This window comes from Bacillus sp. DHT2 (genome assembly GCF_026241455.1).
Lineage (GTDB): Bacteria > Bacillota > Bacilli > Bacillales > Bacillaceae_G > Bacillus_A > Bacillus_A pseudomycoides.
The window spans coordinates 1-51381 of the sequence record NZ_JAPHWH010000020.1 but is presented as its reverse complement, the minus strand read 5'-3'; the positions used below and the strand labels follow the sequence as shown (position 1 = coordinate 51381).

At 34.3% G+C, this 51381-nt stretch carries 48 protein-coding genes, 11 tRNA genes and 2 pseudogenes; 9 read left to right on the top strand and 52 right to left on the bottom strand.

Annotation, left to right across the window (positions count from 1 at the left end):
* The 12 genes from ORL93_RS28160 to ORL93_RS28105 all read right to left on the bottom strand — a co-directional run.
* A partial coding sequence (locus tag ORL93_RS28160; protein ID WP_265960115.1) for a condensation domain-containing protein occupies positions 1 to 418 on the bottom strand: 418 nt, incomplete at its 3' end.
* 296 nt (positions 419 to 714) lie between these two features.
* The gene (locus ORL93_RS28155; protein WP_020063018.1) at positions 715 to 1941 is read right to left on the bottom strand and encodes an ATP-grasp domain-containing protein; all 1227 of its coding nucleotides are present in this window, start codon (positions 1939 to 1941) and stop codon (positions 715 to 717) included.
* A 77-nt stretch (positions 1942 to 2018) separates the two neighbouring features.
* On the bottom strand, positions 2019 to 2777 hold the full coding sequence (locus ORL93_RS28150) for a phytanoyl-CoA dioxygenase family protein (RefSeq protein WP_020063017.1): 759 nt from the start codon (positions 2775 to 2777) through the stop codon (positions 2019 to 2021).
* Between the two features lie 100 nt (positions 2778 to 2877).
* Complete coding sequence (locus ORL93_RS28145) at positions 2878 to 3537, bottom strand: D-sedoheptulose-7-phosphate isomerase (RefSeq protein WP_020063016.1); 660 nt, start codon at positions 3535 to 3537, stop codon at positions 2878 to 2880.
* 69 nt (positions 3538 to 3606) lie between these two features.
* Positions 3607 to 4452 carry an SDR family oxidoreductase gene (locus ORL93_RS28140; protein ID WP_034304037.1) on the bottom strand — a complete coding sequence of 282 codons (846 nt, stop codon included), beginning with the start codon at positions 4450 to 4452 and terminating at the stop codon, positions 3607 to 3609.
* On the bottom strand, positions 4445 to 5071 hold the full coding sequence (locus ORL93_RS28135) for a hypothetical protein (protein WP_020063014.1): 627 nt from the start codon (positions 5069 to 5071) through the stop codon (positions 4445 to 4447). The genes ORL93_RS28140 and ORL93_RS28135 overlap by 8 nt, the downstream gene beginning before the upstream one ends.
* Entirely contained in the window at positions 5071 to 6297 is a 1227-nt protein-coding gene (locus tag ORL93_RS28130; RefSeq protein ID WP_020063013.1) for a hypothetical protein, read from the bottom strand. The genes ORL93_RS28135 and ORL93_RS28130 overlap by 1 nt, the downstream gene beginning before the upstream one ends.
* A gap of 17 nt (positions 6298 to 6314) precedes the next feature.
* Entirely contained in the window at positions 6315 to 7490 is a 1176-nt protein-coding gene (locus tag ORL93_RS28125) for a radical SAM/SPASM domain-containing protein (protein ID WP_098114459.1), read from the bottom strand.
* Positions 7474 to 8553, bottom strand: a complete 1080-nt coding sequence (locus ORL93_RS28120) for a pyridoxal phosphate-dependent aminotransferase (RefSeq protein WP_020063011.1) — start codon at positions 8551 to 8553, stop codon at positions 7474 to 7476. Before ORL93_RS28120 ends, ORL93_RS28125 begins: the two co-directional genes overlap by 17 nt.
* Complete coding sequence (locus tag ORL93_RS28115) at positions 8550 to 9311, bottom strand: hypothetical protein (RefSeq protein ID WP_265960114.1); 762 nt, start codon at positions 9309 to 9311, stop codon at positions 8550 to 8552. The genes ORL93_RS28120 and ORL93_RS28115 overlap by 4 nt, the downstream gene beginning before the upstream one ends.
* Positions 9308 to 10858 (bottom strand): cytidylyltransferase domain-containing protein, encoded by a 1551-nt coding sequence (locus tag ORL93_RS28110; protein ID WP_265960113.1) that lies wholly within the window; start codon positions 10856 to 10858, stop codon positions 9308 to 9310. Before ORL93_RS28110 ends, ORL93_RS28115 begins: the two co-directional genes overlap by 4 nt.
* Positions 10859 to 10959: 101 nt before the next feature.
* Positions 10960 to 11832, bottom strand: a complete 873-nt coding sequence (locus tag ORL93_RS28105) for an N-acetylneuraminate synthase family protein (protein ID WP_265960112.1) — start codon at positions 11830 to 11832, stop codon at positions 10960 to 10962.
* An 846-nt stretch (positions 11833 to 12678) separates the two neighbouring features.
* On the opposite strand from ORL93_RS28105, the pseudogene ORL93_RS28100 reads away from it, so the two are divergent.
* Together ORL93_RS28100 and ORL93_RS28090 are read left to right on the top strand one after the other, a co-directional pair.
* Positions 12679 to 12945: pseudogene (locus ORL93_RS28100) on the top strand (transposase); the annotation flags it as partial.
* Positions 12946 to 13713: 768 nt separating this feature from the next.
* Positions 13714 to 15144 carry an IS4 family transposase gene (locus ORL93_RS28090; RefSeq protein ID WP_265960111.1) on the top strand — a complete coding sequence of 477 codons (1431 nt, stop codon included), beginning with the start codon at positions 13714 to 13716 and terminating at the stop codon, positions 15142 to 15144.
* A gap of 601 nt (positions 15145 to 15745) precedes the next feature.
* On the opposite strand, the gene ORL93_RS28085 is transcribed toward ORL93_RS28090, so the two are convergent.
* The 3 genes from ORL93_RS28085 to ORL93_RS28075 are packed head-to-tail and all read right to left on the bottom strand — an operon-like array spanning position 15746 to position 18952.
* On the bottom strand, positions 15746 to 17314 hold the full coding sequence (locus tag ORL93_RS28085) for a recombinase family protein (RefSeq protein WP_020063005.1): 1569 nt from the start codon (positions 17312 to 17314) through the stop codon (positions 15746 to 15748).
* Positions 17311 to 18765, bottom strand: coding sequence for a recombinase family protein (locus ORL93_RS28080; RefSeq protein ID WP_020063004.1), 1455 nt, complete (start codon positions 18763 to 18765; stop codon positions 17311 to 17313). Before ORL93_RS28080 ends, ORL93_RS28085 begins: the two co-directional genes overlap by 4 nt.
* Positions 18766 to 18820: 55 nt before the next feature.
* Positions 18821 to 18952, bottom strand: coding sequence for a hypothetical protein (locus tag ORL93_RS28075; RefSeq protein ID WP_020063003.1), 132 nt, complete (start codon positions 18950 to 18952; stop codon positions 18821 to 18823).
* A 40-nt stretch (positions 18953 to 18992) separates the two neighbouring features.
* Between ORL93_RS28075 and ORL93_RS28070 the strand changes: the two genes are divergently transcribed.
* On the top strand, positions 18993 to 19370 hold the full coding sequence (locus ORL93_RS28070) for a helix-turn-helix domain-containing protein (RefSeq protein ID WP_265960110.1): 378 nt from the start codon (positions 18993 to 18995) through the stop codon (positions 19368 to 19370).
* 94 nt (positions 19371 to 19464) lie between these two features.
* Here ORL93_RS28070 and ORL93_RS28065 read toward each other — a convergent pair whose 3' ends face one another.
* Entirely contained in the window at positions 19465 to 19632 is a 168-nt protein-coding gene (locus ORL93_RS28065) for a hypothetical protein (protein WP_020063001.1), read from the bottom strand.
* 122 nt (positions 19633 to 19754) lie between these two features.
* On the opposite strand from ORL93_RS28065, the gene ORL93_RS28060 reads away from it, so the two are divergent.
* Entirely contained in the window at positions 19755 to 21302 is a 1548-nt protein-coding gene (locus tag ORL93_RS28060) for a recombinase family protein (protein WP_265960116.1), read from the top strand.
* A 434-nt stretch (positions 21303 to 21736) separates the two neighbouring features.
* Here ORL93_RS28060 and ORL93_RS28055 read toward each other — a convergent pair whose 3' ends face one another.
* The 15 genes and pseudogenes from ORL93_RS28055 to ORL93_RS27985 form a co-directional block, all read right to left on the bottom strand.
* On the bottom strand, positions 21737 to 22243 hold the full coding sequence (locus tag ORL93_RS28055; RefSeq protein ID WP_265960109.1) for a DUF3189 family protein: 507 nt from the start codon (positions 22241 to 22243) through the stop codon (positions 21737 to 21739).
* A 144-nt stretch (positions 22244 to 22387) separates the two neighbouring features.
* A pseudogene (locus tag ORL93_RS28050) lies at positions 22388 to 22765 on the bottom strand (DDE-type integrase/transposase/recombinase); the annotation flags it as partial.
* A gap of 28 nt (positions 22766 to 22793) precedes the next feature.
* A complete protein-coding gene (yhbH, locus tag ORL93_RS28045) occupies positions 22794 to 23951 on the bottom strand; it encodes a sporulation protein YhbH (protein WP_265960108.1) in 1158 nt (385 codons plus the stop codon).
* A 679-nt stretch (positions 23952 to 24630) separates the two neighbouring features.
* Entirely contained in the window at positions 24631 to 26526 is a 1896-nt protein-coding gene (locus ORL93_RS28040) for a PrkA family serine protein kinase (protein WP_018781885.1), read from the bottom strand.
* A gap of 403 nt (positions 26527 to 26929) precedes the next feature.
* Positions 26930 to 27418, bottom strand: coding sequence for a tRNA (uridine(34)/cytosine(34)/5-carboxymethylaminomethyluridine(34)-2'-O)-methyltransferase TrmL (gene trmL / locus ORL93_RS28035; RefSeq protein ID WP_003195070.1), 489 nt, complete (start codon positions 27416 to 27418; stop codon positions 26930 to 26932).
* A gap of 58 nt (positions 27419 to 27476) precedes the next feature.
* A complete protein-coding gene (locus tag ORL93_RS28030) occupies positions 27477 to 28364 on the bottom strand; it encodes an amidase domain-containing protein (RefSeq protein WP_006093442.1) in 888 nt (295 codons plus the stop codon).
* 46 nt (positions 28365 to 28410) lie between these two features.
* Positions 28411 to 29553, bottom strand: a complete 1143-nt coding sequence (gene queG, locus ORL93_RS28025; RefSeq protein ID WP_097794586.1) for a tRNA epoxyqueuosine(34) reductase QueG — start codon at positions 29551 to 29553, stop codon at positions 28411 to 28413.
* Positions 29554 to 29762: 209 nt separating this feature from the next.
* Positions 29763 to 29836, bottom strand: a tRNA-Gly gene (locus tag ORL93_RS28020).
* Between the two features lie 111 nt (positions 29837 to 29947).
* Positions 29948 to 30601 (bottom strand): DsbA family protein, encoded by a 654-nt coding sequence (locus ORL93_RS28015; RefSeq protein WP_018781883.1) that lies wholly within the window; start codon positions 30599 to 30601, stop codon positions 29948 to 29950.
* Positions 30602 to 30791: 190 nt separating this feature from the next.
* Positions 30792 to 31568 (bottom strand): transglycosylase domain-containing protein, encoded by a 777-nt coding sequence (locus tag ORL93_RS28010; protein ID WP_006093439.1) that lies wholly within the window; start codon positions 31566 to 31568, stop codon positions 30792 to 30794.
* 998 nt (positions 31569 to 32566) lie between these two features.
* Positions 32567 to 33286: a YebC/PmpR family DNA-binding transcriptional regulator gene (locus tag ORL93_RS28005; RefSeq protein ID WP_003205196.1), complete on the bottom strand. Its 720-nt coding sequence runs from the start codon at positions 33284 to 33286 to the stop codon at positions 32567 to 32569.
* 268 nt (positions 33287 to 33554) lie between these two features.
* A complete protein-coding gene (locus tag ORL93_RS28000) occupies positions 33555 to 33689 on the bottom strand; it encodes a hypothetical protein (RefSeq protein ID WP_255299165.1) in 135 nt (44 codons plus the stop codon).
* Positions 33690 to 34131: 442 nt separating this feature from the next.
* The gene (locus ORL93_RS27995; protein WP_098018062.1) at positions 34132 to 34938 is read right to left on the bottom strand and encodes a C1 family peptidase; all 807 of its coding nucleotides are present in this window, start codon (positions 34936 to 34938) and stop codon (positions 34132 to 34134) included.
* Between the two features lie 297 nt (positions 34939 to 35235).
* Positions 35236 to 35385: a hypothetical protein gene (locus ORL93_RS27990; RefSeq protein WP_018781879.1), complete on the bottom strand. Its 150-nt coding sequence runs from the start codon at positions 35383 to 35385 to the stop codon at positions 35236 to 35238.
* Between the two features lie 441 nt (positions 35386 to 35826).
* Positions 35827 to 36075: a GntR family transcriptional regulator gene (locus ORL93_RS27985; protein WP_265960107.1), complete on the bottom strand. Its 249-nt coding sequence runs from the start codon at positions 36073 to 36075 to the stop codon at positions 35827 to 35829.
* Positions 36076 to 36338: 263 nt separating this feature from the next.
* Between ORL93_RS27985 and ORL93_RS27980 the strand changes: the two genes are divergently transcribed.
* The 3 genes from ORL93_RS27980 to ORL93_RS27970 all read left to right on the top strand — a co-directional run bounded on the left by ORL93_RS27980 (position 36339) and on the right by ORL93_RS27970 (position 38600).
* Positions 36339 to 37433 carry a response regulator aspartate phosphatase gene (locus tag ORL93_RS27980; RefSeq protein ID WP_265960106.1) on the top strand — a complete coding sequence of 365 codons (1095 nt, stop codon included), beginning with the start codon at positions 36339 to 36341 and terminating at the stop codon, positions 37431 to 37433.
* Complete coding sequence (locus ORL93_RS27975; protein WP_265960105.1) at positions 37433 to 37714, top strand: DUF2790 domain-containing protein; 282 nt, start codon at positions 37433 to 37435, stop codon at positions 37712 to 37714. The genes ORL93_RS27980 and ORL93_RS27975 overlap by 1 nt, the downstream gene beginning before the upstream one ends.
* 79 nt (positions 37715 to 37793) lie before the next feature.
* Positions 37794 to 38600 (top strand): hypothetical protein, encoded by an 807-nt coding sequence (locus ORL93_RS27970; protein WP_265960104.1) that lies wholly within the window; start codon positions 37794 to 37796, stop codon positions 38598 to 38600.
* Between the two features lie 65 nt (positions 38601 to 38665).
* Here the strand turns inward: ORL93_RS27970 and ORL93_RS27965 are convergent, their stop codons facing one another.
* The 8 genes from ORL93_RS27965 to ORL93_RS27930 all read right to left on the bottom strand — a co-directional run bounded on the left by ORL93_RS27965 (position 38666) and on the right by ORL93_RS27930 (position 45479).
* Positions 38666 to 39031, bottom strand: a complete 366-nt coding sequence (locus ORL93_RS27965) for a hypothetical protein (protein WP_265960103.1) — start codon at positions 39029 to 39031, stop codon at positions 38666 to 38668.
* 885 nt (positions 39032 to 39916) lie between these two features.
* Positions 39917 to 40501 carry a recombinase family protein gene (locus tag ORL93_RS27960; RefSeq protein ID WP_061658820.1) on the bottom strand — a complete coding sequence of 195 codons (585 nt, stop codon included), beginning with the start codon at positions 40499 to 40501 and terminating at the stop codon, positions 39917 to 39919.
* 537 nt (positions 40502 to 41038) lie between these two features.
* On the bottom strand, positions 41039 to 41362 hold the full coding sequence (locus tag ORL93_RS27955; RefSeq protein ID WP_265960102.1) for a hypothetical protein: 324 nt from the start codon (positions 41360 to 41362) through the stop codon (positions 41039 to 41041).
* Positions 41363 to 41701: 339 nt separating this feature from the next.
* Positions 41702 to 43009, bottom strand: coding sequence for a DEAD/DEAH box helicase family protein (locus ORL93_RS27950; RefSeq protein WP_265960101.1), 1308 nt, complete (start codon positions 43007 to 43009; stop codon positions 41702 to 41704).
* A 105-nt stretch (positions 43010 to 43114) separates the two neighbouring features.
* Positions 43115 to 43327 carry a hypothetical protein gene (locus tag ORL93_RS27945; RefSeq protein ID WP_265960100.1) on the bottom strand — a complete coding sequence of 71 codons (213 nt, stop codon included), beginning with the start codon at positions 43325 to 43327 and terminating at the stop codon, positions 43115 to 43117.
* Entirely contained in the window at positions 43308 to 44012 is a 705-nt protein-coding gene (locus ORL93_RS27940) for a metalloendopeptidase (protein WP_265960099.1), read from the bottom strand. Before ORL93_RS27940 ends, ORL93_RS27945 begins: the two co-directional genes overlap by 20 nt.
* Before the next feature lie 24 nt (positions 44013 to 44036).
* Positions 44037 to 44324 carry a helix-turn-helix domain-containing protein gene (locus ORL93_RS27935; RefSeq protein WP_265960098.1) on the bottom strand — a complete coding sequence of 96 codons (288 nt, stop codon included), beginning with the start codon at positions 44322 to 44324 and terminating at the stop codon, positions 44037 to 44039.
* Positions 44325 to 44657: 333 nt separating this feature from the next.
* The gene (locus ORL93_RS27930) at positions 44658 to 45479 is read right to left on the bottom strand and encodes a MerR family transcriptional regulator (RefSeq protein WP_265960097.1); all 822 of its coding nucleotides are present in this window, start codon (positions 45477 to 45479) and stop codon (positions 44658 to 44660) included.
* A gap of 285 nt (positions 45480 to 45764) precedes the next feature.
* On the opposite strand from ORL93_RS27930, the gene ORL93_RS27925 reads away from it, so the two are divergent.
* Positions 45765 to 46355, top strand: coding sequence for a BglII/BstYI family type II restriction endonuclease (locus ORL93_RS27925; protein ID WP_265960096.1), 591 nt, complete (start codon positions 45765 to 45767; stop codon positions 46353 to 46355).
* A gap of 122 nt (positions 46356 to 46477) precedes the next feature.
* Positions 46478 to 46813, top strand: a complete 336-nt coding sequence (locus tag ORL93_RS31625) for a BglII/BstYI family type II restriction endonuclease (RefSeq protein ID WP_483298362.1) — start codon at positions 46478 to 46480, stop codon at positions 46811 to 46813.
* A gap of 41 nt (positions 46814 to 46854) precedes the next feature.
* On the opposite strand, the gene ORL93_RS27920 is transcribed toward ORL93_RS31625, so the two are convergent.
* The 13 genes from ORL93_RS27920 to ORL93_RS27860 all read right to left on the bottom strand — a co-directional run bounded on the left by ORL93_RS27920 (position 46855) and on the right by ORL93_RS27860 (position 51335).
* The gene (locus ORL93_RS27920) at positions 46855 to 48090 is read right to left on the bottom strand and encodes a DNA adenine methylase (protein ID WP_265960095.1); all 1236 of its coding nucleotides are present in this window, start codon (positions 48088 to 48090) and stop codon (positions 46855 to 46857) included.
* A gap of 65 nt (positions 48091 to 48155) precedes the next feature.
* On the bottom strand, positions 48156 to 49034 hold the full coding sequence (locus ORL93_RS27915; RefSeq protein WP_265960094.1) for a hypothetical protein: 879 nt from the start codon (positions 49032 to 49034) through the stop codon (positions 48156 to 48158).
* A 213-nt stretch (positions 49035 to 49247) separates the two neighbouring features.
* Positions 49248 to 50240, bottom strand: coding sequence for a tyrosine-type recombinase/integrase (locus ORL93_RS27910; protein ID WP_265960093.1), 993 nt, complete (start codon positions 50238 to 50240; stop codon positions 49248 to 49250).
* A 177-nt stretch (positions 50241 to 50417) separates the two neighbouring features.
* Positions 50418 to 50499, bottom strand: a tRNA-Leu gene (locus ORL93_RS27905).
* A gap of 10 nt (positions 50500 to 50509) precedes the next feature.
* Positions 50510 to 50580 (bottom strand) — tRNA-Cys (locus ORL93_RS27900).
* Between the two features lie 14 nt (positions 50581 to 50594).
* Positions 50595 to 50669, bottom strand: a tRNA-Gly gene (locus tag ORL93_RS27895).
* Between the two features lie 5 nt (positions 50670 to 50674).
* Positions 50675 to 50749: transfer RNA gene (locus tag ORL93_RS27890), tRNA-Gln, on the bottom strand.
* A gap of 65 nt (positions 50750 to 50814) precedes the next feature.
* Positions 50815 to 50890: transfer RNA gene (locus tag ORL93_RS27885), tRNA-His, on the bottom strand.
* A gap of 12 nt (positions 50891 to 50902) precedes the next feature.
* Positions 50903 to 50976 (bottom strand) — tRNA-Trp (locus tag ORL93_RS27880).
* A gap of 14 nt (positions 50977 to 50990) precedes the next feature.
* Positions 50991 to 51074, bottom strand: a tRNA-Tyr gene (locus tag ORL93_RS27875).
* A gap of 10 nt (positions 51075 to 51084) precedes the next feature.
* Positions 51085 to 51160: transfer RNA gene (locus ORL93_RS27870), tRNA-Thr, on the bottom strand.
* Positions 51161 to 51174: 14 nt separating this feature from the next.
* Positions 51175 to 51250 (bottom strand) — tRNA-Phe (locus tag ORL93_RS27865).
* Between the two features lie 9 nt (positions 51251 to 51259).
* A tRNA-Asp gene (locus ORL93_RS27860) sits at positions 51260 to 51335 on the bottom strand.
* Positions 51336 to 51381 lie beyond the last annotated feature (46 nt).

Genomic DNA, 51381 nt, shown 5'->3' with positions numbered 1-51381 from the left:
TACGCCCCAGAAATTCTTTAAAACTCGGATTTCCAGATAGATCTGAACGCATTACTAGGGTATTTACAAAGAATCCAATCAATTCTTCTAATTCTCTGTGATTCCGATTCGCTACAGGGCTTCCTACTAGTATGTCTTCCTGTCCTGTATACCGATATAGAAGTACTTTAAATGAAGCTAACAGCGTCATATATAAAGTAACGCCTTCCTGTTGGCTCAATTTATACAAATCTTTCAGTAAATCTTTTCCTAGCCTATATGTGACCCGACCTCCTGTATATGTCTGAACTAATGGACGCTCATAATCTGTAGGTAGCTGTAGTACTGGTAAATCACCACTTAATTTCTTTAACCAATACTTTAAGGATTTCATGTCATAACTAATTCCCTTTGTGTGTAACTCATTTTTAAACTTCAAGAAAATTCCTCCAAATAATAAATTCCATTGCGTCTTATACAAATGGAGCTCCGTTCATAATTTATAATCTAATGATTAATGCATTTCCACCTAAATCATCCCAAAGTTTATTCTTACTATTCTTAGCTGTAAATAGTAAGAATAGTAAGAATAAAACCTGCAACATACTCATAAATCCCCCTTATATGCATAACCATGTAAAAATAATAATGATTTGTTTTTACTTTAGTATTAGCCCTTTTTAGATTAAACGGGTAGTCATTTTTAAAAATCACCCTTTTTTAATTAAATTCCTTTCATGGAATATCTTCCAAGAAAATCGATTTATCTATTACTTTACATATTTCGTGGAACCTTTTTCTTAATTCCTCACGAGAAGAACCAACAAAAACAACGGACCCAATAGTACCTGTAGAAGATTTACTCTCCCTAAGTTCTTCTCCTTCTTTCACCCTAGGCTGATATTCTGTAACCCATGAAAAAGGAAAACTATCAATCATTGAAATAAGTTTTCCACGTCTTGTCGGAATTAAATATGAAGCTGAAAGTTGTTTTGGAACAATATTTCGTGGAACTGTCACATCCAGTCCACACTCTAATCTAGACCATTCAGCATTCAAATCCACTCCATAAGACTGAATAATACATTCCCCTATTCTTGCGCCTGCCGTTCTACTTGCAATTTCACAAAAAACTAGTTGATCATTAGCTGTATGAAACATTTCGCAGTGAAATGATGAATGATTCGGAGCTGGTAAAGATTTAACTATGTTATTAGTAAACTCGTAAATGCGACTAAAAATCTCTTCGTCTGGTGATAGCAACTCAGTTAATGCACCTAAAACTTGTTGATACCCACCACCTGCAACACGATTTAAGGGAACCGTTCCGTATCTTCCAACGGCTAGGAAAACAATTTCCCCATCCATAATCAAACCATTTGAATGATACATTTCTCCATCTACAAAAGTCTCAACCATCATATTAACTAAGGCTGTACTCTCCATAAATTCTTCTGCTTGTTCCCAGTTCCAAATCACCTTTGTATTAATTGAGCCAAATCCATCTTGTGGTTTTACAACTATAGGGAATCCATTTTTAAGAATAAATTTATACAAATCCATAGGAGAATAAACTTCCATGTAATCTGGACAAGGCAAACCTGCTTTTTTGATATATGACTTCATGGTTGGCTTATGACGAAATGCGCGGGCACTTTCTACAGACTGTCCCGGTATATCTAAAGCCTCCCTTATCCTTGCTGCACGTAAAAGGTCTCTTTCATCTAATGCAATAACACGACTTATAGAATGTTCTTTACCAAGCTTAACTGCCTCAACTTCAACTAATCCATTTGAATCATAGTTCCTAAAACCCTTGACCAAAGAGTATCCAGTGAATTGATCCGAAAAATTCGAATCTGTAAACATATACACTGGCTCCGGGTATTCCGATAACCATTCTAAAAAATTTGTCATATATTTTTTATCCGGCCCTAATCTATTCAGTATTAATACTGTCATTTACGTTCCTCCATTTATAAAGGTGATCTATCTATAGTCTTGAAAATATTAATTTTAGGCCTGGGGCTAATGCTTTTTTATTTAGTTATGTATTTAAAATTAAGGCCATCACACCTTGTAATATTCGGAAAATTCTTCTCTTTATTAGTTCCCCTTACCAATATAGAAGGCCACATCCCTTCAATATTTGGTTTTACCCAAGTAGGGACATACCGGAAAACTAATCCACATCTTCTTCTTGTCGATTGATTCAAAGGACTTCCATGAATTACATCTCCATGAAATACAGACATTTCTCCTGCTTTAAGCTCTAAAGGGATTGCAGCCTCTTCATCAGATTGTTTTAAGCTTACTTCATTAAATACTAAAACATTGTTCCCTTCTGCTTTTTTATGTTCCACAAGCCCCTTATTATTTGACCCAGGAATAACATATAAGCAACCATTGTCAATATCACAATCATCAATAGCAATCCAAACTGACACTTGGCATGGAGGGTTTAATTCCTGATAACGAGAATCTTGATGCCAAGGTACATAATGGTCATCCCCAGGCCACTTACAAACAAATCTTGAACCAATTAGAAAAATATTTTCACCAATTAAAGACTCAACCACATCTAAGACTTCTGAAGAGATGGCAACATCCCATACATAGTCTTGATCAATATGCCTATTATGAAGTTCTCTTTTAATATTTTTGTTTTGTAATCCTTCTATTTCAACCATAGAATCAAAATGAGATCTAAACATAGTTGCTTTATCTTTGTCAAAAACAGGAATCTTATTTAAATAACCTTCTTTTTCATATTGATCTACTAGATTTTTTGATAACACTATTAAATCCCCTATCAATTTAATATTTAGTTAAATTTACGAATATATATTTCTATAATATTAACCAGCAAACTTTATTTTTTAGTATACTAAAAAGTTTTTAACATACTAAAACATCTTCTGTTTTAAATAGTTCCTCCTCAAGTAACTCACAAAGTAAGTGAGATATAGCTTTATGAGACTCTTGGATGGCAGGTGTCATTGTTGATGGAATCTTTATTACTATGTCACAAATATTATCTAACTGCCCTTGGTTTAATCCAGTAAAAGCAATAGTTTTTATCTCCATGGCCTTTGCTACTTTTGCGGCTTGAATTACATTCTCTGAGTTACCTGATGTACTTAGCAGTAATAGACAATCTCCATTTTTACCAAGTGCTACCAGTTGTTGAGCAAAGACCAAACTATAGTCAATATCATTTGAGATTGCAGTTATAACACTAGAGGGGCAAGTTAAAGAAATAGCGGGTAATCCTCCCTGTAATTTTTTTGCCATTTCAGCCCCATCAGAACCGAAAAACTCAGTTAGTTTTTTCATAAATAGCTCATTAATTGGTCTAGCCTTCATGTAATCTTTCACTAATTCTGCCACTATATGCTCAGCATCACTAGAACTACCACCATTTCCACAAACAAACACCTTATTTCCATTTTTAAAAGTGTTTAATAAACAAAAATAAGAGGAAATAAAACTGTCTGTAACAGATACCAAGTCTTCATTTATATCATAAAGTCTTTTGCCTACATATTCTTTTTGCACATTAATTCTCCTTATAATATTGATTTTTTATTTTTCAGAAACGGAAACTAATATCAAAACCATTTTAACTTACCAAATTGTTCGGCCACCATCGATAACCAGAGTCGCCCCAGTCATATAAGAGGATGATTCACTACACATATAAATTAAAGTACCACTATATTCATCTGGATTAGCTAATCGACCTAATGGTATTCGTGATTCGACCCGTTTTAGAAACTCACTATCTTGATCCTTTAAAACGCCACCAAGTACTAATGTATTTACTCTTACATTTTTATTTGCCCAATAAGTAGAAAGATATCGTGTTAGTCCTAGTATGGCGGTCTTTACACTAGAATAAGAAACTGGTTTTATATCTTGTTCTTCTTCAGGTATACCCTCTCGTCTATAAAGTCTTTGGTCAGGAGAAATTATGGAAAGATCTGAAGAAATATTTACAATTATCCCCTTTCCCTTATTAGCCATATGTGTACCAAATACCTTAGAACACAAGAAAGCACCGGTAAGACCAACTGAAAAATCTTTATTCCATTTTTCAAGAGTAAAATACTCGAACTGCAATGATTCTTTTAAACCCATTTCTCTTGATACTTGAGGATTATTAGCTGCATTATTAATCAATATATCTATTCTTGAATACTTATCTATAATTTTTTCGTATGCAGATTTAATATCTCGTTCCGAAGTTATATCGGTTGTTATAACTTCAACAGCTTTATCTGGATATAAAGAGTTCAACTGAGATTTTGCTTCCATTAGCCTTTCGGTATTGATATCTAAAAGTATAGGAACCCCACCAGCATCTATAATTGCTTCTGCGTGTTTTAAACCTAAAAATCCAGCTCCACCAGTAATTACAGCAACCTTACCATTTAGTCCAAAGTATTCTTTTAAAGTTTTCAATTTAACCATCCAATCTTGAAATATGAAGTTTACCAAAAGCTAATTGGCGTGTATCTGTATTTAGAAACAATTTTGAGTGTGTCCGCATTTTATTAAGAAATGGACTCCTATATATTTCTGACAATCCTTCTGGATCACCCACAAACCCCTCAAACATAAAATCTGTAGGGTTACTTGTACTATTATTTTCATTAACGCCTGCATTAAAATTCACTAATGAATAATACGGCTGGTCTTTCTCCATATTAAAGTGTTCCCACAATGCCTTTTCCCTTTCACTTTCTTCTAAAGCGTGTGCCCAGGAATAAAAAGAAACTATAACATCAGCCCCTTCCTGATATTTACCTTTAGAAAATGAAGCACTTTTCATCATTAAAAAATCTAGACCATATTCTAGAACTAATTTATCTGAGGAGATACTGTTACTAAATTTTTGTGAATTATAAATATCTTGATCTATCTCAATATCTATAATTGTTCTCCAATTGAAAACTTCACTCTGAGCCTCCAAATCAGTATATATGTAGATATTTCTAGATCCCGTTAAAGTATGTAAATGATCAAGATCTGATTTATCCGGGGTCCAATCCGCTTTAGAAAGTAATTTTAACTTGTACGTGTCCCACATCAAAATTCACCCCAAATTTCTTCTATATAATCTAAAAGTCGTATAGCTGATGGATCTTTTATTTTAAAATAGTAAGCTGCTTCCTTCAGAATATTCTCTCTTAACACAGTGTTAACTAGTCCTTGATTAATTGTTTCTTTTAAATCCAAAAGATTTGTACAGAGACTACCATGACCAGCGAGGTGAGTTGGCAATGTTAATAAACCTGTAGCTTTTAGAATGGCTTGCCTTATACAATCGTCTTCAATATAAAGACTAACTGGTACATCATTAAAAGATCCTTGTAAAGTTGTATACGCCAGAGTATCAAGGTTTACCATTGAGGCCGTAGAAATAACCAAATCAGAAACAGCTAAATATTCGAGATAATCAGAAAATTCATCTTCCGGTACTACTTTTAATCCCTTACCAAACTCATTTAAAATATCCGCGTATTTAGAAATTTCACGATGGGTCATTCTTGGGTGAACTTTATATAAAAAAGTAACATCCAAATTTAGTTCCACTAGAGATGTAAGAACATGTTCAAACCCTATGAAATCTGATTCATATTGGAGCGCTGAACAAGCATAGAATACAACTTTTTGATTTTGGGATATTCCTAAAGAACTTCTTATATTTTCACGAACCATAGATAATGGATCTGATCTTAGGAATAAATCATGCGCTAGCCACCCTGTACTACATATAGGGCCAGAAAATCTATGTTTCATAATTTCAACAGCCAAATTATCCACAGTAGCTAAATGTGTAACTCCATACTTTAACAAATCATCTTCCCCATCATTTAATATATTCCCTACTCCATAATAGTCTTGGATACCTAGAATAGGTCCCGAGTACCCTACATTGCGAACCGCAGTAGGCAATATTTCATCCACATCAATACCAGTTACAGGTGTTGTCCGTATTACAATATCAAAATCTATTTCCTTAAAGAATTTAATCATAGACTCTAGTATTAAAGAGGTATCAATACTTCCATCGATATTATCATTTGAAAGTTCGAATGACTTTACATTTATTTTTTCTATTATATTTTTATTCAAATAAAAAACTTGTACTCTTTCGTTTATAAGTAAGGAAGGATAACGCTCAACAATAAACGTAATGGCGGTATCTGAAAGTAACAAATAAATCTCATATTTAGAAGTTAAGGTTGGAATTGCTTCTGCAATAAACCAAGTAGGGCCTGGATGCCTACATGTAATTATGATTCTACGCATATCAAGAACCTACCTTTCTAGAATCCAGGACATTTATCACAAGGATGTAACCTACACTTCTCTTGTTTAATATGCATTTGGCGTAATTGCTGATACCTTTTCCCTTTCCAAATCTCACTAATAGAAGTGTTTCCTTCAAACTTCCCAGGAGCCAAAATACTTTTATAATCTTCATCGCATATACTAGTCGTACCATCAAACCAAATATATAATCTCTCCCATAATAAAGAACATGGCCTCTCTGTTGAGATATCTATTCCCTCATAAATGTTAAGTCGGTCAATTACTTTACGATATGCAAACTCATCAACTAATCCAGACCAAAATTCTTTTGCATATTCAATATCTTGATCTTCATCAACGACTACCATCGATGTTCTTGTTCTAAGACTAACTTCAGGATATTCTTCTTGGCGAATTTTATTGAATCTTCTGATATTTTCTACAACTTTTTCGAACTTAGCACCAAGACGTATACGTTCATATTCTTCTGGTATCGCTGAGTCAACAGAAAAAACAAGAGTATCCAAACCAGACTCTAATAACTTTCTTGCATTATTTGCTGTAAGTACTGTAGCATTTGTATTTAATTTAATATCCAAAACACCGTTCTTTTTCGCATATGATATCATTCGATATATATCTTTATTGAGTAAGGGTTCTCCTCGACTAGCAAGAACAATAGATGCTAAATTATGTTTTGCACCTTCATCAATTATTTTTTTAAATAGTTCGAATGACATATGTCCCTGTAAAGATTTATCACCTGAAAACGTCGAATCACTTTGAAAACACATTGTACATCTAAGATTACAAATACTAGTCGGTTCAATACATAGCACAATTGGAAATTCAGATGTTAACTGATTCCTTGGATAATTATTGAAACGGTATCTATATACTAGATACTGTATGCGCTCTTTAAAGGTCGGCAATTTCATTACATTTTTCAATTCCGTGACAGAGAATGATTGCTTATCGAAACTTAAATCCCTACCCTCTGAGTAATGGATAGTAGGATTCTCTAAATAATTAATAACACCGGTTAAATCAGCTTCAGTAGAATAGTGATGAAGGTTCTGAGCAAACTCAGTTTTCAGCTCGTGTAATAATTTTTCTCTAATGCTTTTAATATCTATATCCATAGAATACAATCTACTTTCAAAAAAATCAGTGTTATTTAGTTGATTCATATGAAAGAACCCCCTTGATAGTATTTATCAAAACATTCATTTGACTCACGGGGCCAACTGTAATTCTTACACTACCGGCTAGAAGTCCTTCATTTCCGTTATCTTTCACGTATATTTTTTTATTTCTAAGTTCGTTCATTATGTCTTCTTTCCGACTACCAAACCACACTTGAATAAAGTTTGCATATCCTCTATATACCTTGAAATCTAACTCTTCCATGCTTTGGGCAAGTCTTTCTTTACCTTTTTTTGTTTCAATCACTATCCCTTTAATTTTTTCAACCCCGCTCGTTAACAAGTATTCCGCTACTAAAGCTGCAACACTATTAATTTCAACAACCGGTTTCATAGCGTAAATATATTTTCTAAGAGTTTCATTTGTTAAGATATAACCAAATCTAAGTCCGGCTATTCCCCAAGCTTTAGAAAATGTTCTAACAATAACTAGATTATCAAACTCATCAATTCGTGAGCCCCAGTTATCTTCATAATAATCGTTATAAGCTTGGTCAAGTAAGACGACTACACCTTTTCGCTCGGCTTCTTTAATTATATATTCTAGATCATAATCAGGCATAGCAGAACCCACATTTCCATTTGGGTTCGCAATCGCAATTATCTTAGTTCTTTCAGTAATGTTATTTATAATATTTTGAGGAGCAATCCGAAAGTCATCTGAATTATGCAATACTTTCTTGCATGAAAGATTCATTAACTCACAATATCCTTGGAACATGCCATATGTCGGAAATGTAATGATTACTTCATCACCTTCATTACAGAACGTCTCGTATATTTGTTTGATTCCGCTATCCGATCCTGATGTAAGTACTAACTGTTCAGGTCTAACCCCCAAACTGTTCGCTAAAATTTCATATACAGGTTTAACTTCAGGATAGGCTGTTAAAAGTTCTGGTGTAAGCTTATCCTTGATTGCTTGAAATAATTCAGGTTCTAAGTAAGGTACCATCTCATTATAATCCAGTCTCAATCCATCCAGTCGAGTATTATAATCTTGATTAGGTCTCTCTAGACCAATCAAATGATTTCGTGGTAAAATCATAACTTCACCCCACAGTTGGCTAAAAGTTGATTTTTAACCCATAACATCTGTCCATGGGCTGCTTTAATTGCATTCTCATATAAGTCTCTTGGCAAATTTTGTGCATATGGAATTTCGCGACAAGCTCTCGCCCAAATAACCCATGCCCATAAATTTGGAGATATTTCTTTTTCATGTTGTTCCATTAAATAATCAATTGCCTTCGCTTTATGAGTTACTTCTCCTGTTGTGCATGTAAATACTAAACGAGCAGGAAGGGCTAAGAGAGCCGCCGTGTCATCAATAGGTCGACTAAACCACCAGTCATTATCTTTTGAAAGTAAGGATTGTACTAAACTAATAGACTCCTTTCTTAGTTCCTCTATACTAGGTCTCACTATCCTATCAGAAATATTCTCACCGTAAATTAATGTCGCACTGTCGCATAACATAACTGCTCGGTTACGAGTACCATATGTATAAGGAAGAGTCTCAGCATTTAATTCTTTTACGGAGTAACATTTAACATCTACTCTCCCATAACCCATATCGTGAAGTTTCCCTTCAATTTTATACATTGCCTGGATAAAATCGATATCTGTATCATCAGCTAAAATTATATCGATGTCGAAATCACTCCAACCATTAACAAAACCACCATATCCTAAACTCCCCATACCATATATGGAGACAAGATCATTTCTAAGTACTTCTTTCGCTACCTTAATTAAATTATTAATTGTATCTTTTCCCTCTTCAGGAATTAATGTATTTTTCATATTAGTACACTTCCTTCATATAAGATGTCTTGAAGCATTGATTCTAATAATCGTTTGTGGTTAGAAGCAGTCAAAACAGGATTAGCACCTCTAGTGGTCTCAAAGGTGAATCCTCCCTTGTAATTTAAGTTCCACAAAAGGGATATAGCATTTCTTATTTCTGCATTACCATCTCCAAGCAGAACATTTTCTCCTGAGAATGTCCTATCCTTAATATGAACATGAGTAATACGTGAACCTAGTTTTACAACGTCACCAGCTACGTCATGTCCAAAAAAAGTAGAGTTCCCTATGTCATAGCAAACTTTGACATTTGAGTTCTTTAAGTCATCTAAAAAACTAATTAATTCATCCGCCTTAAGAGAACTTTCAATGCAAATTTCCACACCAAATTCACGCGCAATATTCGCACAATTTAATAATGGCTCTTTATATCTCTGAATAGACACATTGTTAAGCTCACTTGACTCAAAGAATGGTATAATTAAACGTCGCACACCTATTGCTGCAAAACTTGGAATCAATTCAATAAGTTTATGAAAACCTTCTTCAAAGTCTTGTTGAATAAATGTATCTATACAAACAGAATTAACGCCTACTCCCGTCTGTTCACTCACACTTTTTATCTCCGCTAATCCTTGTGGTGAATATATAGGATTATTAGGGTTGAATTCGCGTTCAACAAGTAATTCAATATATTTCAACCCCAGTTCCTTTGCAAGAAAGAATTCTTCTTTCCAATTATCAGGGAATTTTTGCAACACTTCTGGCGGAGTTTGACTTAGTCTCCCTTGTATAATTCCAAAATTTAAGGATCCATATACGGTTCTAGACTTTAAATCAGCATAATTTGTATCCACTAGTCTCTGTAAACGTTCAAGTTGATAAATATCGTCAATATCATAGGCTATTCCATGATCCGTAAATGCCAAGATCTTTTTCCCTGCCATACTTGAATCCTTTAATACCGTGTTTGTTCTAACGATATCTACATAACCATCTTGAGCATAAACCACAGGTAAGGCCTGTCTAGGCTGATCATAAAAATCCTTAACACCTGGAAGGTTAAGTAATGGTTGGAGAGTAGATTCATCGTCTATTTCCCACATTTTATATGGACTAAATTCTGGTCCTGATACAGAGCGAAGTGAAGTGGCATCTGGTTGAGATAACATATATTCAATCGCTTTATCTATCATTCTTGAATCTCTTAATGGTACAGTAGGCCTTAATTGAACAACTAAATTTTGGGTTACACCTTCATTAGCAGCAAGCCATTCTAAACAGTGTTTAAAAACCGGTAAATCAGTCGCCGTGTCAGTAGCATATTCCACTGGCCTTATGAAAGGTACCTCCGCACCAAATTTTTTAGCAACTTGGGCTATCTCAGCATCGTCTGTAGAAACTATTACCCTAGTTATATATTTTGATTGAAGTGCCGTAAGTATAGGGTAAGCCACAAGAGGTAACCCATTAATAGTTGCAAGATTTTTTCTTTTTATTCCTTTCGATCCACCCCGTGCTGGGATAAGAGCAAGAATTCCCATAATATCCTCCTGTTAAAAGATCCATAATTTTTTATTGTCGACTAAACAATAAATTAGTTATTTCCTTTCTGTTTAATATTTATAATTTTCTGTCAATAACTTTAAAGCGCACTTAAACTTTTTACACGTCTTAATTTTTGCAATACGGGGATTTCTCTATCTATCATACCAATTTCAGCACTCCCAAGAGAGGATTCAATACACCTTATCCCCTCAACCATATCTTTCAACTCTTCTGGTTCTAGTGATGCACTTTGGTCAGATCCCCACATAGTTCTTGATAATGTAATATGTCGCTCTATAACAGCTGCCCCCTTAGCAGCAGCTGCAAGAGTAGGCCAATAGCCTAGCTCATGACCTGAATATCCTACGCTACAATCAAAATGATTTCGCAAAGAGTCTAAACGGTTAAGATTAATTTCTTCTACTAAATTTGGATAGGTACTTGTACAAACTGTAAGTATCAGTTGATTTTGTTTTAAAATCCTTACTGCATTTGATATTTCCTCCAGTGAAGACATCCCAGTTGAAAGTATTACCGGCCTTCCAGTTTCTCTAATCGCCTCTAGAAGTTCGATATCAGTTATTGTAGCAGAAGCAACTTTGTAACATACCGGGTTAAACTGTTCAAGAAAATCTACGGATAGCGTATCCCATGGAGAAGCAAAACAATCTATCCCTAACTTTTTACAAAATTCAAATATTTCTTTGTACTCTTCAAAACCAAATTCAAGACCTCGCTTCAAATCCCCGTTGGTGGAGCCAAAAGGACTCTCCCTAGGAACGGCAAGTTCAGCAGCAGAGTATACTACATTAACTGTTCTTTTTTGAAATTTTACTGCATCGCATCCAGCTTCGTGTGCAACTTTAATCAGTTGCTTAGCAATATCAACATTTCCGTTATGATTAATACCGACTTCTGCAATAATATATGATTTCGAAAAATCTTTAATCTCATTCGAACCAATTTTCATAATTTATCACCTATTCCTTTTTTTGTTATTACACAATAAATATCTAATCACATTTATTCCCAATTGTAAACGATTAAATATTCTTTATTCTGAATTTTTGTTATTATACAATAAATATCTAATCACATTTATTCCCAATTGCAAACAATTAAATGTTTTTTATTCTGAATTTTCGTTATTATACAATAGATTTTTCGATCCTACCTTTCTCCAATCGCAAATAACTAAGCGAACTTACGTTCCTTTTTTTATTATTATATAATACTTTTATCCAATTCTATCTTCCTCCTATCGTAAACACTAAGTCGAGCTTACGTTCTCGTTTTTTTGTTATTAGACAATAATTTTTTTAGACATATCTCTTCTTAATCGCAAGTAAAACGAGAACACTAGTTCTCTTTTCCGTTATTATATAATGGTTATATTAAGATATCTACTCTTTTTAACGACTTACCTCTATAAGAATGCTTTTTGCGATACCAATTTTCAGGAACCTTATACAACATTGTTTTCCTATTGACTTTTGATATTTTAAAATAACAACTCAAAATCTGTATAATATGAATTCCTACAATGCAGCTGAACTAACCCGTACATACAGCATTTATTTTATCGTTTTCAAGCGCTTTATCTGTCCTTCTAAAATTTCATCTCTATATGGAAGAACACATGCATATTTAATCATTTGTAAATTAATACGTAAACGATGGGCATATTGATAAAAAGAGAACTTATAAATTTGAGATATTGTAACTTTTTAGTTAATAATGATATTTCTACACAACCTGTTTTTGTGTCTGCTGTTTTACCTATCCTGATAAAAAAGAGAATAAGAAGCGATTTTTTATGATGGGTGCATTAAAGAATTATCGCGATGAACGTGTATCAACCTCTGTAGAAAAGTTAGTGCCATAAGATCATTTCCTTCATACAATTGAAGCTACGACTTACTTTGATTTTATTAAGGAAAAGTTGCATCCCTATTATTGTGAAAATAATGGTCGTCCTTCTATTCATCCTATCGTTTTATTTAAGATGATGTTTATTGGTTATTTTTACGGTATTCGGTCTGAACGTCAAATGGAAAAAACGACAGAACCAATGGTAGCATTCTTACTCATGATGGTCGGTCTCATGATGGTCGGTCTCATAATCGTGACTGGTTATACTTCCATTAACGCGATTGTAAAAGCCGAACTCTTCCCAACTGAAATTCGCGCACTAGGCGTAGGTTTACCATATGCACTAACCGTTTCGATATTCGGTGGAACTGCAGAATTCATCGCTTTATGGCCAAAGAGTATCGGAATGGAGTCACTATTCTACTTCTATGTGGTGGATGTATCGCAATAAGCTTTATTACGTATTGGCGTATGGATGAGTCATCGAAGACTTCGCAGATTGAGGCGGAGCTTGGTGGTGTAGATAAATTAGTTAATAATAAATCTAGTTAAAATTATGTATTAATCTTCGTTTATATGAAAAAGCATAATTCATTAATATGCAATTCAAAAACCTCTACTTATATGTAGAGGTTTTTAAACTTTATAACAGAAAAGATATTCAAATTTACTTATCTTCTATTCGATTATGACATGTATTATTTAGTTCGTTATTTATTTTGAAAGCGCATACATAAGGTTTAATATGTTCAATATATTAAAAAAATCCTATATTTATGTAAACAAAACAAATAATATAAGAATATACAGAAAAATACATTTTTTACAATAGGATGGGGGAATCGTTATGAAACTAAAAAAAAAAACGATTATAGGGGTAACATCTCATCGCTATCAAGCTAATAAAACAAAATCCCCCCTAAAATGAAAAAATACGCTATTCTTTCTGTAGAATCATAAGAAAGGATGGTGTTTTTGTATGTCTATTTCTGTATCTGATAAATTACAACTATTTGCTCAAGAAATTCAAAGTTTCTTATCCCCAAATATCTTACGAAATCTTGCTAGAGATGTTGGTTTTGTACAGCGAACCAGTAAGTACCAAGCAAAGGATTTAGTCGCTTTATGTGTATGGATGAGCCAAAATGTCGCTACAACTTCTTTAACTCAGTTATCCAGCTGCTTAGAAGCATCAACAGAAGTGCTCATCAGTCCTGAGGGATTGAATCAACGGTTTAATAAAGCGGCGGTCCAATTTTTACAACACATATTAGCGGAACTACTAAACCAAAAATTGGGCTCATCTATACCGATTTCTTCTCCATATACTTCTGTTTTCAAGCGTATTCGTATTTTAGATTCAACTGCATTTCAACTCCCAGATTCCTTTTCATTCGTTTATCCAGGTGCAGGAGGCTGCAGCCATACAGCGGGGGTGAAAATTCAGCTTGAATATGATTTATTAAGTGGACGGTTCCTACATATTCATACCGGTCCAGGTAAACAACATGATCGAACCTACGGTTCTCTGTGTGTCCCAACTGTGACAGCGAATGATTTATGTATTCGAGATTTAGGATATTTTCATTTGAAAGATCTTCAACATATACAAGACCAAAAAGCTTACTATATCTCTCGTATCAAGTCGAATACACGTATTTATCAAAAAAATCCCAATCCTGATTATTTTCGAGATGGAAGAATCAAAAAAGGTACGGAGTATATTCAGATAGATATGGAGGTGTTAATGAACTCTCTTCAGCCAGGACAAACATGTGAAATACCCGACGCTTATGTAGGAATGACTGATAAAGTACCTACTCGTGTGATTGTTCATCGACTAACAAAAGAACAACAAGAAAAACGATTACAAGATCAAACTATAAGAGAAAAAAAGAAAGGAATGAAGTATTCTCCTCGTAGTAAACGACTCAGTGGTATCAATGTATATATGACAAACACTCCTACAGATGTTGTCCCAATGGGACAAGTACATGATTGGTATTCTTTACGTTGGCAAATCGAAATTTTATTTAAAACGTGGAAATCATTCTTTTGCATTCATCATTGTAAAAAGATAAAACAAGAACGATTGGAATGCCATTTGTATGAGCAACTGATCGCCATTCTACTCTGTTCCTCTATTATGTTTCAAATGCGGAAATTACTTCTTATGAAAAAGAAACAAGAATTGAGTGAATATAAAGCTATTTATATGATTAAAGACTATTTTTTTCTTCTTTTCCAAGCTATACAGAAAGACACCCAAGAGCTATCAAAGATTCTAATTCGCCTGTTCAACCTCCTACAGCAAAACGGGCGAAAATCTCATAGGTATAAGAAGAAAACAGTCTTTGATATATTAGGTGTCGTTTACAATTGTACCATGTCGGATGATCAAGCGGCTTAAATTTAAAAAATGAAACCCATTAGGGTTTATTTCGTATGCAAATCTTTAAATTCTCTACACGTAGCCTTTAGAAAAAAGAAACAACCTTTACTATAATTGACGTTGTATGAGCTTAGCTTGATAGCGATGTGGTGGGACCCCATGCCCATCAAGCTAAGATTTTCAGAAACCTCCCATTACAAAAATTTTACCTTTTCACAGTTATTCATAAGAGTTCGGCTCATTTTTTTTTGGGCCTTTATTTTCTTTAAGTTGATGGGTATGTAAGGTGGCCCCCCTCATGCCTCCTTACAGGGAGAATGATAAGGCATTTTTTATTTACCCAATTACCGAGCTCTCAAATGTTTTAAATAGTTACCTATCCCCTAATCACCGAGTATGTTTATTTCTCTAAATCACTGTCCATAATAATAAATAAAGACAAACCCTTTATCCTTAAGATACAAGCTCTTTCTCAAGAGTATCAAACTCGGTGATTAGGGTAGAGTGGTATACCACGCCTTCCCAATCACCGAGAAAGCGAAGAACTTCTATCCAAAGTTCTTCCTAAATACCGATACCATAAATAGTCAAAAAACAGCTACCAATGTTGATAGCTGTTCTACAAAATCAAGCTGATTTGATTCTTTACATCACGTTTCGAAAAATCTGTGCGTAATTGTAATGAAATATCATACTCATTACGCTTTTTATTCTCTTTAACAGATACAGACTGAATTAGAGGTAGTAAAAATCTTCTTTTATCCATATCACTTATTTCTTGAAGCTTGACATCATCTTGAAATACTTCATTCAAAGTATATGACCATGTTTCTTTACTTTTTTCAATTTTTTCTTTGAGAATAATTTGCTGTTTAAAGTCGTTCATTTGTTGTATGATTCCATCTAATTTTCGCTGTACATCCGAGCGATAAATTGCTAAAGACTTCAAAAAACGTTTATCATCGTTATTTTTCATACGCTGCTTGAGCTCTTCTGTAATATTGTGAAGTTTGATGGTGTAGTTTTCGAAGAGATGCTGATGCTTTTGAATATTGTTATTCAACTCTTGTATCTCATACTGAATTTTTTGTTCTATCGCATGATATACATTGTGAAATCCACTTATTTTCACATCAGTAAGTGTTTGATTCACTACTTTATCATGAAGGAGATCTGCATCTATTCTTAATTTGCAGTTATTACAAAAATAAATTTTCCCTCCATACTTTTTATTTGTAGAACTTACTGTTTGTTGATTCTTTGTTTTCATTAGTTCCTGGCATTTTTCACAAGAAAGCAACCCTTGTAGCAGAAAACTTGTTTTGTAATGTTTAGGAATCATGTTGCCATTACGTTTTTCTGAATAAATACGCCAACATGCTTCCCATATCGTTCGTGAAATGATTGGTTTCACATAGTGATTGGGTGCTTCAATCCAAATATCCCTTGCATTTTGCTTACCATCTGTTTGTCGTCGCCATGATAATAAGCCACAATAAAAAGGATTAAGTACAATCGCCTTTACATTCTCTTTCCCCCAGTCCTTTCCGCGCCGAGAACCGTTGGGGAGTGTATTAGCAATGTGCTGAAACCCATGACCATTTAAATATAAGTTGAATATTTCTTTTACATAGCAAAGCTCTTCAGGGTATTCAATAAACTGCCCACTATTCTTATCATATGTGTAACCAAATGGCGGCTTACCACCAAGCCATTTTCCTTGTTTTGCTTTGTTTTCTAGGCCTGATCGTGTTCTTGCGATAATGGTGTCAACTTCATATTTAGTAAAACCATCCTCCATAAGTTGCACAATTAAATCATTATCAGCATTGTACACACTTTCGTTCGAACTAATAATAATGGGAATGGCAAGTGTCTTCATGATAATACGAATGGTTTGATGTTCAAGTGGATCCCTAGCAAGGCGATCACTTTTATAAACAATGACAAAATCAAATTCTTTTCTTTTTGCCGCTTCAAACATGTTTTCAAGTTCTTTTCTACTAGTTATTTTATTTTTCCGAGCGGAAACAGCCTTATCAAGAAAAGAATGAGTATGAATGCAATCATATTTGCGAATCACTTCCATAACAGAGTTCAATTGCATATCCATGTCCTGTTTATCAGTAGAATGTCGCCCGTAAAAAGCAGCCTTCATATTTGGCTTTAAAATATGAGAGAGCTTCATGGTGTCAGCACCTCTTGAGTTCGTAAGAATGGGTGTTTAAAAACTATTTCGCAGTTCTTTCCGTCAGTTTTGACTTGCTGTATTAAATCTTGAAAAAAGGAACCCAGCTGTAGATTCTCCTTTATCTTGTCATAGGATAACGACATAGAGGATTGATAATTACTTACCTTTTCACGTAGTTGCTTTACATCATTTAATTCCTGTATTACCTGTTCTTTTTGTTTTTTATATTTAGCAAGCTCATCATACAGCGTCATAATTTCAATTTCTTTTTGTTCCTTATAAGGTGCATCAGTATCCTGATACCACGTATCTACTTTAGCAATCAATTTTTCATTAATAAGTTGGATTTTCTCTTCAATGGTTTGGATATTCTGTTTCACTTGTTTTTTTGCATTTTGTTCATATCGATCGAATAGTTCATGAAAATGGGGAGTAAGTAAGCTATCAAAATATTCCTTACAGCGTTCGAAGACTAATGGTTCAATTGTACTCTTCAGAACATAAATCGAAGAATGATTTAAACATTTATACTTTAAACTTTCCTTTTTTCTAGCCTTTACTTTTTGTAATGATTCATTACATTTCGAACAAGTTAATAATCCTTGTAATGGAAATAGTACTTGTTCAAATACGTAATCTTGATGAGTCTTTAAAGGAGATAAAATAGTGACGATACTACAAGTCTTTTCCCATATATCCTTATCAACAATAGACAGTTTTTCATATTTACTAGTGACATCTTCACCAAAAATATTCATAGTACGTAATCCAACGTATGTAGGATTGAATACGATTTTCCTAATATCAGACGAAGTCCAATGCTTACCATTTTCCTTTAATCCCAATACACTACACAATTCTTTCAGAGATTCATACTTTTCCGCTACAAGTTCTTGAAAAATCATTTTTACTACTTGTATTTGTTCATTTATTAGTTCGATTTCTCTTGTTTCTTTATTCCATTTGTATCCATATGGAAGACGTCCAGGATTCTTCCCACTTTGAAAATTAGCTTTTAATGTTTGCTTTAATCGTTCAATAATTTGTTCACCTTCACGTTGAGCCATACCGGCCATAATTAACTCAAGATACTCACCAATCGGTGTATAGTACATTGGTGGCTCATTCGGTGCAGTTAAAATAACATTTATCTTCTTGCTTCTTAGTATTTGATAAATTTCATAATACTCCATTACATTTCGGGCTAGTCGATCTCGTTTAAATAAAAATAAATTTGTTACATTGTTATTCTTGATATCTTTTAATAATTTTTGTAAAGCTGGACGTTTTTTTAAGCTAACTTTTCTAGCTGATACCGCTTCATCAATATACTCTTCATCAATAATCAATGCCATATCAATGGAGCGAGTAAGAACTGAATTTTGTTGCATTTCGATTGAGTTTTCTTGTGAATCAATTGAACTTCTATAGTATGCAACTGTCTTCAATTCAAGACCTCCTCTCATGATGTTCTATTTACACTGTATGTATAAAAAAGAATTGCTAGTCCTTTTCGACGGCTTTTGTTAATTCTTTTTTAACAATTTCTATATAAGCTTCAAACCATTTTTGAGCTGATTCTGGATCATGAATATAACTGACAGATATAATTTTAATTTCTTTTTTCTTTTTCATTACTTCTATTCCTTTCAAAAAATCATTGGAGGTTAATGTTATGATACATGAACTTGGAAAACACATTCGTACACTTCGTACTCAAAAAGGAATTGGATTAAACACTTTTGCAAAACAACTTGGTGTATCATCAGCTTATTTAAGTAATCTTGAAACCGGAAAGACAGATACCATTCAACTTTCACTATTACAAAAACTGCAAGATGAACTTCACCTCATTACAATGGATAATTCTTTATTAATTCAAGATGAAATAAAATATAGAATTACCCGCGCAAGCACCCTATTACATAATTTGATACAACAAGATAAAGCATTGGGATATTACTTATTAGAAACCTTAGAAAAAGGTATTGATCTATCTCAAGTTTCACTTACTTTCCATAACAACGATCAAGATTATTATTTACAGAACTAGAAAAGCTATTCATCATTAAAAACAACTATTTATTTTAATGAATAATTTAATCAAAAAAGAAGAGCATATCTCTTAAGGAAAGAGAATGCTCTTTTTATTTTTCATCTTCTTGGCAACTTACTGCCGCTTCAACTATAGATCTTAAAATTGGATTTTTCTTTTCCCACTCTTGTTGAAACCATTCTTTTTGTTCTTCTTTTCCCATTAATGCAAGTGATGAATGAATAATGACTTTTGTATTACCAAATTGAAATTCTTTCATCATATCCCCCCTTGCATTATATGTATGCATGACAAGAAAAAAGACGAACTATCATTTTCATAGGACAAGTTAGCCATACATATCTATAACAATAATACTAGACAAGCTGGTAGGTGAAACGAATGTATCGTCCAGAAGAACTTGATGTATTCATCTATTTACGTAAAAGTCGAAAAGATCTTGAAGAAGAAAAAAAAGCGATGGAACATGGACAACATTACGATACGCTTGAACGCCATCGAACTCAATTATTAGAACTCGCTCATAAAGAGCATCATAATATAATTGATATTTTTGAAGAGGTTGTTTCGGGTGAATATATATCTGAAAGACCAATGATGCAAAAATTGCTTCGTGAAGTAGAAACTGGCATAGCTGATGCTGTATTAGTAATGGATCTAGATCGCCTCGGTCGTGGTGATATGGTGGATCAGGGAACGATTTATCGTGTATTTCGCTATTCAGAAACATTCATTATTACACCAACAGAAGTCATTAACCCAAATGATGAAAATCAAGAGTTAACATTTAGTATCAAATCTTTAATTGCTCGAGAAGAATTAAAAACAATTGTGAAACGTATGCAGCGTGGCAGAAGAGCTTCTGCCAAAGAAGGAAAATCCATCTCGCGTGTTCCACCTTACGGGTACTTACGAGATAATAATTTAAAACTTTATCCTGATCCTGAAAAAAGCTGGGTAGTATCTAAAATTTTTGAAAGCATGGCTGGCAGAATGGGTAGACAGGCAATCGCGCAAGAATTAGATAGATTAAGTATTTCGCCTCCAGAAGGCGAATACTGGAATCCTTCAACTATCTCATCCATTATTAAAAATGAAGTATATCTCGGTCATATCATTTGGGGAAAGATACGCTATACAAAACAAAATGGTAAGTATATACGAAAAAAAGTACCAAAAGAAGGATGGCAACGACACAATCACGCTCACTCTCCACTTGTATCAGAAGAATTATTTCAAAAAGCTAACATGGCTCATAGTAAACGTTGGAGACCTCCTACAATAAAAACAAAAAAACTTTCTAATCCATTGGCTGGAATCTTACTATGTGAACTATGCGGACATTCCATGCTTTATCAGCCACGAAAAGATCGGCCTAATCCCCAAGTTCGTTGTGTTCAACCATCCTGTAAAGGTGTTCAAAAAGGAGCATCCTTATCACTTGTTGAACAGCGCATACTTGATGGATTAAAACAAATTATTGAAAGCTTTGAGATACAAGAAAACATGGTACAAAAAGAGATATCGAGCAATAATATTCATTTACAACAGAAAGCTCTAGAAAAGAAAGAACAACAAATAAATGATCTACAAAAACAAAAAAGCAATCTCCATGATTTTTTAGAAAAAGGTGTATATGATGTTGACACATTCTTAGAGAGGCAAAAATCTATTGCTGTACGATTGAAGACTACCCAAGAGGCAATCGAAGAGCTTAAACATGAAATTAAAAAGATATTAAAAAAAGAAAAACATATACATGAATTTGTTCCGAGAATCAAAAATGTTTTAGAAGCTTATTATGCAACGAATGATATAGAGAAGAAAAATCATCTTCTCAAATCGGTGCTTGAAAAAGTGACTTATTTACGGAAAAAAGAGTGGAAAAGAAAAGATGAGTTTGTAGTGGAATTATATACTAAAATATAACTCTCAAAATCAATAATATACGATGACTCTTATCCAAAATACTTATAAAAGGGGTATCGCCCCATCATCATCAAGCTAACAATACTAAATTTCCTTAAAATAAAAAAACACGCTATTCTTCCTGTAGAAACATGGGAAAGGATGGCGTGTTTGGCATGAACTTATCGACTTTTGATAAACTAGAATTGTTTTCTAAAGAGTTACAACGATATATGTCACCTGATGCTTTAGAACAATTAGCTAGAGAGTGAGGATTTGTTTTATCTGTAAAACCTTATGATGAACGTGCGGAAGCTGATTTATATTTTGAAATGTATTTGAAAGAACGCGGCTTATTTATCGGCGATGAAGAACCCGAAATTGATAAGGTTATGATTCGAAAGAAAGTTGAAATGTTATAGAAAAAAGCAGGATAGCAATATATCCTGCCTTTTTCATTTAAAAGTCTTATTCTCTAATATAACAACGTAATCATTTGTCAGTCTACCAGCTTCTTTTGTAGAATCCACCAGTCTTTGTACATTGTCACAACAAATTTTTGCGCCCCATACAAGTAATGGAACACCAATAAAATCAATATGTAATCTTCTAGAGAATAAACCACCAAATGTCATAGGAAGTGGAACAGTTGGTGACGTATTTGAAAAAATGATTTTTTCGTTGTTTTGATATTGATGTTGAAGAATTCTGCCTAGATTTTTCATAGATGGTACCACAACTTTCGATGCCCCGCACCCTACTGTATAAACAGGATTGCCTCCCTCATCTCGGCCATGAAAAATAATTTTTCCCATATCAGAAGTTTTAAGTTTATTAAAATAGTCCACATTTAAAATTTCTTCTCTCGTTAATTTCCGATTAGTTGGTAGTTTGTTTAAATGATACGCTGCAGCTAGTGAGGTTGTATGCGTTCCACCATAATCAGTGTAAATAAAAATCATATTCTCATTCCTTTGTCATTTACATTCAATATTGATTAGTATCACCATTTCATCATTTACTAATCAAAAACCGATATATTTGGTTCTAGTGCAAAGATAAAATAAAAGGGAATATAGCACATATATTTCTAACGGGATTGTATTTTATACTATCAGCCTAAATAATTGATGGATGAATTCTTTTTGATTTTGGACAGACTGATTCTTTAAATTAGTCTGTCTCTTTTTCATCATATGCATGACTTCCACACCACTCAATATAGCGGTTGCTGTTTAAAGTGATTTGAATTCCATCATAGAGCGTATGCGTTTCTTAATAAAACGATGATCTTGTTCCACAATGTTATTTAGATATTTTATCTGCCTGATTGGGATGCCTAGTGGCATCTTTTTTTCTTTCCCCAATTTTCCCATGGTTATTAGATAAGCTGGATTTTTATCAACTATAATCACCCGGGTTTTAGAGACATGAAAAGACCGCAAAGCTTTCTTAAAGAATCGCCTTGCAGCCTTATGATTTCTATACATTTAAATATTTTTATGTTTAAATTTATTTCTTAAGGAACTTTTTAAGGCAGTGAAAAATATCCTTCTTATTTTTCACTATATAATACTTAAACTTCTCATCTTCAATGCTTTTATAAACCGAAAAAAGGGTAGATGATGAGCGATTATACTGGTTTACTTCCCCATACCCAAACATATTACATACCTTCATCAATTCTTGCACAAACTTCACACACCGAGCATTATCTGATGTTAAGTTATCTCCATCTGAAAAATGAAATGGATAAATATTATAGCGCTCAGGTGAATACTTGCCATCTATAAGCTCAAGTGCTTTTCTATAAACAGAGGAACAGATTGTTCCACCACTTTCTCCTTTTGAGAAAAACTCTTCTTCTGTCACGACCTTCGCTTCTGTGTGATGCGCAATAAACTCTATATCTACCGTTTCGTACTTTGTACGTAAGAATCTTGTCATCCAAAAGAAGAAACTACGCGCCATATACTTCTCCCAAATTCCCATAGATCCGCTCGTATCCATCATTGCTAATACAACAGCTTTGGAATCTGGCTTCAACACTTCATTCCATGTTCGGAACTTCAAATCTTCTTGACGAATTGGATGAAAAGCTGGCTTCCCATTCATAGCATTTCGTTTGTAAGCTGAGATCATCGTCCGTTTTTTATCAATATTTCCCCACAATCCTGTTTTTCTAATGTCATTAAATTCAATATGTTCAATACGATTTTCATCCATTTCTTTCCGCTTTAAATTAGGCAGCTCCAATTCTTTAAAAAATGCTTGCTCTAATTCTAAAATTGATACTTCTGCTTCATAATAATCTTCTCCAGCTGCATCCCCTGCACCTTGCCCTTTTCCTGGTCCTTTTTGCTTTTGACCACCTGACCCATCTCTTGCAACCACATCGCCAACTTTACTATCACCAGTTCCTTGCCCAACATGTTTATTCTTATCGTAGTTATATCTAATTTTATATTCATCTAAAGACCGAATTGGTATTTTTACAACGTCCCTACCATTAGACATCACGATATTTTCTTCTGTCACAAGGTCTGGTAAGTTATTCTTAATTGCCTCTTGCACCTTTTCTTGATGGCGTTGTTGATCGTCATGTCCTTTGCGATGGAGGGACCAGTTTTCCTGTGAAATTGTATAATTTGGTTGATTTTCTTCGCCCATCTTTTTCCCTCCTTACTGTAATTTCCCTTATTTTCTCTAATAAACAGTAATATACAAATTTAAGGTTATGATGTAGCAACAAGAATAGTTAAAAAGTATCTGTTCATTAGAACTTACTTTTTCCATAATCATAAGGCACCCATAGCTTTTTTACGTATTGCTCCGAACTTCCTTAACAAAAACTTTGGCATTCATTTTAAATTGAAATTTCTTTAGCTGATAAGAAAGAAACACAATTCATTGTTGCACACTTTTCCACTCTGCAACATATTGTATTGTGTTGGCTTTTTCTGTATGAATGATTGGTTACTCTATCATATGCGTATTGTAAAAATAATTGACAATAAATTCATGAAATTGCACCTTAATTTATTATATTTGGACAAGTCTCCAGGAAACATTCACTATATAAATACAGATTGAAAAACCAATACAGCACCTACTTTTTAGGTAGAAGAGAGCATCCGACCATGCATAGTAGCGGTCAATGCCTTTTTTAGCCCCATTCCACGTGAAAACAAAGGGAGAAAATAAGTGGAGATTTCCTTTTGTTTTCATAGCCGCGACTTATATGTCGAAAAATCGAAATGGATTTATATAGTAAGGTTCCATTACTTCAATCAGATAGATACAAAAACGCTGCCTCTGCTTTCATTAGAGACAGCGTTTTATTATCAAGCTATCGATTCAACAAGCTACCTACATAGCGAAGCAATTCATTTGCTGATGAAGAGTTATATCCATGTTCATCGATTAAGCGTGCTACAACATCATTAATTTTCTTCAGCTGATTTTCATCTGGTGTTTTCGTAGATGTTGTAATTTTCACAACATCTTTCAAATCAGCAAATAATTTTTTCTGGATTGCTTCGCGAAGGCGTTCATGTGAGTTATAATCAAAACGTTTTCCTTTACGAGCATATGCAGAAATGCGTATTAAAATTTCTTCTCGGAACGCTTTCTTTGCATTTTCTGAAATACCAATTTGCTCTTCAATAGAACGCATCAGCTTTTCATCTGGACTCATTTCTTCACCTGTTAATGGATCACGTAATTTTGATTTATTGCAATATGCCTCAACGTTATCTAAGTAATTATCCATAAGCGTCTTAGCTGATTCTTCATACGAATACACGAATGCTTTTTGTACTTCTTTCTTAGCAATTTCATCGTACTCTTTCCGTGCTAATGAAATGAAATTCATATAGCGCTCCCGATCTTCATTACTAATAGATGGATGTTGATCTAACCCATCTTTTAATGAACGTAACACATCAAGCGCATTAATCGATGGTACTTCTTTTCTAATAATAGTAGAAGAAATACGGTTAATGACATAACGCGGATCAATACCACTCATACCTTCATCCTGATATTCACGCTGCAATTCCTCTACATCAATTGCATTGTAACCTTCTACCATTTCTCCGTCATATAAACGCATCTTTTTAATTAAATCAATATCTGGGCGCTTCGGATCCTTCAAGCGTGTTAAAATCGTGAACATTGCTGCGACGCGAAGTGTGTGCGGCGCAATGTGTACATTGGCAACATCGCTTTCATGAATCATCTTTTCATAAATATGTTCTTCTTCACTCACTCGTAAATTATATGGAACCGGCATTACAATAATCCTTGAATGTAACGCCTCATTCTTCTTGTTAGAAATAAAGGAGCGATACTCTGTTTCATTCGTGTGGGCTACAATTAATTCATCTGCTGAAATAAGTGCAAATCTCCCCGCTTTGAAATTCCCCTCTTGTGTAAGAGATAATAGATGCCATAAAAATTTCTCATCACATTTTAGCATCTCCTGAAATTCCATCATACCACGGTTTGCTTTATTTAACTCTCCATCAAAACGGTATGCACGTGGATCTGACTCTGAACCATATTCTGCAATTGTAGAAAAATCAATACTCCCTGTTAAATCTGCAATATCCTGTGATTTTGGATCTGAAGGACTAAATGTACCAATTCCTGTCCGGCGATCTTCCGAGAAGAAAATACGTTCTACAATTACATCTTCAATTCTTCCACCATATTCTTTTTCTAAACGCATCACATTTAATGGTGACAAATTCCCTTCAATTCTAACGCTATATTCATCGTAAAAGTCATCACGTAAATGATGTGGTATTAAATGAAGAGGATCTTCATGCATCGGGCAACCTTTTATCGCAAAAATAGCTCCTCGATCTGTACGCGAGTATGTCTCTAATCCCCGTTTTAACATAGTGACTAACGTTGATTTCCCACCACTAACTGGCCCCATTAATAATAAAATCCGTTTTCTAACATCTAAACGTTTCGCAGACGGATGAAAATATTCTTCCACAAGACGCTCTAATGCTTCTTCTAATCCAAATAGCTGATTGCTAAAAAAATTATATTTTTTTCTACCTTCTACTTCTTCAATGCCAGCATCTTTAATCATATTGTAAATGCGAGAGTGTGCAGTTTGAGCCACCCATGGTCGTTCTTTAACAAGCTCCAAATATTCCGCAAACGTACCTTCCCATTGTAAACGTTCTTCTGCTTCTCGATGCTGTTCAATTTTCTTTAGAATATCCATTATAGCTCCTCCCCCATCTCCTTGTTCAATCGGATTATTATAAAAGGTATGCGAGGATGTCCTTAAACATTCTTTAAATCAAAATGAAATCTTCTACAAACATTATAAATTTCACCCCAAAATTAAAAGAAAATTCGGTATAATAAAAATACTGGGGAACTTGTTCTCCATTCTTACAGGATATATCTTCTTTACTTCCATAGAATCTACATAAACTTCAGATCAAAATTATTTTAAATAAAATATGAAGAAGGAGGTCTCACATGAAATTATTATTAATTTTAGGTGTCTCACTTACATTTCTTACTGCAATTTTCACTTCAGGATATAATGATAAACCAGGTACAAACAAAAAGTGATGGGCCTAAGCCCATCACTTTTTGTCTGCTATTACATTTAAATTTTAATATACAATCTCTAAATCTAAACCTGGATAATTTTGTTGGCGGAATGCCTCATAAATTAAAATCGCTGCTGTATTGGATAAATTTAAAGAACGTACTTTGTCAGTCATTGGAATACGTAAACAATGATCGAAGTTTTCTTCAATTACGTTTGCTGGCAATCCGTTTGTTTCTCTTCCAAATACAAAATAATAATCTTTCTCTACCTTACTATAATCAAACGCTGTATGTGCTTTTTCACCATACTTTGTTAAATAGAAGAATTCACCGTCTTTATTTTTTTCATAAAACTCTTCAATCGAATCATAATACGTAATTTTTACGTGCTGCCAGTAGTCAAGACCGGCACGTTTTAACATTTTATCATCCGTTGAAAATCCAAGTGGTCGAATTAAATGTAATTCTGTTCCAGTGGCTGCACAAGTACGTGCAATGTTCCCTGTATTTGCTGGAATTTCTGGTTGATATAAAACAACATGTACTCCCACGTTATATTCACCTCAATCTTTTGTCTACTACGTATTATACCACTTGAGTGAAAAATCTCTACCCATTAATAATATGAAAAAATTTATATTTCATTTGTGGTGTATATTTACTGGAATCTTCATAATTCCAATAACGCCTGCGGCTATTGGCAGAATGGGCATTTACAAGCGGCATGCCGTCCGCATCTTTGGCTACAACTATTGTTGTATGATTCCATCTACCATCATCTTCAAAGTCATAAACAATTACATCACCAAGTAGAAGGTCTTCTGGATTTTCTACCGCTTTAGCACGAAGTCCTGTTGTAGCCCCTGATAAATACCAATAAAATGAATGAGCAACTGCCCAGCTCCAGCTCCACTGATTCTCCCTTTGCCACCATCCTTTACGAATGTTAGGATACCCAGTCATTGGTGTTTCACCAATATGCAGACACTGTGAAATAAAATTCGTACAATTATCAGGAAAATTACGATACGCCGGGTTTCGATCATCCCACCAACGCTCCGCATATTTGACAGCTTCTAAGCGATTATATTGATACGAATCATACTTTCCTTTCGTTATCTCACGCTCTAACGTTTCCCCTTGGACCTTTTCTTCTTTCACTGCAATATCTTTATCTTCTACAATACGCCCATCTTTCAGATAAACACGCCGTTCTAATTGTTCTTCTTCCATGTAGAATAATTCATGATGATGAACTAAATATTTCAAATGAACTTGATAATCTACTTCTTGATATTGCTTACTATTCAATTGTCTTATAAAAGATACGTCTGCTGTTGCTTTTACAATTTCAGCATCACGTTTTTGAAACAAATTTCTTTTTCGTTGTAACACTTGTAGTAAATCAGCAGGAATCTTATCGACACCTACACGTTTATTTGTAATATAAGCTAAAAATTGTTGCATTTGTTGTTCAAGCTGTTTCTTTACTAACATAGGCCTCTCCCTCCATATTACACAATATGAAAAAAAGAGGCATTATCTACTGTTTTTTCTCAGCTAACATTTCAAGACCGCGATTCATTTCATGAAGAACTTCTTCATCCTTTTCACGCTCCATCGCCTTTTCAATCGCTTCTCCTACACCTTCACCACCGATTTTCCCTAAGGCCCATGCTGCTGTACCACGAATTACAGGTCTTGGATCATCTTTCATAACACCAATTAAATCAGGAATTGCTGTGGTTTCCTTGAAATGAGCAAGGGCTAAAATTGCATTTCGTTGCAATGGTTTTTTCCCGCGCCATGATCCAGACATAATGCCATATTTTTCTTTGAAATCCCGATTACTTATCGTTAATAATGGAGTTAATAAAGGTTTAACAAGCTCTGGATCTGGCTCCATTTCTAGATGGTTATGAAAGTCCTTCCCTCTGTTCTTTGGACAAACTGTTTGACACGTATCACAGCCGTAAATACGATTTCCAATTTTATCTCGATATTCTTCTGGGAGAAACCCTTTTGTTTGCGTTAAAAAAGCAATACATTTTTTTGAATCTAATTGTCCTCCCTGTACAAGTGCACCAGTTGGACAAATATCAATACACTTTGTACAACTTCCGCACTGATCTTCTATTGGTTGATCCGGCGGAAATGGTACGTTCGTAATCATTTCACCTAAATACACATAGGAGCCAAATTCTGGCGTAATAATAGAACAGTTTTTACCGCTCCATCCAATACCAGCACGCTCCGAAACAGCGCGATCGCTCAACTCTCCCGTATCCACCATTGATCTCACTTCTATCTCAGGAAGCTTCTCAATTAAATACGCCTCTAATTTTTGCAGGCGATCCCGCAAAACAAGATGATAATCTTGTCCCCAAGAAGCACGGCAAAAGATACCACGTCTTTCTCCTCGTTTACTTAACGGTGCATTTTTCAACTTTGATGGATACGCTAATGCAATTGCAATAATGGATTTTGCTCCTGGCAATAGTAACTGTGGATTCGTTCTTTTTTCAATATCAGGTTCTTCAAATCCAGACTGATAATTTAATTGTTGCTGCTGAATTAAACGCTGTTTTAATTCTTCAAATGGTGAGGCACTCGCAAAGCCTATTTTATCTATTCCAATTGTTTTACTATACGCTATAACATCTTGCTTTAATTGCTCAAAATTCATGCTTTGCCTCCTTCTACGATGAATACATATCCTCATCAAACAAGTAATCACCTACTGATGGTTAGCAATCCACTTCGTAATCATAGTCCTTAATTCTATTTTCGCATAAAATCTTCATTTCCAAACATTAAAAAACGCAATGCCTCGTTTATCTTAGAAACGAAACACTGCGTTGATCACAATTTATTATGAGAATATGAAATAATATCTGGAGCGGGTGAAGAGAATCGAACTCTCGACCAGAGCTTGGAAGGCTCTTGTTTTACCACTAAACTACACCCGCAAATATGAAAAAACATAAGATATTGAAATAACTTATGTAAAATAGTATAGCATGTAATAAAAGCCCAAGCAAGAATTTTATCGAAAAAAGTCGAAAAGTGATGAATAATCATCACTTTTTCAATTCTTTATCGATTGCCTTTTTCATACTATCATAATCAGGATTTGAAAGATTCCCATTTACATATACTGAAGGAGCACCTTGTACTTTTAATTTTTGTGCACGATCGGAATCCTTACGTACTTTGTCTTGGGTTTCTTTGCTATGTAAATCTTTTTTAAACTGTTCTATATTAACTTTCGGAAGTTTTTCCTTCACTGTATTAAGAAGCAGTTCTTCTGTAATCCATTCTTCAGTATCTTTCTTCTGAATTTGATAAATTTCATCATAGAATGTCCAGAAAGATTCTGGGTCTTGTTTATAAATCGCCTCACCAGCCGCTGCACCTAAATTAGAATCTTTTCCAATAAACGGAAAATTAATGAAATAAAACTGAACTTTCCCTTTATTAATATACTCCTCTTTTAAACGAGGTAATACTGTCGTATCCCAAGTTCGACAAGCTGGACATTTAAAATCCCCAAATTCAACAACCTTAACGGGTGCATCTTCCTTACCTAAAGATTGCTGCGTGGAATAAGCAAACATTTCATTCCCTTTATCTTTTTTGTCATTTATGATACTGTACGCAACTGTTCCAATTACAATTAACACTGCAATAGAAAAAACAATACCAAGAGCCATGATTTTATTTGATGATTTCATATACATTCCTCTTTAAATTCATATTCTGTATACATTGTTGTACACATTACACATGATATCAATACTTTTATATATCATGCAATGAACACGCTCACATAATTTCCAAAAATACAACAAATGTGTCAATATTGTGTCTCTTCTTTGGCAGTCTTATTCAAAAAAAGTGAAGTTCCCCTATGGAACTTCACTTTTAACTTACCGCTTTTTCACGAGCTACTTTTTGCAATGAATGCTGAGTTGGAATGTCATGACGAATTACTAATTTTTCACTAATTGCTTGCACATATTCATCATGACTAATATATCCTTCTCGTTCCATTAATTTCAAAACGACATTTCGTCTTTCTACTGCTTTGTCATAATTTTGAGCAGGGGAATAATAAGCAGGAGCTTTCACAACAGCAGCCATCATTGCACTCTCACTTAATGTTAATTGATTTACCGTTTTGCCAAAGTATAGCTTGGATGCTTTTTCAATCCCCCATGCACCTTCTCCGTAATAAATATTGCTTACATATAATTTTAAAATCTCATCTTTAGTAAATGTTCGCTCAATTTTTTTTGTATAAAAAACTTCCTTCCATTTACGAGAAAATGTACGTTCATTAGATAAAAAAGCATTTTTGGAAAGCTGCTGTGTAATTGTACTTCCACCTTGTACAACACCACCAGCTTTTATATTTTCAATAGAAGCTCGGACAATTGCTATATAGTCTAAGCCGTTATGGTGATAAAACCTTTTATCTTCTGTCGCAATAAATGCGTGAGCCAGAGATTCTGGTACCTCTAATTTAGCAGGTACATGTAGCTTACTAATATCACTTCTTTCAATCATTACATTTCCGATAAATAATAATGTACAACTCAGTAGTAATAATAAAATAATAGCTTTATAAAGAAACTTTGTAATTGGATTGAATGAAACTTTTTGATGATAGTTGACTCTAGACAGTACTCGTTCTTTCATTATGCACACCTCTTTTCCTTACATCATATATAATCCTTACATTAAGAATACCGTTTTTTAAAACAATCTCCAATCGATTTCTCTTACACCTACCTTACAATGTTGTAAGTTATAGAATACATATTCTAGCAGAAAAAATGGTAAGCTTCTATATACATCGAAATTAAAAAACAACATCCCACCTTCTTTTTAGATGGAAGAGAGAATCTGGCCATGTATAGAATCGGTCAGTGCCTTTTTTGGCCCCATACCACGTGAAAACAAAGGGAGCAAATGAGTGGAGATCCTCTTTTGTTTTCATAGCCACGACTTATATGTCGGAAAATCAAAATGGATATATATATTCAGATGAATTGCTTTAAAATCACATATCCATCCTTCTTCTATTATATCACCTGGCATATTTTTAGTTTTAGTTAGTTCCCTCCTAACATTTTTTCTACAGTATTTCTAAAAAATTAATATAACAGTCCAATTGGAACAATATAGATATAATACCAAACGAACGTTCTTATAATCAATATGTATTTACTATGTATACTTTTTATCTTATTACTTTACCTAATTTCACCGATTAAACATCATACTAGACATTTTTACTTACACAATATAAGCAAAAAAGGACGATTGATTTGATGATATCTCAAATCACTTGCCCTTTTGAAATTAATAATAGATGAAATAATCTATAATCTCCCTATCAAATCATAAGGATCTATTTTCCATGTTTCATATGGAATGAAATTCTTTGCTTTTATGGCATCAAGTGTTCTCGACTTCATATGTGGGCGTGTTATATATTTTATGTAAGCAGAAACAGCAACAATATGCTTAGGGGTTGTATATTCCATCATCCAGCTTCCAAAGAATATTAGTTTTATTTTAAAATCAATATAATTTAATTTTCAACAAGCATTTCGAGAATCCTTTTTAATCTACAAACAATCCAAAAAAAGAGGCCTTTTGTTCTAAATAACAAAAGGTCTCTTTTTTAGATATTATTCACCCAAATCAACATTGTGATAAACTTGTTGAACATCTTCTAAATCTTCTAATGCATCAATCATTTTTTCAAATTGCACTTGTGCATCTTCTGGAAGTGTTAAATCATTTTGTGCAAGCATTGTTAGCTCAGCAACTGTAAATTCAGTAATACCAGCATCCTTAAGCGCTGCTTGTACCGAATGGAACTGATCAGGTTCAGCATAAACGATAACCGCTTCCTCTTCTTCTAGAATATCACGCGCGTCTACATCTGCTTCCATTAAAATTTCAAGCACTTCATCTGCTGTTTTTCCTTCAAGCCCAATAACAGCAGTTGCATCAAACATATATGCTACGGATCCATTTACGCCCATATTACCACTATTTTTACTAAACGCAGCTCGTACATCCGCTGCAGTACGATTCACGTTATTTGTAAGTGTATCTACAATTACCATAGATCCATTTGGTCCGAATCCTTCATAACGAAGCTCGTCGTAATTTTCTTCAGAACCACCTTTTGCTTTTTCAATCGCACGATCAATGATTGTTCTTGGTACATTGTATGTTTTTGCACGTTCTAATACGACTCTCAACGTTTGATTTGATTCTGGATCTGGCTCACCTTGTTTTGCAGCCACATAAATCTCACGTCCAAATTTCGCATATATACGGCTTGTATTTGCATCTTTTGATGCTTTTTTGTCTTTAATATTATTCCATTTACGGCCCATACTGTTCCACTCTCTTTCACGTTTAAATCTACATAAAAATATTAATATGAAATACAATGTTTATTCAACACTTTTTCAAAATAAATACAAAAAGTTCATTATTGATTCGCATTACTGACATAATATAAATCAATATAATTTCGTTCATTCACCAAATTATATTATACCTTAAATTCATAATTCATTACGAATTTAACACTCAAATAACATGATTTTACAGTGTAAATACAAAAAGCCTCCTAAAATGGAAGCCTACTTTTACAACCCATTATTTTGGTTCTGAAAGGTCTCCAGATTTCGTTAATGATCTAGCAATTCCATCTCCAAATTTATTTAATACAAAGTGTGTTTCCTCATAATGCGCATGATTTGGTTCATCGAACTCTCGGATTCTCGGACTCACTGCCGATTAAAATGCACGGTTTTAATGCGTGGTGCGAACGGTGAGAATTGCTCGTAGTGTTAACTTTTGTTCAGCTAGTACCGATAACGGAATGACTGATACTATAAGAGTTTTTCTTTGTGTTTATAGCAATACGTAAATAAGACCGCCTCTTTTACAAGAACGGTCGTACAAAAAACATTTGCTGGAGGTTGCTACGAATAGCTTAAGATATCTTCTTTAGTTATTGTGGACAAGAATTTTTACGTTTATTCGCAAAAACAGCAGGCAACTGATTAAGTCCCCGCTACGTTCTTGCACGACATGGAAGAGAGAGCGCCCCGTTTTGAAAGAGTGAAGCCGAAGGAAAGTCGGCTTGCAGATAGTATACGCAATACAAAAAAAGATTATTCAAAGAGGAGGAATTAGAATAATCTTTTTATCCTCCTTCCTTATTCTGAAATTAACGTCCGGTCCACATATCCTGTACAATTCCGTTTTGGAATAATTCATATGGAAAATAACAATACTCTTCATCTCCCCATTCTGTCCCCCAGCTGTTTCGAATAATCACAACTTTTTTATCATCATCATACCCAACAGCACATACAGCATGTCCTGCTGGTTGTCCATCTTCTATAATTACATCATCAGTTCCTGAGATAGGTACGATTCCAGTTTTTCTTACCTCATCAGAATGATAAAAGGCATTTGTAACTAGAAAACCAAGAACTACTGGAAGTCCATGCGCCAGTGCAGATTTTAATCGTGGTAAATCTTGCACACGACTATATTGCCCAATCCGATAAAGTAATGCATCATTTTCCGATTTCGAGGATGGTGTATCACGAAAATGCTCTATTTGGTAAGGGTAATCTTTCTCAGGACAGACCCCCAGCTTTTCAAGTACACTCATCCCATCTCGCAAAATAGCTCCATTATCATTTTGAATGTCTCCCTCTATTTTTCGTTCATGATAATACAGATATAAGCGCGATAATAGAACAAATGGGCGTCCCGATTGTTTTAAGAGATACTCACGTAATCCGGATACAATAGCGTTTGCTGTACAAGAACCAAGTTGACCTTGATCTACAACATCTGACATTCGCTCTCGAAGATCCACTTGAGTTGGAAGATCCTCCTCATTACTAAAAAGATAACTTTGAAACATTCTATCTCGTAAATCGATAGGGTCTTTCCTCACATTTAGGTATTTAACAATATCATTATTACTAGTAAGGCTAAGAATTGATTCTTTTGAATTCATATTTAAACATTCGTCCTTTCCTTATAGACAAAGTCATTCAATATATATCCTTAACATATACATTGGAAAATATGTATTCTATAACAGAGAGTCTTGGTTATACTTTGACTTCCTTGTATAAAAAAAAACGAGTAAAGCCAACGAGAATGGTGGTCACTTACGATAATTAAACGCAGGGCTCCGTAGGATTTTCTACTTCATTACGCATATATAAAATGACGTTTTCTTTACTATGTTCCTCTGTAACGTTATACAACTTTAAATTTATACTGTCGATACCTTGCTCACGTAAATGGTTTAGGCAGATACTTCCTTACGATAAAGCCCAATCGTATGAGGCCTTAAATTACGTAACTCACAATTCTTCGTAAAAATACTTAGCGCATCCTCAAACGTTTCTACGTACGACTTTTTACTTTTGTGAACAACAAGATAATTCGCGATCATTTAACACGTTCCTTCGTCTTACCACAACTACACCTCCACACTCAGCGTAAACGATTTGCTCGCACGCTTCGAGTTAATATAGTCATCTAAGAATTCAACGTCTATAAACGCAAAAAAAAGCACTCCTTACCGCAGTAAGAAGCGCTTAATATGTACGATATAATCAATCCGAAGACAAATAAAAAAGACGATTACTCGTCTTTTTGATACCGATGGTCGGGGTCGAACCGACACTCCCGAAGGAACACGATTTTGAGTCGGTTTTTTCCGTTATATCGTTATTTATTATCATTTCTTTACAGTCATATTAAGTAATTCTACAGTTAATTGTAGGGTGTTACAGTTAGCCTGTTCACACGACTACTATATACTTTACAGTATAGTTCTAGCAGGCGATATTTTCAATATATTTTTTCTACTATTATATAATCATCATTCTCCTTATACATCTGTTTCTAATGTAAGTTGATAAGTGTTGGACGCTTTCCCTTGTCCTACCGTAACAGACATTAGCCCCTGTTCTTTCAGCCCTTTTATTGCCTTTGATGTTGTATTACGATTAGCCCGTAAATAGTCCTGTAGTTGGTTATAAGATAACTTCACTGGTGCTTTATCAGCTTCTAATTCTTTCATGATATATAGTAACAATAGTTCCGTTTTATCTAAGTTAGTCCGTTTAAAAAACCCCATTAACAACTCTTCCCTTTCCTTTTTCCCATAAATTGTATTAATTGTAAAGTATATTAATAAATCACAGTATTTATAGTACAAATTAATTACTATAAAATCAACAAAAAACCAAAACCTCTTAACACTCTCTATCTTCTTTCTTCTTTTAATTTACTCAAGTAAATATTCAAACAAAAGTTGAGAAATATTGAAATTCAATTTCCATTATATTTTATTCTTGCTATCATTATTTATAAGAATATTCAAAAAAGCGAGGGGATTTCATGAACGTTCAAATGAAAGGGAATGAACAGGTTTTAAAGTTACTAAATGACTGGTATCAGGCTATACTACAGCAACAAGTAGAAAAAGCAAAACCATTTAAACAAGAAATTGAGGACAAACTTTCCAGTATAAAGGAAGACGAAAATCTACTACTATACTATTCATTATTAAACTTTAGATATAAGGTACTAACAGATGGACTTAACATTACAAAAGATAGCTTTAATGAAATTAACTCCTTTGATGTACCTGATAACAGCTTTCTATCCTATTATTATCACTTCTTTAAAGCCATTCACAACACAATTCTTGCAGACTACAATGAAGCAAATGAACACTTTGAAAAAGCAGAGAAACTTTTAATGTATGTGCCTGCCGAAGTAGAAAAAGCAGAATTTAATTATAGGCTGGCATCTCTCTATTACCAAACTTATAAACCCCTACCATCTATTTCATATGCTAGTAAAGCAAAAGACTTTTTCAGCAAAACTAACTGTTATGACATTAACATCGCTTTATGTGAGAACGTCCTAGGCTTAACATGTATACAGATAAGACAATTTGAACAAGCAGAAGAACATTTAAATAAAGCGATTGATATTGTTAAAGAGATTAATAACACGGAACTACTGTTACGTATTAGAAATAATTTAGGCTGGTTATACGCAAATCAAAACCTTTCAGATTTAGCTATTCGTCATTTATCAGAAGTTACAGAACATCTTCCAAACCATTATAAAGCTATATTCTTACAGGCTAGGGAATATTATAAATTGGGCGAACACAACAAGGTTGATACACTAATTGAAAAAGGGCTTGCAGCTTGTACTAAGATAGAAAATAAGGAATACGTGCACCGCTTTAATATCCTGAAGGAAATGAATAATGGTTCTGATTCTCTAACGTTGGAAAGTGTTATTTTAGAAGGAATTTCTTACTTCGAAGCAGAAAATTTAACACGTTGCGTACAAGAATATACGGAAATATTAGCAACTATGTTTTATAAGGAAGAGAACGAGAAGAAAGCAAGTAAGTATTTTTACATGAGTAATGAAGCAAGAAAGAAATATGAAGAAAAAGGGGCGTTAGTGTAATGAAAAAACTTAAAGCGGTACTACTATTATCGGTTACGGCATTTGGTTTCTTAGCAATGGCTGAAGGTGACACACCTGCACCACAAAGACCTGATTTAGCATATAGTGAGGGGCATACAGGTGGTGCACCTGCTGAAAACCTTGGTGACACTTGGTCTCCATCTTACGCACATGGAAATACTGGTATTGTAAGTAATGAAGTTGACGGTGGAGGTTCACCCGCTTACGACCATGGACGACCACCAGCACCTACGAATACACACGGCGAAACCATAATTTAATTTATAAAAAGAACGTCCTTCTCTAAAGGTAACGTTCTTTTTTATCGAAATTTAACTATGAAAGGATTGAACAACGAAAATGTTTGACGAATTATCATTAGAGACAATAGGCAAGTTTGCACCTGCATTCACTACAATTATAGCCACCTTACTTATACCAGCTGTATTATATAGTGTTAATCAACTTGTAATAGCGGCAACAACTAAGGAAATTGATAAATTGTATTTAAATAAAGCCACACAAGTAAAATTGAATTTTTGGAATGTGGTTTTATCTACACTGTTAGGTGCTTTTTTATATCTATTTGCTGCTGTGTTTTTTAACTTTGGAGTATATGATAACCTTAATAAAACTTGGAGTAACAGCGAAAAAGTTTGGTACATCGGAGGAACTGTAATTATTAGTCTTATTCTATTATTTGTACTGTATTTGCTATTTTTGTTTTCCCTGCATAAAAACAAGAAGTTTAATATTGTTTTTAAAGTTTTAATTTTCCTTCAAATCGCAAGTAGTGTAATTAGTTTTTCCCATCTCATTACTAATCAAATTTTTAGGAAGTGGAATTATGAGATGATACCTTCCATAGTACTTCTTATTTTAATTTTCGCATGTATACAAACCACAATGAATAACCTAACAAGAAATAAGAAACCTTCACAATATATTATTAATATAGTAGACGAAGAAAAATTAGAAAGTTTAATCCACGGTTACGCACTCGATGAAAAAAGAACGGTGTGTTTTGTAGAAGGTATAAAACCCGATGAGGTTTTTTATGTATGTGATTTTTCATCAAAGGTTTTTGTGAAACATACAAAAAAATCTGAAGAACATGTGACTGCTAATCAAACAACACCTATTGTCACTAACAGCACTACTTTGTAAACAACATATTTCTCCTCACTAAAGAGTACTTCCAACTTAAAATAAACAAAAAAGGGTACAAGCTATTAAGCCTGTACCCCGTTTTCTTTCTCTTTATTTAATTGTTCCTGCAATTCTTTCATAAGTTCATCCGTTTCTTTATCCACCATTTCCGAATGTATATCCCATTCCTCCTTTAATTTAATAGCTTCGTTACGTAAACGATACCCTCTATTTTTACAACGTTCATACAAAAATAATTGTTTTTCAGCTTCTTCCATATCATTATTACATTCCCCAGCTATAATATGTTCGTTATAACATTTTTCACCTTCAGCAAAGTACTTATTAGCTTCTTTAAATAAGTCAGCAATAAGTTGCAATTTCAGTCCCTGAATTTTCATTTCATCCATTAATTCAAAAAGTCTTCCTGTTTGTGCTTTTAAGTCCATTTTTCAGTACCCCATTTCATTTTATTAAGGCTTTTTCCGCCTTACAAATAGGTAGTACCGCTAGGAAGAGTTTTTAGGACAAACAAAACAAATTTTTTTAATCTCTGCCCCTGCCCAAGTTCTGAAAACCCATCACAAATTTTCTTTAACGTTTTTTCTGAATTGTAAAGACGAAAAACTTGAACCACCCTTCCCCCGTAAAAAGGCATAAAAAAACACACTAGTAATCCACCTACCAGTGTGTTGCCGTTCGTTATACCGCTAGGACTGTTTTATATTTAGCGGCAAATGAGGTGACACATGACCTCGCTAAAAGAAGTAGCACTTTCATTATAATCATTTTCTTGAATATTCACTAGTCTGAGTTAGGAAAAATGGTGTAGGAATTTACAAGATGCCAGACCCAGCCTACTACCCTACCCGTTCCCCCTGTGGGGGGCTTGTTCCTACCCAAAAAAGAATACCATTTGTTCCGTTATGATAGTTGCATTGTGATAGGAATATATGATAGTACCTCAAGCCGCTTTCCTGTATTGATATTTCTTACTCTCAGAGTTATACACTTACGATAGTATCAGTATGTACTATATGTTTATGCCATATGGGTATATAGGTGGTACTGTATACTGCGTGCCGTGCCCGTTGTCCTCACTGTATCCTCGCACTAGGTAGTAATGGGCTGAGTGTGGTGTTACTGTGCTATGCGGTGCAATGGGTAGGTGTGGTATATATGGTGCATATACAGTACATACACCAACGGTACAGGGTTACGCAATATCACCGCACAGGCGGCTGTATATGGGTCGTCATAACGTACAGGGCTGCTAGGTGGTTTAAAAGGCACGTGCTAAATACTATAAAAAAGTCCATAAAAAAAGAAAGGCATTATTTCAGCCCTTCTCGTTCTAAGATTCTATATAAAGTACCAGTACCCACTTTGTAGACTTCCCTGATATGTCTAATAGATTTCCCCTCTTTATACGCTTTAATGATTTCCTGCAAGCGTCTTTCTTCCTTGCCACCTTCTACTAATTCAGCTTTACGCCCTTTGAACTTCCCTTCAGCCTTTGCAATAGCAATGCCCTCTTTTTGTCTCTGTTTAATCATTCCTCTTTCAAACTGCACTAGCCCTGAAAATATTGTTAAAAGAAACTCATTCATAGGATTATCGCTGGAAGTATCTAGCCATGTTTCATTTATGGACTTTAAACCAGCACCTTTATTTTTAATCTGTTCAATGATTTCTAGTAAATCTTTTGTAGAACGTGATAGACGGCTTATTTCATGTACATAAACCGTGTCACCTTCCTGCAAGTCTTCTAGTAACTGTTTTAGCTGTGGACGTTCCATACTAGCCCCTGAAACCTTTTCTTCATAACCAATCGTACAACCAGCTTCTCTTAATGCTTTTTTCTGCCTTGCTGTATTTTGCCCTTCACTACTTACTCGAATATATGCAATCTTTCTCATGTTACCGTCCTCTTTTATGTATTCGTTACTGCTAATATACACTTAATTTCAGTAACAGTCAAACGGTAATAATTAAAGTGAGTTGGAATCCTTGCTATTACTGGTTTTTCAAAAAACTACCATTCGTTACTGTATATCTAAACTCTATCGGTAACATTAATTTTCCACTTATATTTTAGAACGGGCTTAAAATTAAGCTGATAAAATGCAAAGGGATAATACCTGTGGTTTCCTACTAAGCCATACGGGACAAAAAATGCCAATAAACGCATGTGTAACAAGGGGTGGACAGCTATTACCACCTCAAAAAAAGATTTTCCACAATCACAATTTATCACAAAGGCAAGCGGTGCTATTTTGCCTATTCCAGCTAACACAACGTAAATTATTGTCAAGTGAGTTACCTTACACTAATACAAATAAAAAACCCCCACTAGTATTAACCAGTAGGGGTAACGTGTGTACAATTGCGTTGATTAAGCTGACCCCAAAAATTTAGGGTTACTTTAACTAACGTCTTGCATTTCTTTACGTAACTTATTTTTTTACCTTCTCTATATCTGCTAACCTTCTTGTACGAATCTTCTCACTTTCAGTAGTACCTCCCCCATTAAATGCAAAAAAGCATTTGTGCTGAAGTTCCTCATCTTCTCCTAACATATTTACCGCACGATTGTAGAAGACTCTACCACAAATACTACATTCATGTTTCACAGCTACTATTACATTTATAGGACGTTCCTCAACTACGATAAAGCCCTCATACTTTTCATTCAATAACTGCTGATATTCTTCTTTACTAATAGTGGTAAAACTAGCCACTTCGTAACTTCTTATTTCTTTTTCAAATTCTGTATACATTGTATTAATTATGATACCTCCTGTTATGATTAATTAAATTTATAGTGTTACTTACCGCCCTAACGGGCGTGACTGCGGTTACGGCTTTCGCCTACACCTTGTCCACTTCTTGATAGTGTTCTTAGTTAATAGTTTCTAGTACTACTATGAATAGTGTCGCTATAACAGGGAAAGGGGCGTTAGTCCCTTTCCCTGTTATGCGGTATCTTTTATACACTTTTTATATACTTCTCTTATAAGGGAATAGCCCACAAACCCAGTAGTATCAAGGGTTATATCGTTTGTTTATACCTTTTTCGGTGTAAATGTTTAACGCATGAAAAAAGAAAAGATTTCAACCTACTCAATTATTTCATTATTTAAGTACTGTTCAAGTAATGTCCTCATACGTTCACTAGGAATGTACAACTGTATTTTCTCACCTTTACGTACTCTACTTCTAAACACCCACTGCAATAACTCTGATAGTGCGAATAAGTCTTCGTTTACCTCAATTCCTTTATCTGTGAAGAAACGCTTTGTGATTGGATTAAGGAAGCGGTTAGCAAGATAAATACATACCCCCTTATCTGCATAGTCATTAGTGGCACGGCAAGTTACCTCTACAAACTGCTTCTTCAGGTTCTTCGGTGTGATATTGTTTTTAATATCATCTTTTTCACCTAAGAATGTAGTCCAAATGACATCTTTAGAAGACACTCCACACTTGTTGTAATAAAAATTAAACGCATTATCTTTCACCAATTTCTTCAGATGGTTATCTTTCACCAATCTCTTTAAATGACTGACAGAAAAAGCGTGCCGTCCTTCACCAATCTTATTTAAATCTGTTTTATCACGTATGGTTGACTTGAAAATATGAATGAGTTCTTTTAAATGTGTCTTATCTTCTTCATGTAGTGGTACATATGGAATTAACTCATATTTGCTATTAATGTTTCCTACAGAATGATAGGTGTACTTTACGTTAAACAAGTCATAGTAGTAACGTTGAATTTGCCCGTCAAACATGTAAGTCAGCACGTAAACTTCTTCAAATGCTTTAAATGCTTCTACAGGAAATGTCCAGTACATAGCTACGTTATCGTAAATCATAAGGTTATTAGATTCAGCAAGATTACGAATTTTGGTAAACTGACCTTCTTTATAGTCGCTATCATTCCACTGTACAAATCCATTTTTATCGACAATAATAAGCGGTTCTCCTACTTTATTAGTTGCTGATAGTAGTAATTGCAAATCGTCCTTACTGATTTTTTCTTGTTCAATCACATTCATGACCTCATCAAGAATAAGCATATAGCCCTGTGCTTTAATTAATTCAATTAGTCCACTGTCCATATTTTGAAAAAGTGCATGTGTAGAAACAATATCCTTCCCTTCCACAATTAACGATTTCAAGTTGTTCAGTTTACTCCCTTTTCCTTTAGAAGCTTCAGGTTGTACAAATTTCCTATCTCTGCATGAAGAAATTACCCTTTCTACTTCATTCAAAAACGGTGTAATGTAAATGAATTTTTTATACAGTGGTGCTTCATTCATATGCTGAATAGCCCAACTTGTTTTCCCCGTTCCCATGATTGAGTCAATTATTTTCACTTGTAGTGGCGATGGCTTTCTTACCAGTGAATTTTGTTCTTTTTTCATTTTATTTCCTCCTTCGTGTTTGATTACATAGAGGTAGTACCTTCCTTTCACAACATCAGGACATGGAAAAAATACAAAAAAAAAGGCCGGCATTTCTACCGCCCCTTACTTACCACTATCTAATGGTTTATATAATTGTGAAATATTGCGTTTCATTGCTTCTCCAATTTCATCATAATCCACAGGAGAAACGTTTTCAGCTTCTTTTAACTGTAAACCGAATGACATAGCAATTAATGGTGAAAAACCATGTAATACTGACTTATCACCTTGTTTCAGTTTATCTAAAATCATTTCTTCACTTTGTTTCGTTAACACTGCTACTCGCCCCTTCTTGTCCATAGTCACGAATAATAAAATTGTTACTCTTAACCGTGTTGTGTCCGTTCGTAGCTTGGATAAAGTCATTTGGTGAAACCTGTAAATAACCCACTTCAAGCGGTGTTGTTGTGGCTGGTTTTTTATTTCGATAATGGTATTTATCAGTAACTACCTCGTCACCAGCTAAACAATCATGCACATCATAAATAAAATCTTTCTGTTCTGCTTCTAGCATTACATGAACGTCCGCTACGCACTGCATAATATTAGAAAGCCCAACACGTACAGCTTTATTCATTTCTTCGTTAAAAGTGGTACTTAATTCCCTACGGTCTGTATCAATGGCTTCAGCAACTGCTGGGGCGTGTTTCAATCGACTTTGCGACTTTCTCCCTTCGCATTCTTCTAAATAAACCTCATATGACTGTAATTCTTTTACTAAGTGTTCCTGTTCATTTTGAAGATAAATGCGTTCGCCAATTTCATATGTCGCTTCCATATCAGCAAGTACTTTCACTAATTCAGCTTGTTTTTCAGCTTTTCTTTCTTCAATACTGTCAGCATACTTTTGAATGTCTTCCATATCCTTTTGAAATGCTTGAATAGCCTTCTTTGTGTGGCGGTGCGGTTTATATCCTGCAATTACTTTATCTAATGCTTCACGATTAATTTGAAACAACATTTATTGTTTTCCCCTTTCGTCCATTCATATTTTGTAATTTCTACGCTGTTTAATTTCCATTAGCTTTCTATACGAATCAATTTCCACACGGTCTATCCGATAACGCCGTTTTAATTCCTCTACCCTTGCATATACATTAGGGCTAAAGTCCTCTACATTTCCGCTTTCGTATTCACTTACCATACGCTGTGAAACGCCTAGCTTTTCTGCAACGGCAGCTTGTGTTAAGTTGCGTGAAAGTCGAATCCATTTCAGCATTGGGGGCTTAATTTCGGGCTTATATGGTAAATTTTTATAATCGTTTCTAATCATTATTAATTCGTCCTCTTTCTTAAGTTTATTTCCCCCTCTACTGGTACAAAAAATAACCACTACATCAAATGATATAGGGGCTAACTTAAGTAATGTACAGCCAAAAAGGAGAATAAGGAGAAAACAAAAAACCACACACTAAAGTATGCGGTCTATTATAAATCCTCCTATATTACTGTGTGTCAAACATAGGGCATTTACAGGTACTATCATAGAATTATTTTTAATTTCAAACTATGTATTACAAGGATTTATACTTCCCTCTTCGTCAAGCTTCTTTTCATCTAAATTTAACATTCCTCTACGATATTTCCAAATACACCTTCGACTCTATTATGAAAGTATATTCGAAAAAGATTTTTGCAATTGTTCTATTTGTTTCTTATTTAATCGTTTTATTTCAGAAAATGTCCTACCATTTTCTGTTTCTACTAACAAGTAGTCATTGTTCTTGAAATCTTGCATAATTAGAATATCTGATGATGAAGGATTCATTTTTTCTTTAGTATCCTCTTTTTGTATTGTTAATTTTTTTATCGTTTTTACTTTATCCTTATCTTTTATCTTTATAAATTCTCCTATTAAATCGTCATCAAATATGATGTGACCCTTGCTATCTCTTTTTACCGAAATATTATATTGCTTAATCCAATAACTAATCGTACTCTTCCCGATTCCTAACATTTTAGCTACTTCAGTACGGTTTAATTTCTTTATTTCATCATCATATAATACCAATTGTTGTACTGATGGCTGAGTTTCTTCTCCTTTAGTTCCTGGTACTGGTGGAACTTTGCTTTTTAATTCCTCTATTCGATTCCTTACATCTATTTTTTGTCTATCCCCACGAGAGATAACATGTAAATTGCATTTTCTTAAATCATAAGGATTATCAGTTAAATTTACGACATGTTGTAATTTATCACTAATACCCATAATAATCCTTGAAAGGATAATTGCTTTTTTATCCGCACCAATTCCTGCCACAAATTTCCTGCCATCTCTTTTCCAACTCTTCCATTCCCCTTTTACAGCTACCTCTACTTTGGAAAAGTCTTCTGTTTCAATATATACCTCTTTGATTTGTTTTGTTTTTGCATCTGGACAGTATATTACTGTAATCCCTTCCTCTAAATTTCTAAATTTATTTAACATTAACTTTCCACCAGCCTTTTGAATAAAATTATTGAATAATTTAAATTTTACAATATATTATATGGAAAATCTATACAGAATCCTTATTTAGTTAAGTATTTAATGCGTTTTAATAAATTCATTACAACAGACGCACTATTTTTCAAATAACGGTAAACCAATTAATATTTCTAATACATTTTATTTTTTCCTAAAGAATTTTAAAATTAAAATATTGCATAAAAGCATAACAAATAAAACCATGGTAAAATAAGCCTATTAACAAATAGAAAGGAGGCTATTAATTTGAGTATTGAGTTACTACCACAATTCATAAGGGATAACTATGAAGTTCACGAATGGAGACATGCTTGTGCCATCTTGAAAGAGGATTTTCCAAAAGAATGGAATGAAATTATAGACGTATTAAGCAACTTTAGATTATTAAAAAGTGATATTGTGCAAGCTGGTGGGCGTAAATCACCAATTTCAAATAAAATTGACTCACATTTTTATGATTTAAACTGGAAGGAAAAATCATTTGATACTAAGATTGTAATCGATAAAAGCGAACTAGAATCTCCAACTCATAGTATTGATTGTTTTAAAAATAGAATTGCTGTTGAAATTGAATGGAATAATAAGGACCCTTTTTACGATAGAGATTTGAATAACTTCCGTTTATTATTTGACCTTCGGGCTGTTAGTGTTGGTGTGATTATTACCCGATGTACTCACTTACAATCAATCTTTAATAATCTTGGAAAAGGAAGTTCTTATGGGGCTTCTACAACGCATATGGACAAATTAGTCCCACGTATTGAAGGCGGCAGTGGTGGCGGATGTCCCATTCTTGTTTTCGGAATTAGTGATGATTTATATATTGAAGACGTTTAATGTGAGGTGAGAAATGAAAAAAAAAGCATAGCGATGCATGGGTTCAAAAAAACTATTTTATAAATGAAAAAAATAATGGGCTTATAATATTGCAAAACAAGCACTTGGATTTGTGAACAGATATTAAATTCGCACTAAGAGGATTTAGACTTCATTATAAAGAAATAGTTTCTCCTGGTGGCGGAAAATCTCTAGTCACTCAAAGGCTTGAAAAGTTTTTCAAAAAAAAGAATTGGAAGTCTGTTGAATTTAAGGAATTACATACAATTACCAAACATACAAGTCTCCATGAACTATTTGAAAGTTTAGGTTACTTAGTAACAACAAAAAAGAAAGTTGCAGATAAATATGGTTCTACTCATACTCATACAGAGAAACTTAAAAAGCTTCTAGGGGCTAATAGATGTAGTTGCCCTATTGTAGTAATAGGAATCACTCAAGATGTATATAGAGTGTAATTAAAAATAGGGAGGTCACTGGTAAACTACCTCCCTTATTATTATTTTTTTATTAAAATTAGTGCTTCTTTTACGTCTCTGCTTTTGTCCTCTCTACGCCCCATTGTACTATGGGCATAATCTTGAAGACGTACCTCAATAGTGTAATTCTTATTAAAGCTTGTTTCTGCTAACTGAACTAATTCATCTAATTCAATCATTCCTGTATTACTATAACTTAATACTAGACTGGATTCCTTTTCATTTATCTTCTCAAACATTGACTGAAAAGCACCCTTCACCTTTGTTTTAATGCAAAATGGAGATTGATGGCGGTCTGTACGATACCTGCCCTTAAATTTCACTTCAGGATAATCATAACGTACAAGAGTTTCAATTGCGTGATAGAAACGTGAATAGTGTACAAAACAATATGGTGGGTCAGCATAGACAGTCGAATTATTTTCTATACCTTCCAAACAGTCCATATAGTCCTTTGAAATTACTTTATGTTGTAAGTTATTTTCCCCTAACGTTTGCTGAAGTTCTGTAAATTTTCTTTCAAAAAATGAAACAATGTTTTTTCGACGATAAATTAAAATATCATTCATTGAAGAAAGTGTGTTAGCGTCCCTATACTGTGCATAATGCCCTGTACTTTGTGAATTATAGGACATAGCGTGCATCAAGCTAGCTAATATTGGATAAAATACTGGTTCGTCTTTATATCTGTCTGCTACTTCTCTTATAGCGTCAATCCATAGACATTGTTCAAAGTTCCAGTACGTCCCTGAATAATTCTTTACGAACAAATGATAAGGAAATTCCGAAAAATCCATGTTAATCAATTCTTGCTGTTCTTTTTCTAACTCGTTAAATTCTTCTAATGTAAATTCACGGTTATAATTAAACACTAAGTCAGGATATGCATTTTTAAATACATTAACTAGTTCTTCAGCTTCTGCTAAGATATCTTGAAGAATATTTGGATACTTGTCCCATTCATAGTTAGATAAATATGCGTTTGCTAAAACTGCTGAATACTGTTGAATATCATTTGACATCATAGGGACTTGATTACGCAATGCACCTGATAAAACAGTTGAACCTGCGAACAAGTCCACTACTGTGCCTCCTGTATAGCATTCATTAATTCCTTCTACCACATACTCAATGATAGCACGTTTAGAACCCATGTATTTTATGATAGAAGGTATACTGCCTTCTACGTATAATCCATTATTATCTTGTAAATTATTCTGTTTCATTTGTGGGTTATCCTTTAATGTTTCTGTCATAATATCGTTCCCCCTAAAGAGTAAGTATACCACTTAAACCGCAATTCTTAATAGCATTTACCTCATTAAATAAATTCATAAAATATCCCATTAGTAACATTTTGCAGTTTAGGTCTTATATGAACTCCTTCTTGTATTTCCTCAATTAAGCAATAATATAAGCTATCTAATTTCTTCTGTAACGTTCCGTAATAATAGGCATACATATTACGAACCTTCCCTAATTTCATACCTCTAATCGTTTGTTTAAACGCTTCTAATCCTTCATGCAATAATTCACTATCTTGATATACAGACTTCAGTTTTTTTATGGAAATATCATACATCTTGTATAATTCCTCAATTACTACGGCATTGTCAAAGAAGGATTTTACAAGGTTTTTAAATGCACTAGGGACTCTTTCTGAAACAAATTCAGCGTTTAATTCTGTATGTTTCACATTTTTTACATTTTCTGTTCGATTATTAATAAATACGCCTTTATTACGTTTATTTATATTTTGATTGTTAATTTCAGAAGGATTATTAGTTTTATTTGGTGCGTCAATTTTCGCCTTTTTCACTACATCATTTTGTTGTTGAATGTCTATTTTTGACTGATAACATTGAAATACATATACATTATGTCCCTGAAAATTACCTCGTTTCGTATTATACACAACAATTAAACCTAGTTTCTTCGCTTTACGTAACATACGTTCAAAGGTACTTCTTGAAATGCCTATACTTCTTTCATGAGTAGCCGAAATAATGGTTTGAATTTTAGCATTAGAGATACCTGCAAATTTACAAGCATAACGAATAAGACGCTTTAATGCGACTAATTCACCTTTAGTAAATTTCTTTTTAATGTCAACTAACCACTGTTCTATATTATTGTTAAAATCTTTTATATCCCTAAAGTTTGATAAATGTTTAAAGTCTGTAATGCTTGCAGCTTTCATATTCCCCGTTTCCCTTCTTGTTCGAAAACATTCCAGCACATACTTACTTCTATGTCTCACTAAAAAGACAATAGGAAACTAAACCCCTTGCATTATATTTTTTTAAAATTTATAATGGAGGTGCTAATGTACGGAATATCCGTTATTTAGTTTTAAATTGATTGTTTAAATTTAGGTCACGTGCTGGTAACACGTGGCTTTTTTCTTTGTCTTTTACAAGTATCGTTTATTAAGCACTTTTAGCGGTGAAAATTCTTTATGTCGTTCTCTTACGTCATTACCAAATAGGTTTACATACGTTTTAACAATCTCCATGTTCGTGTGTCCTAATATCGCTTGTAATTCGAAGATATTCGCCCCTTGTTGAACACTTAGCTTTGCAAATGTGTGTCTAAATGTGTGAGGACTACATCGCACATCTTTTATTTGTGCCATGTCACCATATATAGATATTCGCTGCTGTATTCCTCTTCTAGTAAGCCGAGTCCCATCAACAGTGACGAATAAACCATTACTTTCAACATAACCTCGAATAGCAATATATTTTTTCAACTGGTTTTTCATATCCCTTTGTATAGGCACTTGTCGTTCTCGATAGCTTTTGGCATTACGAATTACAAGTAAACTATCTTCCCAGCTAATATCCTTTACTGATAGCCCCACTAGTTCATTTACACGTATTCCTGTTTCAAGCATTAACAACATAATTGTGTAATCCCTAACGCCAGTAAACGTCCTTAAATTAGGCTGACGGAACAATTTATTAAGCTGTTCCTTTGAAAAAGTAGGGATAATTCGTTTCCTGTCTTTCAACAACTTGATGTTTTCCATTGGATTTCTAGGAATATGTTTCTGCTTGTATAAAAAGTTATAGAAAGCACGTAATGCACGTAAACGAGTATTAATAGAAACTACTTTAATCCCCCTATAATTTTTCATGTAGAGTATCACATTTTCTTTAATATGTTCTTCTGTCATGTTATAAGGCTTTAGAATAGAAACGTCTATTTCTTGTTCTGATAATAAGTTAAGAAACGCCTGTAACTCATTCAAATAATACTTAATCGTAAATGGTCTAAGGTTTCTTAACTCACAGTCCTTTACAAACAAAGTGATAGCTTCATCAAACGTTTCAACGTAAGACTTACTTTTCTTTTTAATAACAGCTAATTCACTTTCATCTAAAATATTTTTTCTTCTAGCCAAAAGTTAGCCACCTTTCTTTACCTGTGAACACGACTAATGAATACGATTTTAAAAGTGGATTTTGCAGAAAAAAACACCTCTGAAAACACAAAAAAACGCCTTCCTACAAACTGTAGAAAGACGTTTTAAACGTTGCTATTACTTAATTCTTCTGTAATTGACGATAAACATATTTGATACCGATGGTCGGGGTCGAACCGACACTCCCGAAGGAACACGATTTTGAGTCGTGCGCGTCTGCCAATTCCGCCACATCGGCATAATGAGAAAGGCGGCAACCGGATTCGAACCGGTGGTAAAGGTTTTGCAGACCTCTGCCTTACCACTTGGCTATGCCGCCATATTAAATTACTTTGGAGCGGAAGACGGGATTCGAACCCGCGACCCCAACCTTGGCAAGGTTGTATTCTACCACTGAACTACTTCCGCAAAAATGGCTGGGCTAGCTGGATTCGAACCAGCGCATGACGGAGTCAAAGTCCGTTGCCTTACCGCTTGGCTATAGCCCACCGAAGTTTTAATTCATTATATGCAAGTATTAACTACTTTATTTACAAATATTAAAAAATAAAAATGGGGCGACTGATGGGAATCGAACCCACGAATGCCGGAGCCACAATCCGGTGCGTTAACCACTTCGCCACAACCGCCATGTTGTGTTTTGGCAGGGGTAGTAGGAATTGAACCCACACTGGAGGTTTTGGAGACCTCTGTTCTACCTTTAAACTATACCCCTATATAAAATGTAAATGGTGGAGGGGGGCAGATTCGAACTGCCGAACCCGAAGGAGCGGATTTACAGTCCGCCGCGTTTAGCCACTTCGCTACCCCTCCGAAACTTACATGGTGCCGGCTAGAGGACTTGAACCCCCAACCTACTGATTACAAGTCAGTTGCTCTACCAATTGAGCTAAGCCGGCATATTTAGTTAAAATGGTGGCTCGGGACGGAATCGAACCGCCGACACGAGGATTTTCAGTCCTCTGCTCTACCGACTGAGCTACCGAGCCAGAAATAAATGGCGGTCCCGACCGGGGTCGAACCGGCGATCTCCTGCGTGACAGGCAGGCATGTTAACCACTACACCACGGGACCATTTGGTTGCGGGGACAGGATTTGAACCTGCGACCTTCGGGTTATG

Bases quoted from the DNA above. Each gene is read 5' to 3' on its own strand.
- ORL93_RS28155 (WP_020063018.1), bottom strand. From the start codon at position 1,941: ATGACAGTATTAATACTGAATAGATTAGGGCCGGATAAAAAATATATG.
- ORL93_RS28140 (WP_034304037.1), bottom strand. From the start codon at position 4,452: ATGGTTAAATTGAAAACTTTAAAAGAATACTTTGGACTAAATGGTAAG.
- ORL93_RS28135 (WP_020063014.1), bottom strand. From the start codon at position 5,071: ATGTGGGACACGTACAAGTTAAAATTACTTTCTAAAGCGGATTGGACC.
- ORL93_RS28130 (WP_020063013.1), bottom strand. From the start codon at position 6,297: ATGCGTAGAATCATAATTACATGTAGGCATCCAGGCCCTACTTGGTTT.
- ORL93_RS28125 (WP_098114459.1), bottom strand. From the start codon at position 7,490: ATGAATCAACTAAATAACACTGATTTTTTTGAAAGTAGATTGTATTCT.
- ORL93_RS28120 (WP_020063011.1), bottom strand. From the start codon at position 8,553: ATGATTTTACCACGAAATCATTTGATTGGTCTAGAGAGACCTAATCAA.
- ORL93_RS28115 (WP_265960114.1), bottom strand. From the start codon at position 9,311: ATGAAAAATACATTAATTCCTGAAGAGGGAAAAGATACAATTAATAAT.
- ORL93_RS28110 (WP_265960113.1), bottom strand. From the start codon at position 10,858: ATGGGAATTCTTGCTCTTATCCCAGCACGGGGTGGATCGAAAGGAATA.
- ORL93_RS28105 (WP_265960112.1), bottom strand. From the start codon at position 11,832: ATGAAAATTGGTTCGAATGAGATTAAAGATTTTTCGAAATCATATATT.
- ORL93_RS28090 (WP_265960111.1), top strand. From the start codon at position 13,714: ATGTCTATTTCTGTATCTGATAAATTACAACTATTTGCTCAAGAAATT.
- ORL93_RS28085 (WP_020063005.1), bottom strand. From the start codon at position 17,314: ATGAAGCTCTCTCATATTTTAAAGCCAAATATGAAGGCTGCTTTTTAC.
- ORL93_RS28075 (WP_020063003.1), bottom strand. From the start codon at position 18,952: ATGAAAAAGAAAAAAGAAATTAAAATTATATCTGTCAGTTATATTCAT.
- ORL93_RS28070 (WP_265960110.1), top strand. From the start codon at position 18,993: ATGATACATGAACTTGGAAAACACATTCGTACACTTCGTACTCAAAAA.
- ORL93_RS28065 (WP_020063001.1), bottom strand. From the start codon at position 19,632: ATGAAAGAATTTCAATTTGGTAATACAAAAGTCATTATTCATTCATCA.
- ORL93_RS28060 (WP_265960116.1), top strand. From the start codon at position 19,755: ATGTATCGTCCAGAAGAACTTGATGTATTCATCTATTTACGTAAAAGT.
- ORL93_RS28055 (WP_265960109.1), bottom strand. From the start codon at position 22,243: ATGATTTTTATTTACACTGATTATGGTGGAACGCATACAACCTCACTA.
- yhbH (WP_265960108.1), bottom strand. From the start codon at position 23,951: ATGGGCGAAGAAAATCAACCAAATTATACAATTTCACAGGAAAACTGG.
- ORL93_RS28040 (WP_018781885.1), bottom strand. From the start codon at position 26,526: ATGGATATTCTAAAGAAAATTGAACAGCATCGAGAAGCAGAAGAACGT.
- ORL93_RS28030 (WP_006093442.1), bottom strand. From the start codon at position 28,364: ATGTTAGTAAAGAAACAGCTTGAACAACAAATGCAACAATTTTTAGCT.
- queG (WP_097794586.1), bottom strand. From the start codon at position 29,553: ATGAATTTTGAGCAATTAAAGCAAGATGTTATAGCGTATAGTAAAACA.
- ORL93_RS28015 (WP_018781883.1), bottom strand. From the start codon at position 30,601: ATGAAATCATCAAATAAAATCATGGCTCTTGGTATTGTTTTTTCTATT.
- ORL93_RS28010 (WP_006093439.1), bottom strand. From the start codon at position 31,568: ATGAAAGAACGAGTACTGTCTAGAGTCAACTATCATCAAAAAGTTTCA.
- ORL93_RS28005 (WP_003205196.1), bottom strand. From the start codon at position 33,286: ATGGGCCGTAAATGGAATAATATTAAAGACAAAAAAGCATCAAAAGAT.
- ORL93_RS27995 (WP_098018062.1), bottom strand. From the start codon at position 34,938: ATGAATTCAAAAGAATCAATTCTTAGCCTTACTAGTAATAATGATATT.
- ORL93_RS27990 (WP_018781879.1), bottom strand. From the start codon at position 35,385: ATGATCGCGAATTATCTTGTTGTTCACAAAAGTAAAAAGTCGTACGTA.
- ORL93_RS27985 (WP_265960107.1), bottom strand. From the start codon at position 36,075: ATGGGGTTTTTTAAACGGACTAACTTAGATAAAACGGAACTATTGTTA.
- ORL93_RS27980 (WP_265960106.1), top strand. From the start codon at position 36,339: ATGAACGTTCAAATGAAAGGGAATGAACAGGTTTTAAAGTTACTAAAT.
- ORL93_RS27975 (WP_265960105.1), top strand. From the start codon at position 37,433: ATGAAAAAACTTAAAGCGGTACTACTATTATCGGTTACGGCATTTGGT.
- ORL93_RS27970 (WP_265960104.1), top strand. From the start codon at position 37,794: ATGTTTGACGAATTATCATTAGAGACAATAGGCAAGTTTGCACCTGCA.
- ORL93_RS27965 (WP_265960103.1), bottom strand. From the start codon at position 39,031: ATGGACTTAAAAGCACAAACAGGAAGACTTTTTGAATTAATGGATGAA.
- ORL93_RS27960 (WP_061658820.1), bottom strand. From the start codon at position 40,501: ATGAGAAAGATTGCATATATTCGAGTAAGTAGTGAAGGGCAAAATACA.
- ORL93_RS27955 (WP_265960102.1), bottom strand. From the start codon at position 41,362: ATGTATACAGAATTTGAAAAAGAAATAAGAAGTTACGAAGTGGCTAGT.
- ORL93_RS27950 (WP_265960101.1), bottom strand. From the start codon at position 43,009: ATGAAAAAAGAACAAAATTCACTGGTAAGAAAGCCATCGCCACTACAA.
- ORL93_RS27940 (WP_265960099.1), bottom strand. From the start codon at position 44,012: ATGTTGTTTCAAATTAATCGTGAAGCATTAGATAAAGTAATTGCAGGA.
- ORL93_RS27935 (WP_265960098.1), bottom strand. From the start codon at position 44,324: ATGATTAGAAACGATTATAAAAATTTACCATATAAGCCCGAAATTAAG.
- ORL93_RS27930 (WP_265960097.1), bottom strand. From the start codon at position 45,479: ATGTTAAATAAATTTAGAAATTTAGAGGAAGGGATTACAGTAATATAC.
- ORL93_RS27920 (WP_265960095.1), bottom strand. From the start codon at position 48,090: ATGACAGAAACATTAAAGGATAACCCACAAATGAAACAGAATAATTTA.
- ORL93_RS27915 (WP_265960094.1), bottom strand. From the start codon at position 49,034: ATGAAAGCTGCAAGCATTACAGACTTTAAACATTTATCAAACTTTAGG.